The 42,470-nt window shown below is 62.3% G+C and carries 35 protein-coding genes; 30 read left to right on the forward strand and 5 right to left on the reverse strand.

What is annotated here, in order from left to right:
- Positions 1–47: 47 nt before the first annotated feature.
- Complete coding sequence (rnr, locus tag E2583_RS18820) at positions 48–2,675, forward strand: ribonuclease R (RefSeq protein WP_291597735.1); 2,628 nt, start codon at positions 48–50, stop codon at positions 2,673–2,675.
- A gap of 63 nt (positions 2,676–2,738) precedes the next feature.
- On the opposite strand, the gene E2583_RS18825 is transcribed toward rnr, so the two are convergent.
- Complete coding sequence (locus tag E2583_RS18825) at positions 2,739–4,322, reverse strand: NAD(P)H-hydrate dehydratase (RefSeq protein WP_291597736.1); 1,584 nt, start codon at positions 4,320–4,322, stop codon at positions 2,739–2,741.
- Between the two features lie 96 nt (positions 4,323–4,418).
- Positions 4,419–5,807, reverse strand: coding sequence for an amidase (locus E2583_RS18830; RefSeq protein WP_291597737.1), 1,389 nt, complete (start codon positions 5,805–5,807; stop codon positions 4,419–4,421).
- 228 nt (positions 5,808–6,035) lie between these two features.
- Between E2583_RS18830 and rpsB the strand changes: the two genes are divergently transcribed.
- The 21 genes from rpsB (at position 6,036) to E2583_RS18935 (ending at position 28,230) form a co-directional block, all read left to right on the forward strand.
- On the forward strand, positions 6,036–6,788 hold the full coding sequence (gene rpsB / locus E2583_RS18835) for a 30S ribosomal protein S2 (RefSeq protein WP_291597738.1): 753 nt from the start codon (positions 6,036–6,038) through the stop codon (positions 6,786–6,788).
- A gap of 108 nt (positions 6,789–6,896) precedes the next feature.
- Positions 6,897–7,790, forward strand: a complete 894-nt coding sequence (gene tsf, locus E2583_RS18840) for a translation elongation factor Ts (RefSeq protein WP_291597739.1) — start codon at positions 6,897–6,899, stop codon at positions 7,788–7,790.
- 94 nt (positions 7,791–7,884) lie between these two features.
- Entirely contained in the window at positions 7,885–8,607 is a 723-nt protein-coding gene (gene pyrH / locus E2583_RS18845; protein WP_003053409.1) for a UMP kinase, read from the forward strand.
- A 37-nt stretch (positions 8,608–8,644) separates the two neighbouring features.
- Positions 8,645–9,205: a ribosome recycling factor gene (gene frr, locus E2583_RS18850; RefSeq protein WP_291597740.1), complete on the forward strand. Its 561-nt coding sequence runs from the start codon at positions 8,645–8,647 to the stop codon at positions 9,203–9,205.
- A 23-nt stretch (positions 9,206–9,228) separates the two neighbouring features.
- Entirely contained in the window at positions 9,229–9,966 is a 738-nt protein-coding gene (uppS, locus tag E2583_RS18855; RefSeq protein WP_291597741.1) for a polyprenyl diphosphate synthase, read from the forward strand.
- 14 nt (positions 9,967–9,980) lie between these two features.
- Positions 9,981–10,838 (forward strand): phosphatidate cytidylyltransferase, encoded by an 858-nt coding sequence (locus E2583_RS18860; RefSeq protein WP_291597742.1) that lies wholly within the window; start codon positions 9,981–9,983, stop codon positions 10,836–10,838.
- The gene (gene ispC / locus E2583_RS18865; protein ID WP_291597743.1) at positions 10,835–12,013 is read left to right on the forward strand and encodes a 1-deoxy-D-xylulose-5-phosphate reductoisomerase; all 1,179 of its coding nucleotides are present in this window, start codon (positions 10,835–10,837) and stop codon (positions 12,011–12,013) included. Before E2583_RS18860 ends, ispC begins: the two co-directional genes overlap by 4 nt.
- A 91-nt stretch (positions 12,014–12,104) precedes the next feature.
- Positions 12,105–13,475 carry an RIP metalloprotease RseP gene (gene rseP / locus E2583_RS18870; protein WP_291597744.1) on the forward strand — a complete coding sequence of 457 codons (1,371 nt, stop codon included), beginning with the start codon at positions 12,105–12,107 and terminating at the stop codon, positions 13,473–13,475.
- 43 nt (positions 13,476–13,518) lie between these two features.
- Positions 13,519–15,834 carry an outer membrane protein assembly factor BamA gene (gene bamA / locus E2583_RS18875; protein ID WP_291597745.1) on the forward strand — a complete coding sequence of 772 codons (2,316 nt, stop codon included), beginning with the start codon at positions 13,519–13,521 and terminating at the stop codon, positions 15,832–15,834.
- The gene (locus E2583_RS18880) at positions 15,834–16,340 is read left to right on the forward strand and encodes an OmpH family outer membrane protein (protein WP_291597746.1); all 507 of its coding nucleotides are present in this window, start codon (positions 15,834–15,836) and stop codon (positions 16,338–16,340) included. The genes bamA and E2583_RS18880 overlap by 1 nt, the downstream gene beginning before the upstream one ends.
- Before the next feature lie 16 nt (positions 16,341–16,356).
- Positions 16,357–17,358 carry a UDP-3-O-(3-hydroxymyristoyl)glucosamine N-acyltransferase gene (gene lpxD, locus E2583_RS18885; protein ID WP_291597747.1) on the forward strand — a complete coding sequence of 334 codons (1,002 nt, stop codon included), beginning with the start codon at positions 16,357–16,359 and terminating at the stop codon, positions 17,356–17,358.
- Positions 17,358–17,798, forward strand: coding sequence for a 3-hydroxyacyl-ACP dehydratase FabZ (gene fabZ / locus E2583_RS18890; protein ID WP_003053425.1), 441 nt, complete (start codon positions 17,358–17,360; stop codon positions 17,796–17,798). Before lpxD ends, fabZ begins: the two co-directional genes overlap by 1 nt.
- 6 nt (positions 17,799–17,804) lie before the next feature.
- Positions 17,805–18,602, forward strand: coding sequence for an acyl-ACP--UDP-N-acetylglucosamine O-acyltransferase (gene lpxA / locus E2583_RS18895; RefSeq protein WP_291597748.1), 798 nt, complete (start codon positions 17,805–17,807; stop codon positions 18,600–18,602).
- Positions 18,603–18,652: 50 nt separating this feature from the next.
- Complete coding sequence (gene lpxB, locus E2583_RS18900) at positions 18,653–19,849, forward strand: lipid-A-disaccharide synthase (RefSeq protein ID WP_291597749.1); 1,197 nt, start codon at positions 18,653–18,655, stop codon at positions 19,847–19,849.
- Positions 19,812–20,543, forward strand: a complete 732-nt coding sequence (gene rnhB, locus E2583_RS18905) for a ribonuclease HII (RefSeq protein WP_291597750.1) — start codon at positions 19,812–19,814, stop codon at positions 20,541–20,543. The genes lpxB and rnhB overlap by 38 nt, the downstream gene beginning before the upstream one ends.
- A 126-nt stretch (positions 20,544–20,669) precedes the next feature.
- Positions 20,670–21,461, forward strand: a complete 792-nt coding sequence (locus E2583_RS18910) for an RNA methyltransferase (protein WP_291597751.1) — start codon at positions 20,670–20,672, stop codon at positions 21,459–21,461.
- A gap of 172 nt (positions 21,462–21,633) precedes the next feature.
- Complete coding sequence (carA, locus tag E2583_RS18915; protein ID WP_291597752.1) at positions 21,634–22,806, forward strand: glutamine-hydrolyzing carbamoyl-phosphate synthase small subunit; 1,173 nt, start codon at positions 21,634–21,636, stop codon at positions 22,804–22,806.
- Entirely contained in the window at positions 22,799–26,050 is a 3,252-nt protein-coding gene (carB, locus tag E2583_RS18920; protein ID WP_291597753.1) for a carbamoyl-phosphate synthase large subunit, read from the forward strand. The genes carA and carB overlap by 8 nt, the downstream gene beginning before the upstream one ends.
- Before the next feature lie 220 nt (positions 26,051–26,270).
- Positions 26,271–26,747, forward strand: coding sequence for a transcription elongation factor GreA (greA, locus tag E2583_RS18925; RefSeq protein WP_291597754.1), 477 nt, complete (start codon positions 26,271–26,273; stop codon positions 26,745–26,747).
- Positions 26,748–26,879: 132 nt separating this feature from the next.
- A complete protein-coding gene (locus E2583_RS18930) occupies positions 26,880–27,299 on the forward strand; it encodes a DUF4149 domain-containing protein (RefSeq protein ID WP_291597755.1) in 420 nt (139 codons plus the stop codon).
- A 46-nt stretch (positions 27,300–27,345) separates the two neighbouring features.
- Positions 27,346–28,230 (forward strand): Kdo hydroxylase family protein, encoded by an 885-nt coding sequence (locus tag E2583_RS18935; RefSeq protein ID WP_291597756.1) that lies wholly within the window; start codon positions 27,346–27,348, stop codon positions 28,228–28,230.
- Between the two features lie 84 nt (positions 28,231–28,314).
- Here the strand turns inward: E2583_RS18935 and E2583_RS18940 are convergent, their stop codons facing one another.
- Both E2583_RS18940 and E2583_RS18945 read right to left on the reverse strand, forming a co-directional pair.
- Entirely contained in the window at positions 28,315–29,073 is a 759-nt protein-coding gene (locus E2583_RS18940; protein WP_291597757.1) for a glycosyltransferase, read from the reverse strand.
- 62 nt (positions 29,074–29,135) lie between these two features.
- Positions 29,136–29,606, reverse strand: coding sequence for a YhbY family RNA-binding protein (locus E2583_RS18945; RefSeq protein ID WP_291597758.1), 471 nt, complete (start codon positions 29,604–29,606; stop codon positions 29,136–29,138).
- 32 nt (positions 29,607–29,638) lie between these two features.
- On the opposite strand from E2583_RS18945, the gene E2583_RS18950 reads away from it, so the two are divergent.
- The 5 genes from E2583_RS18950 (at position 29,639) to ppk1 (ending at position 37,266) form a co-directional block, all read left to right on the forward strand.
- On the forward strand, positions 29,639–30,301 hold the full coding sequence (locus E2583_RS18950) for an RlmE family RNA methyltransferase (RefSeq protein ID WP_291597759.1): 663 nt from the start codon (positions 29,639–29,641) through the stop codon (positions 30,299–30,301).
- 245 nt (positions 30,302–30,546) lie between these two features.
- Entirely contained in the window at positions 30,547–32,469 is a 1,923-nt protein-coding gene (gene ftsH, locus E2583_RS18955; protein ID WP_003067340.1) for an ATP-dependent zinc metalloprotease FtsH, read from the forward strand.
- Positions 32,470–32,540: 71 nt separating this feature from the next.
- Positions 32,541–33,389, forward strand: a complete 849-nt coding sequence (gene folP, locus E2583_RS18960) for a dihydropteroate synthase (protein ID WP_291597760.1) — start codon at positions 32,541–32,543, stop codon at positions 33,387–33,389.
- Between the two features lie 36 nt (positions 33,390–33,425).
- Positions 33,426–34,760 (forward strand): phosphoglucosamine mutase, encoded by a 1,335-nt coding sequence (gene glmM, locus E2583_RS18965; protein WP_291597761.1) that lies wholly within the window; start codon positions 33,426–33,428, stop codon positions 34,758–34,760.
- Between the two features lie 439 nt (positions 34,761–35,199).
- Positions 35,200–37,266: a polyphosphate kinase 1 gene (gene ppk1 / locus E2583_RS18970; RefSeq protein ID WP_291597765.1), complete on the forward strand. Its 2,067-nt coding sequence runs from the start codon at positions 35,200–35,202 to the stop codon at positions 37,264–37,266.
- A gap of 158 nt (positions 37,267–37,424) precedes the next feature.
- On the opposite strand, the gene E2583_RS18975 is transcribed toward ppk1, so the two are convergent.
- A complete protein-coding gene (locus tag E2583_RS18975; RefSeq protein ID WP_291597762.1) occupies positions 37,425–38,906 on the reverse strand; it encodes a Ppx/GppA phosphatase family protein in 1,482 nt (493 codons plus the stop codon).
- Between the two features lie 458 nt (positions 38,907–39,364).
- Here E2583_RS18975 and pstS point away from each other — a divergent pair, with 458 nt between their 5' ends.
- From pstS to pstA, 3 genes are all read left to right on the forward strand, one after another.
- Entirely contained in the window at positions 39,365–40,396 is a 1,032-nt protein-coding gene (pstS, locus tag E2583_RS18980) for a phosphate ABC transporter substrate-binding protein PstS (protein WP_291597763.1), read from the forward strand.
- A 172-nt stretch (positions 40,397–40,568) separates the two neighbouring features.
- Positions 40,569–41,507 (forward strand): phosphate ABC transporter permease subunit PstC, encoded by a 939-nt coding sequence (gene pstC, locus E2583_RS18985; protein WP_325800370.1) that lies wholly within the window; start codon positions 40,569–40,571, stop codon positions 41,505–41,507.
- The gene (gene pstA / locus E2583_RS18990; protein ID WP_291597764.1) at positions 41,504–42,394 is read left to right on the forward strand and encodes a phosphate ABC transporter permease PstA; all 891 of its coding nucleotides are present in this window, start codon (positions 41,504–41,506) and stop codon (positions 42,392–42,394) included. The genes pstC and pstA overlap by 4 nt, the downstream gene beginning before the upstream one ends.
- Positions 42,395–42,470 lie beyond the last annotated feature (76 nt).

The following is a 42,470-nucleotide window of genomic DNA, read 5'->3' on the forward strand; positions in this document are numbered from 1 at the left end:
CCGCCACCTGGGCATCTCAGGAAAGACATAGATTGTATATCAAAAAAATGAACCCTCGCGCAAAAGTTGCCGATATGAACGAAGAAATTTTGGGCACTGTGCAGGGCCACCGCGACGGTCACGGCTTTGTCGTCCGTGACGATGGTGAGCGTGACATCTACCTTCCACCCAATGAAATGCGTGCAGTGCTGCACAAGGACAGAGTCCAGGTGCGCATTGCCCGTCATGATCATCGCGGGCGCCCCGAAGGGCGCGTGGTGGAAATCGTGGAGCGTCCCGATCAGCCCATCATCGGTCGCTTTCTGCAGGAAAGCGGTGTGTGGCTTGTGGCCCCTGAAGACAAACGCTACGGCCAGGACATTCTGATTCCTTCCAACGCCACGGGGGCCGCCAAGCCGGGGCAGGTGGTGGTGGTTGAACTGACGGAGGCCCCGGCCCTGTTCGGCCAGCCCGTGGGACGCATCACCGAAGTCCTGGGCGAAGTGGATGACCCCGGGATGGAAATCGAGATTGCGGTCCGCAAGTATGGCGTGCCGCATATCTTCTCCGACGCCTGCCTGGAGCAGGCCAAGGCATTGCCCGAAAAAGTCCGTCCTGCAGATTGCAGGCATCGCATCGACCTGACCGATATTCCCCTGGTCACCATTGACGGTGAGGATGCGCGCGACTTTGACGATGCCGTGTATTGCGAGCCTGCCAAGGTGGGGCGCAGCAAGGGCTGGCGCCTGCTGGTGGCGATTGCCGATGTGAGCCACTATGTGACCACGGGCAGCGCCATCGATATTGACGCCTATGATCGCGCCACCAGTGTGTACTTTCCGCGTCGCGTGATTCCCATGCTGCCGGAAAAGCTCAGCAACGGACTGTGTTCGCTGAACCCCGACGTGGATAGACTGTGCATGGTCTGCGACATGCTGATCACGTCGCAGGGCGAGATCCACGCCTATCAGTTCTACCCTGCGGTCATGCACAGCCATGCACGCTTCACCTACACCGAGGTGGCGGCAATCCTGGCCAATACACGTGGCCCCGAAGCAGCCAAGCGCAAGGAGCGGGTTCAGGATCTGCTGAATCTGTATGGTGTCTTCCAGTCCCTGCTCAAGGCGCGCGAGGCGCGTGGTGCCGTGGACTTCGAGACGACCGAGACGCAGATTGTCTGCGACGACAACGGCCGCATCGAAAAGATCGTGCCGCGCACCCGCAACGATGCGCACAAGCTGATCGAAGAGGCCATGCTGGCGGCCAATGTCTGCAGCGCAGACTTCATCGACCAGAGCGGGCAACTGGGGCTGTTCCGCGTGCACGACAAGCCTTCGCTGGAAAAACAGGAGATCCTGCGCAACTACCTCAAGGCCATGGGCGTGAGCATGAGCATCAGCGAGAACCCTTCGACCAAGGAGTTCCAGCAGATTGCCAATGCCACCAAGGACAGGCCTGACTCGCAGCAGATTCACACCATGCTGCTGCGCTCCATGATGCAGGCCTTCTACACGCCGGAGGGCTCGGGGCACTTTGGTCTGGCCTTCGAGGCCTATACCCACTTCACCAGCCCGATTCGCCGTTATCCCGACTTGCTGGTGCATCGCGTGATCAAGGCGGAGCTGAACGGCACGCATTACAAGCTGCCGAACCTGCCCACGCCGGGCGAGGCCGAAGCGAAGATGGCCAAGCGTCTTGCCTCGCGTGTGGTCGAGCCGGGCCAGAAGCCGCGCAAGCGCTCGGCGGCCAAGGAGTTTCAGGCCTGGGAGGCTGCCGGCCTGCACTGCAGCGCCAATGAGCGCCGCGCCGACGAGGCCAGTCGCGATGTGGAGGCCTGGCTCAAGTGCAAGTACATGCGCGAGCATCTGGGCGAGGAGTTTGCGGGCACGGTGTCCTCGGTGACGACCTTCGGCGTCTTTGTGACGCTGGACGCCATGTATGTGGAGGGGCTGGTGCATATCACCGAGCTGGGCGGCGACTACTTCCGTTTCGACGAAGCCCGGCAGGAATTGCGCGGCGAGCGCTCGGGTGTGCGCTATGGCATCGGCGCGCGAGTGCGGGTGCAGGTCAGTCGCGTGGACCTGGACGGGCGTCGCATCGACTTCCGCCTGGTGCGCGACGGCGAGGACGGTCTGGTGCAGCCTGCCCGCAGCGGCCGCGGTCAGGCCAAGGATGAGGGACGTGGTCGCCGTGATTCGCGTGACGAGCGCAGTGCGGGCGGCTATTCCGACAAGTGGAGTCGTCGTGACGCCAAGGCCAATCGTGCGCAGCGCAATGCTGCTGCAGGGCCTGCTGCTGCGCCTGAGCCAGATCGCTCCAGGCAAGGTCGTAAAGCAGCCAAGAAGGCCATGCTGAAAAGCGTGAATCTGGCGGCGCTGGAGGCGGAATACGCGCAGGCTCCCAAGCCCGAACCTGTAGCGGAGCCCGTCGCGGTGGCCGTGGTTGCCAAGCCGCGCAAGGCGGTGGGAAAGAGGCAGGTCGCAGCGCTGCTTGCGGCGCCTGATGCCTCGACGTCCTCTGTGACGAAGACCGAGGTCAAGCCCGAATCCAGGCCGAGGTCCAAGTCCGCATCCAAGCCCGCGACGAAGCCGGCCGTGAAATCGACGCCCAAGGCCGTGAAGACTGCGGCCAAGCCTGTGGCGTCTGCCAAGACGGCAGCGGCCGGCAAGACCAGCAAGCGCAAGACCGAGCGCTGATTCTTGTCTCGTGCAGAACCCCAGGCCTTGTCAGAGATGGCAAGGCCTGTGTCTTTCAGTCTTTCATGCGGCGCCGAGCTGCATTGCCAGGGCACTGGCGCTGAACGGACGGTCTGCGGGCCAGCGATCTGCGAGCTGGCCGTGGCGGAAGGCTCCCGCGATGGCCGCCATATCGGCACTGAGGCCCTGCGCCCATAGCGCTGCGATCAGCCCGGCCAGCACATCGCCCGTGCCGCCCGTGGCCAGGCGGGCATTGCCGCTGGCGTTGATCCAGGCTTGCTGCTGCGGGTTGGCGACCACCGTGCCCGAGCCCTTGAGCAGTACCGTGCACTGAAATTTTCGGGCCAGCTGCAGGCAGGACTGCAGGCGGTCGGCTTGCACTTGGACGGTACTGGTCTCCAGAAGGCGTGCGGCTTCCAGCGGGTGGGGTGTCAGAACCGTGCCTTGCTGGCGCGCGGCGCGCTGGCTCAGCTGCTGTGCCAGCGTGGGACTGGCGGCAACGGCGTTGAGGGCATCGGCATCCATTACCAGCTGCGGTGCCTGGTTCAGTACCTGTGGCAGCCAGGGCTTCACCGCTTCGCCGCCACCGCAGCCGCAGACCACGGTGGCCTGGCTCCAGTCCTGCTTCGCAGGCTGGCGCAGCATGATTTCCGGCCAGGGTGCAATGCCTTGCGGCAGCGGCTCGTCCAGCAAGGCCAGCATGACGCGGCCGGCTCCGGCGTGCAGTGCGGCCAGTGCCGCCAGCCAGGCCGCACCCGTCATCGAGCGGCCGCGCAAGCCCAGGCCTTCGCCGCCGAGCACGGCCACATCGCCAAAACTGCCTTTGTGGCTGGCGTGCGGACGTGCTCTTGCGAACGCAGGGCCTGAGGCGCTCAGATACGCGCTGGGGTCTGCGGCCGCAGGGGCTGCCGAGTCTGGAGGGGCTGCAATGCCGCAGCCCAGGTCGTCCCACCAGATATGACCGCAGGCATCGCGGCCCTGGCCGGTGAACAGGCCGGGCTTCAGGGTCAGCAACGCAAGCGTGTGGCGCGGTTGCCGGGCGGCGGCAGGGGCGTGCGCGAACTCCCTCAGGTATTGACCGGTGTCGGCATCGAGGCCGGAGGCGAGGTCGACGCAGAGTACGGTGCAGGCGCATTGCCGAACCTGATCCAGCAGTTGCAGCAAGCGCTGATTGTCAGTCGAGGCCTTGTGAGAAGGGCGCGGACTCAGTCCGATCCCCAGCAGTGCATCGATGCAAAGGTCCTGTGGTCCCAGGTCGGCGGGAGCGTCACGCGTCCACTGAACGCCCGCATGCCCGGCCTGGTTCCGGGAGATCCTTGCATCCGACGGCAACTCGGCAGGTGCGCGCACTTCGCTGACCATGACTTGCGCATGGGGCAGCATGGTCCGGAGCTGCGCGGCCGCCTCGAAGCCGTCGCCGCCATTGTTGCCCGGTCCGCAGGCAATCCAGATGCGTTGTGCATGCGGTGCGATGGCCATCGCCAGCCTCGCGATGGCAAGGCCTGCGCGCTCCATCAGTCGGTGGGGAGGCAGACCGCTGGCGCACGCCTGCTCGATCCGTCGCGTGGCGGCGGTGCTGAACAGCGGCCAGCCCTGGCCGGGAGAAGCGGAGGCGGGCGGTGTGTCTATGGAGGAGATGCGCAGCATGATGTGAGGATAGCCTCTGGCTGCACCTTTGTGGGATTCTGATTTTTTGCTCTGCAGTCGAATGCCTTCGGGTGCTTGCAGCTATCAAAATGGAAGTCATCCCCGGTGCAGTGCCGCTTCGATGCCGGCGCTGATATTCAGAATCGCATCGTCGTGCAGGGCCGCATGCCAGACCATCAGGCCCATGGGCAGCTCGTCGGGGCGGTGGCACGGCAGTGACAGGGCGCAGCCATCCAGCATATTGACCACGCTGGTATTGCGCAGCAGCAGGCCATTGACGCGGAAGAATTCCTCGTCACGTCTGAGATCGGCCGCAGCATCGAAGCCGTTGGCCGGTGCAACGGATGCAATCGTCGGGGCGGTGATGGGCGTGGTGGGCGAGAGCAGGGCGTCATAGCCGGCAATGGCGCTCTCCATCTTGGCAATCCAGCGGCTGCGCGCGGCCAGCAGATCCAGATAGTCGGCAGCGCTCATGCTCGCGCCGCGCTCTATGCGCGAGCGCACCCGAGGGTCGTAGAGCGCGGCTGTTGCAGGATCCGCCAGATGGCGCCGGTGCCAGGCATAGCTTTCGGTAGGCGAGAAGCCGCCGATGAGGTTGATGCCGCCCAGTTCCTCCAGCTCGGGCAGGTCAATCCACTCGATCTGCGCGCCGCCTGCCTGCAGCTTGGCGATGCTGCGCTCGAAAGCGACGCGCACGGCAGGCTCGATCTGTTCGAAGAAGAGGGGGCGTGGTACAGCCAGGCGCCACCGGTTCAGGCTGCGCTCGTCCTGGGCAACCTTGCGATCGGCCAGAATCTCGTGCAGCAGCACGGCATCCCGCACGCTGCGGGTAATGGCGCAGGCGGTGTCCAGTGTGGGCGAAAGTGGCACGGTTCCTTCGGTGGGGACCAGTCTTGCCGTACTCTTGAAGCCCACCAGACCGTTGAGCGCAGCGGGGATGCGAATGGATCCGCCGGTATCCGTGCCCAGCGCGGCCCAGGCAGCGCCGCTGGCGACGGACACGGCTGCACCGGACGAGGAGCCGCCGGGAATGCGGGCGGCACGAGTGGGGGCCAGCTGAGGGTTGGCCGGGTGGCGGGCATCCAGCGCGGCGGGGGTGCCGAAATGCGGGTTCACGCCCACGCCGGAAAAAGCGAACTCGACCATATGGGTGCGACCGATGATGGCGGCGCCTGCTGCGCGAAGGCGGGCAACGGCCGTGGCGTCTGACCGGGCGACGGGTGCATTCTGCAGCACCAGGGAGCTTGCGGCACTGCGCGCTCCTCGGGTATCAAACAAATCCTTGACCGAGATGGACAGGCCGGCCAAAGGCGCCGCGGACGGCGTTTCCGCTGCGGCCCAGCGTGCCTCGTCAAAAAAAGTCTGGCTGAAAACGTTGGCGCACAAGGGGCTTTGTGCTGCGGCAATGCTCATTTGCATGAGGTTTGCGGCAGTCTGGCGGCCTTCGCGGATCTCGAGAGCGACGTGACTGAGGTCGAGTTGCATGGCGATGTGCTAAAATTTTGCGGCTTTGCTAAGGGTTAGTCCGAGAGGATTGACTCGAACAGCTCTGGAGATGGTTGATGCGATGGCGTTTTTACGCGTTGCAGCGCTTGCTTCCAGAGGCCGGCAAGGCAAATAGCAAACCGGCCTATCCAAGGTGTTGTGATCGCTTTTTTCAAGGGGTTGCAATCGTTGGGCCGGATTTTAGACCCAACCTTTGAGGTAATTAACATGGCAGTAACAATGCGCGAGATGCTGGAAGCCGGCGTCCACTTCGGTCACCAAACTCGTTTCTGGAATCCCAAGATGGCTCCGTTCATCTTCGGTGCCCGTAACAAGATCCACATCATCAACCTGGAAAAGTCCCTGCCGATGTTCCAGGAAGCCCAGAAGTTCGCCAAGCAGCTGACTGCTAACGGCGGCACCATCCTGATGGTGGGTACCAAGCGTCAAGCCCGCGAACTGGTGGCTGAAGAAGCCAAGCGCGCCGGCGTGCCCTACGTCGACCAGCGCTGGCTGGGCGGCATGCTGACCAACTTCAAGACCGTCAAGACCTCCATCAAGCGTCTGAAGGACATGAAGGCCCAGCAAGAAGCTGGTCTGGAATCGATGTCCAAGAAGGAACAGCTGATGTTCGTTCGCGAACTGGAAAAGCTGGAGAAGGACATCGGCGGCATTCAGGACATGAACGGCCTGCCCGACGCCATTTTCGTGATCGACGTGGGCTTCCACAAGATCGCTATCGCTGAAGCCAAGAAGCTGGGCATCCCCCTGATCGGCGTGGTTGACACCAACCACAACCCCGATGGCATCGACTACGTGATCCCTGGTAACGACGACTCCGCCAAGGCTGTGCAGCTGTACGCCCAAGGCATCGCCGACGCTATCCTGGAAGGCCGCGAAGCCCGTCTGAACGACGTGGTGAAGGCTGCTGCCGGTGAGAACGGCGACGAGTTCGTGGAAGTGGAAGAGTCCGCCGCCTAAGCGAAGTCCGGCTGCGCGACCGCATCGCGAGAAAAAGCGGGGCTCTAGGTAGCCCCGTTTTTTTAGCCGGAATCCTGTAACGAATCGAACTGATACTGGAGAAATACGATGGCAATTACTGCAAGCATGGTCGCCGAACTGCGCGCCAAGACCGACGCTCCCATGATGGAATGCAAGAAGGCTCTGACCGAAGCTGATGGCGACATGGCCAAGGCTGAAGAGCTGCTGCGCGTCAAGCTGGGTACCAAGGCTGGCAAGGCTGCTTCCCGCGTGACTGCCGAAGGCGTTGTGGCTGCTTTCATCGAAGGCGGCAAGGGCGGCCTGATCGAAGTGAACAGCGAAACCGACTTCGTGTCCAAGAACGACAGCTTCTTGGCCATGGCCAACGCCGCTGCCAAGCTGGTCGCCGAGCACAACCCCGCTGACCTGGAAGCCCTGGGCGCTCTGGCCTACGAGCAAGACGGCTACGGCCCCACTCTGGAAGATGTGCGCAAGGGCCTGATCGGCAAGATCGGCGAGAACATGTCTTTCCGTCGCTTCAAGGCGTTCAGCGGCGCTGGCCTGGCTGCCTACGTGCACGGCACCCGCATCGGCGTGGTGGTCGAGTTCGACGGCGATGCAGCGGCTGCCAAGGACGTGGCCATGCATGTGGCTGCCATGAAGCCTGTGGCTCTGACTTCCGCCGACGTGCCTGCCGAGCTGATCGCCAAGGAGCGCTCCGTGGCCGAAGGCAAGGCTGCCGAATCCGGCAAGCCTGCCGACATCGTCGCCAAGATGGTGGAAGGCTCCGTGCAGAAGTACCTGAAGGAAGTGTCCCTCGCCGACCAGGTCTTCGTGAAGGCTGCCGACGGCAAGCAAACCGTGGCCCAGATGCTCAAGGCTGCCAACACCACTGTGAAGGCGTTCACGATGTTTGTCGTGGGTGAAGGCATCGAGAAGAAGACTGACGACTTCGCCGCTGAAGTGGCTGCCCAGGTGGCAGCAGCCAAGGCTGGTGCTTAAACCTAAGCCTTAGCAACAATCGCGGCCTAGAGCCGCGATTGATTTATTCCCCCTCTCGTTTTCACACTTATTCAACTTCCACCGGAGAAACACCATGTCCAACGCCATTCCAGCCCACAAGCGCATCTTGCTCAAGCTGTCGGGGGAGGCGTTAATGGGGGATGACCAGTTCGGCATCAACCGAGCAACCATCGAGCGCATGGTGGCCGAGATCGTGGAAGTGACCAAGGTGGGCGTGCAGGTTGCCGTGGTGATCGGCGGCGGCAATATCTTCCGCGGCGTGGCAGGTGGTTCGGTCGGCATGGACCGCGCGACTGCCGACTATATGGGCATGCTGGCCACGGTGATGAACGCCCTGGCCCTGGCCGATGCCATGGACAAGCAGGGCCTGACGGCGCGCGTGATGTCGGCCATCGGCATCGAGCAGGTGGTCGAGCCCTATGTGCGTCCCAAGGCGCTGCAGTACCTCGAGGAGGGCAAGGTCGTGGTGTTCGCTGCCGGTACGGGCAATCCCTTCTTCACCACCGATACCGCCGCAGCGCTGCGCGGTGCCGAGATCGGTGCCGAAGTCGTGCTCAAGGCCACCAAGGTGGATGGCGTGTACACGGCCGACCCGGTCAAGGACCCTTCGGCCACGCGTTACGACAAGCTGGCTTTCGACGAAGCCATCTCGCGCAACCTGGGCATCATGGATGCCACGGCTTTCGCATTGTGCCGAGATCAGAAGCTGCCGATCCGCGTGTTCTCCATCGTCAAGCCCGGTGCACTCAAGCGCGTGGTCATGGGTGAAGACGAGGGCACTCTGGTGTACGCTTGAGCGTTTTGCCGCCCAATGCTCGCAAAGGAACAAGAACATGACGATCGCTGAAATCAAAAAGAACACGGAAACCAAGATGGGTCAATCCATCGAGGCTCTGAAGAACAATCTGGCTCGCGTGCGCACCGGTCGTGCCAACCCCGCGCTGCTGGACGCCATTCACGTCGAGTACTACGGCTCCATGGTGCCTCTGTCGCAGGTGGCCAATGTGTCCCTGCTGGATTCCCGCACCATCAGCGTGCAGCCCTGGGAGAAGAACATGGCTGCCAAGGTGGAAAAGGCCATTCGCGAAAGCGATCTGGGTCTCAATCCCGCTTCCATGGGTGACCTGATTCGCGTGCCCATGCCTCCCATGAGCGAAGAGCGCCGCAAGGAAATGACCAAGCTCGCGCGCAACGAAGGTGAAAACGGCAAGATCGCCATCCGCAACCTGCGCCGCGATGCCAATGAAAGCGTGAAGAAACTGGTCAAGGACAAGGAAGCTTCTGAAGACGATCAGAAGCGCTCCGAAGCCGAAATCCAGAAGATCACCGACAAGCACATTGCCGAGGTCGATGCGCTGGTGGCGGCCAAGGAACAGGACATCATGGCGGTCTGAGCCTTCCCGAAGGACCTGCACTTTTGACATCCAAGAAAAACGGCGCGGTTCCGCGCCATATCGCCGTCATCATGGACGGCAACGGGCGGTGGGCCAAGCGCCGCCTGCTTCCGCGTCTTGCCGGTCACAAGCAGGGCGTGGAGTCCCTGCGCCGATGTGCTCGTGCCTGCGTCGAGCGTGGCGTTCAGGTACTCACGGTATTTGCGTTTTCCTCCGAGAACTGGAACAGGCCCCAGGAAGAGGTGTCCGGCCTCATGAGCCTTCTGGCCAATGCCCTGGCCAAGGAGGTCGCGCAACTCAGCCGCGACGGCGTGCGCCTGTACTTTGTCGGCGACCGTCAAGGTCTGAGCGACAAGGTCCGCGAGGGCTTGGCCGAGGCCGAGCGCATCACGGCGCACAATACGCGCCTGGTCCTCAATGTCTGCTTCAATTACGGTGGCCGCTGGGATATTGCGCAAGCGGCGCAGAAACTGGTGGCCCAGGGTCTGGAGCTGACCCCGGAAAATCTCGACAAGGCCATGGCCCTGGCGCATGTACCGGATCCTGATCTGATGATCCGCACCGGCGGTGAAACCCGCATCAGCAATTTTCTGCTGTGGCAGGCGGCCTACACCGAGCTGTTCTTCAGCAAGGCCCTGTGGCCTGATTTCGACGAAGCTGCTCTCGATGAGGCCATTGCCGTGTTTGGCGGCCGGGAGCGCCGCTTTGGCCAGACTTCGGAGCAGGTTCAACCATCATCTGCCGTCACCTTGACGGCATAACCATAAGAGGTGCCATGCTCAAGCAGCGCGTCATCACCGCCTTGATCCTGCTGGCCATTTTGCTGCCGGCATTGTTCTACACGGCCAGCACCGTGCCTTTTGCCGCACTGATGCTGTTGTTCATGGCGGCTGGTGCCTGGGAATGGGGGCGTCTGAATGGTTTCGGACAGGCAGGCTCGCTGGGTCTGGGTGCTGTCTGTACAGCGCTCTGCGCAGGCTCCTGGTGGGCCGGCTGGATTGATCAGTCCCTGTCCATGTTGTGGCTGATTGCGGGCGCTTTCTGGGTGCTGGGTGGTGTGCTGCTGCTGCGCGCCGGTGTGGCGGGCTGGCCGCATATTCCGGCGATGCTCCGGCTGGTCGGTGGCGTGCTGGCATTGTGGCTGGCCTGGCTGGCCGTCGTGCAGGCACGCAGTATCGGCATCAACTTTCTGCTTTCCATCCTGGTGCTGGTCTGGGTGGCGGATGTCTTTGCCTATTTCGCAGGCCGCACTTTCGGCCTGAAGTTCACCAGGAGCAAGCTGGCTCCTTCCATCAGTCCCGGCAAGAGCTGGGAAGGTGTCTGGGGGGGTATGCTGGGGGTGATTGTGCTGGCTCTGGTCTGGAGCTGGGCAGATCGCCGCTACGGTGCCAGTGTCCCCAGTTTCTATTCGGTGCTGCAGTCACGAGGACTCTGGTTCCTGTTGCTGGCTGCAGTGTTTATGGCTGCGATGAGTGTGGTGGGCGACCTGGTCGAATCCCTCATCAAGCGCAGCGTCGGTGTCAAGGACAGCAGCGGCTTGCTGCCCGGCCATGGTGGTGTCCTGGATCGCATTGATGCCCTCCTGCCCACACTGCCGTTGGCGATGATGCTCTCATCCTTTGTGCATCCATGAAGCAGAAAATCACGGTTCTGGGTTCTACCGGTTCCATTGGAACCAATACCCTGGATGTGGCGGCACGCCACCCCGATCAATATGAAATCTTCGCGCTGAGTGCCGCCACGCAGGTGGATCTGATGCTCAGGCAGTGCGCGCAATTCAAGCCGCAGTTCGCCGTGATGGCCAGCGCGCCTCATGGGCAGCAGCTGGCGGAGAAGATCCGGCAGAACGGACTCAAGACGCAGGTCCTTCAGCAGCAGGATGCTCTTGAGGTGATAGCGTCTCATCCCGATGTCGATGCGGTCATGGGCGCGATTGTGGGTGCCGCCGGGCTGGCCCCCTGCCTGGCTGCAGCCAGAGCGGGCAAGCGCCTGCTGCTGGCCAACAAGGAAGCCCTGGTGGTGGGCGGTGCGCTGTTCATGGACACTGTCAAGCGGCACGGTGCCACCCTGCTGCCCATCGATAGCGAACACTCGGCCATCTTCCAGTGCCTGCCCGAAGACAGCGGTACCTGGGCCGAGCGCGTCGACTCCCTGCTGCTGACGGCCTCGGGCGGTCCTTTCCGTCAACGTGACCCGGCGACATTGTCTGACATCACTCCCGAGCAGGCCTGCTCGCACCCCAACTTTTCCATGGGGCGCAAGATTTCGGTGGACTCGGCCACGATGATGAACAAGGCGCTGGAGGTGATCGAGGCGCGCTGGCTGTTCGATATGGCGCCCGAGAAGATCAAGGTGGTGATCCATCCGCAACAGATCGTGCACTCGATGGTGCAGTTCCGGGATTCGTCAGTGCTCGCTCAGCTGGGTACGCCCGATATGCGGGTGCCGATTGCCTGCGGCCTGGCCTGGCCCCGGCGCATCGAGAGCGGTGCTCCGGTGCTGGATTTTGCCAAGCTGGCGGCGCTGACCTTCGAGGAGGCAGATGCACGTCGCTTTCCTGGTCTGCATCTGTCCTGGCAGGCGCTGCGCGCACCCGAGGGGACGACCACGGTGCTCAATGCAGCCAATGAAGTGGCGGTTGCTGCCTTCCTGGAGCGTCGTCTCTCGTTTGACCGTATTCATGCCGTCAACCTGCAGACGCTGGAATCGGTGCAGCCGGGCGCCGTGAACAGTCTTGAGGATCTGATGGCCCTCGATGCGCGCGCACGCGAGAGCGCGGCCGCCGTCGCCCGGCTGTGGGTGCGCTGACCCGGTGCCGATTCCCGGTGGGTGAGGGGCTGCAGTTGAACTTGCAGCCAGGCGCACACTCCAAGCATCGATTGGCAAAAAGGAGTTTCAGGTGTTGCTGACAGTTGGTGCTTTCATCGTGGCGCTCGGTGTTCTGATTGCGGTGCATGAGTGGGGCCACTATCGCGTTGCCGTGGCCTGCGGTGTCAAGGTGCTGCGTTACTCCGTGGGCTTCGGCAGGCCGCTGTTGCGCTGGGTCGGCAAGAAGTCAGGCACCGAGTATGTGATCGCGGCGTTGCCTCTTGGCGGTTATGTGCGCATGCTTGACGAGCGTGAGGCGGTGGTCAGGCCCGAGGAAAGGCACCTGGCCTTCAACAACCAGCCCCTGCGTTCTCGCGCAGCCATTGTTGCAGCAGGCCCGGCGGCCAATCTGGTGCTGGCCGTGGTGCTGCTGACCGTGGTCAACTGGGTGGGCACGAACGAGCCTGCAGCCCGGCTTGCCGCGCCTGCGGCCGGCAGTTTGCTGCAGCAAGCCGGCATTCAAAGTGGCGACTGGGTGCAGCGTGCCTCCGTGGGAGGCCACGAGTGGCAGCCTGTGCGTGCTCTGGGTGATTTGCGATGGCTGGTGACGACGGCGGCCATTGAAGGCGAGTCCCTGCAGCTGGAAGTGGCTGATCAGGCACATGGCGCGGCGCGCATCGTGCCACTGGATCTCGCTTCTTTGCAGCAAAAGGAACCGGATGCGGCTTTCTTTGACAAGGTAGGGCTGCAGGGAGCCTGGAGCCGTCCGGTCATTGATGAGATTGTCGCTGGCGGCCCGGCGGACAAGGCGGGTCTGCAAAAAGGCGATGTGCTGCTCAGCATCGATGCTGTGGCAGTCCAGGATGGAGCGCAGGCGCGAGCCGTGATTCGTGCCGCGGGGCAGAGCGGGCTGGCGCCGCCCCAGGCCTGGGTGGTGGAGCGCGCGGGCCGGCACCTGAATCTGCAGGTGCAGCCGGAAATGGTGCCCGGCAAGGACGGGCAGGCGCCAGCGGCGCGGGTGAATGCCTTCATCGGCAGCCAGCCGGAGATGGTGCTGGTGCGCAGAGGCTTCCTGGATGGGCTGGGTGCCGGTGTTCAGAAGACCTGGGAGCTGTCTTCGATGACGCTGCGCATGATGGGGCGCATGCTGATCGGTCAGGCCTCGCTCAAGAATATCAGCGGCCCCTTGACGATTGCCGATTACGCGGGCAAGTCTGCCAGCATGGGGCTGGTGCAATATCTGTCTTTTCTTGCGCTCATCAGCATCAGTCTGGGCGTTCTCAACCTGCTACCATTGCCCGTTCTGGATGGTGGGCACCTGATGTATTATCTTTGGGAAGGTCTGACGGGGCGCAGTGTCTCTGAAGTCTGGGCTGAAAGACTGCAGCGTGCAGGCATCGCGGTCATACTGCTGATGATGTCAGTCGCCTTTTTCAACGATATCAACCGGCTCTGGGGCTAATTTTTATCGCTACGGTAGGCCGCATTCGCGGCGATTTCCACTCATGAAAAAACATTTCAATCGCTTGGGCATGCGCTCTGCTACTGCCCTGGCTGCTATGGTTTTAGCTGCGCAGGCGGCATGGGCGCTGGAGCCCTTCAAGGTTCAAGATATCCGCGTCGAGGGTTTGCAGCGAGTGGAGCCCGGTACGGTTTTCGCCTCCATGCCTTTGCGCGTGGGTGACGACTACAACGACGAAAAGGGCGCAGCGGCCATCCGTTCGCTGTTTGCACTGGGTCTGTTCAAGGATGTACGCCTGGAAGCCAATGGCAATGTGCTGGTGGTGGTCGTGGAGGAGCGTCCCACCATTGCCGAGGTGAACTTTGCCGGCACCAAGGAATTCGACAAGGACACCTTGCTCAAGGCCATGCGCGACGTGGGTCTGGCGGATGGCCGGCCTTTCGACAAGGCCTTGGCGGATCGTGCCGAGCAGGAGCTCAAGCGCCAGTACATCAACCGCAGCCTCTACGGTGCGGAGGTGGTGACCACGGTGACGCCGATCGAGCGCAACCGCGTGAACCTGACCTTCACCGTCTCGGAAGGCGAGCCCGCGAAGATCAATGAAATCCACATTGTGGGCAACAAGGCCTTCAAGGAGTCCACGCTCAAGGATCTGTTCGACCAGGACACGGGCAACTGGATGAGCTGGTACACCAAGTCCGACCGCTATGCGCGCAACAAGCTGAATGCGGACCTGGAGTCCCTGCGCTCCTACTATCTGCAACGCGGCTATCTGGAGTTCCGCGTGGAGTCGACCCAGGTCGCCATATCTCCTGACAAGCAGAGCATCGGCCTGACCGTGAACATTCACGAAGGCAATCAGTACGTGGTCTCTGGCGTGAAGCTCGAAGGCAACTACCTCGATCGCGATGACGAGTTCAAGTCGCTGGTCAAGATCAAGCCCGGCGAGCCCTATAACGCCGACCAGGTCTCCGAGACGATCAAGGCTTTTACCGACTATTACAGCAATTTCGGTTTTGCCTTCGCCAAGGTGGAGGCCGTGCCCGAAATCGACCGCACGAACAACCGTGTGGCCCTGGTGCTGCAGGCCCAGCCCTCGCGCCGAGCCTACATCCGGCGCATCAGCGTCAGCGGCAACAACAAGACCCGCGACGAAGTGATTCGTCGCGAATTCCGCCAGTTCGAAGCGTCCTGGTATGACGGCCAGAAGATCAAGCTGTCGCGCGACCGTGTGGACCGTCTCGGCTTCTTTACCCAGGTTGAAATCGAAACCCAGGAAGTGCCTGGCTCTCCCGACCAGGTCGATCTGATGATCAACGTGGTGGAAAAGCCCACGGGATCGATCCAGCTGGGTGCCGGTTTCTCCAGCGCCGAAAAGGTTTCGCTGTCCTTTGGCATCAAGCAGGAAAACGTTTTTGGTTCCGGCAACTATCTGGGCCTGGACATCAACACCAGCAAGTACAACCGCACCATGGTGGTGTCGACCACGAATCCCTATTTCACGGATACGGGTATTTCGCGCACCTATGACCTGTACTACCGCACCATCCGTCCCTACTATGACGATGGCGCCTACAAGATCATCACCAAGGGTGCCAGCGTGCGTTTCGGCGTGCCTTTCAGCGAAGTGGATACCATCTTCTTCGGTGCCGGTGTCGAAGGCAATGAAATCAAGCCGGGCACCTATATGCCCGAGGTCTACAACGAATATTGCGGCGGCGCTGTCGGTGCGAATGTCGGCTGCTCCAAGACCGGCATTCCCCTGACGCTGGGTTGGTCTCGCGATAATCGCGACAGCGCGCTGGCTCCGAATGCCGGCCGCTATCAGCGCGTGAATCTGGAAGCCTCGTTCATGAGCGATATGCGCTATGCGAAGGCCAATTACCAGATTCAGCAATATATCCCGCTCAACAAGAAGTACACGATCGCCCTGAACGGCGAGCTGGGCTGGGGCAAGGGCCTGGGCGGCAACCCCTATCCCATCTTCAAGAACTTCTATTCGGGCGGTCTGGGTTCGGTACGCGGTTTCGAGCAGGGCTCCCTGGGCAAGCACGATTCCGTGAACACCAACCTGGCCCTCGGCGGTACACGCAAGCTGACCTTGAATGGCGAGTTCATGGTTCCATTCCCCGGAGCCGGCAACGACAGAACCCTGCGTCTGTTCGGCTTCGTGGACGTGGGTAATGTGTGGGCGGAAGGTGAAAGCATGGATCTGGGGACCTTGCGTGCTTCCACCGGTATCGGTATCAGCTGGATTTCGCCGCTGGGTCCGTTGCGTTTGGCGTATGCTCAGCCTATCCGTAAGGAAACCGGCGATAGAATCCAGAAACTGCAATTCCAAATCGGAACATCTTTCTAATGAAATCTCTCTCTAGCCATCTTTCTCTGGCTGTGCTGCTTGGCGCCATGGCCGTCTCTGCGCATGCACAGGAATTCAAGGCAGGTTTTGTGAACACGGATCGCATCTTCCGTGAGGCATCCGCTGCCAAGGCTGCCCAAGCCAAGCTTGAGCAGGAGTTTTCTAAGCGTGAAAAGGATTTGGTCGATCAGGGCAATTCCTTGAAGAATGCTTCGGACAAGTTCGAGCGCGAGGCTACGACCATGTCCGAGAGCCAGCGCGCATCGCGCCAGCGTCAGCTGGTGGATCAGGACCGTGAATTCCAGCGCAAGCGCCGTGAGTTCCAGGAAGACCTGAACGCCCGCAAGAACGAAGAGCTGGCCACGGTGCTCGATCGTGCCAACAAGGTTGTCAAGCAAGTGGCCGAGGCTGAAAAGTACGACGTCATCCTGCAGGAGGCCGTGTACATCAACCCCAAGTTCGATATCACCGACAAGGTCATCAAGGCCCTGAACGGCGCAAAGTAATCCCAGGGATACTTTTGTGAGCGTTCTATTGGGACAGATTCTCGATGCGCTCGGTGGAGAACTGGTCGGAGGCGAGCGCGAGATGCCCATCTCGCGCATCGCTCCGCTGGACTCTGCGGGTCACGGCGATCTGAGCTTTTTAAGCAATCCCCGCTATCGCCAGCAACTGGCCGCCTCACAGGCGGCCTGTGTCATTGTGGCGCCGGCGCTGCGCGATGAAGCGGCGCAGCGCGGCGCCTGCATAGTCACGGCCGATCCCTATGCCTATTTCGCGCGTGCCACCCAGTGGTGGAAGGCGCATCAGCAAGGCGGCAGGCCGAGCGGCATTCATGCCAGCGCCGTGGTGGATGCCACGGCCCAGGTGCATGCCAGCGCCTATGTGGGTCCGCAGTGCGTGGTGGAGGCGGGCGCCGTCATCGGTGCCGATACGGTGCTGAAGTCGCGGGTCACCGTCAGCCAGGGCTGTGTGGTGGGCGAGCGCTGCATCGTGCATTCGGGTGTGGTCATCGGTGCCGACGGGTTCGGCTTCGCGCCATCGGACGGCCGATGGGAGAAGATCGAGCAACTGGGGGCCGTCCGCATCGGCAACGATGTGGAAATCGGTGCCAACACCTGCGTCGATCGTGGGGCTCTCGATGACACCATCATCGAAGATGGCGTCAAGATCGATAATCTTGTGCAGATTGCCCACAATGTGCATATCGGTGCGCATACGGTGATTGCCGGCAATACCGGTATTGCCGGCAGTGCGCGCATCGGAAAGCACTGCCAGATCGGTGGCGCAGCCAATATCCTGGGGCATCTGACGATTGCGGACGGTACGGTCATTTCGCCGACCTCGATGGTCACTCGCTCCTTGCCCAAGGCAGGTTTTTACACAGGCATCTTTCCGTTGCAAGAAAACGAGCAATGGGAAAAGAACGCTGCAACCTTCAGGCAGTTGTACACGCTCCGGGAGCGGGTCAAGAAGCTTGAACAAGCGCTGGCTGAGGGCCGGCAAAGCAACAACGGAAATTGATGATGGATATTCAAGAAATTCTCAAGCAACTGCCTCACCGCTATCCCTTTCTTCTGGTGGACCGGGTGCTGGAGCTTGAGCGCAACACACGCATCAAGGCGATCAAGAACGTGACTTTCAACGAGCCGTTCTTCACGGGGCACTTTCCTGGTCGTCCCGTCATGCCCGGCGTGCTGATTCTTGAAGCGCTGGCCCAGGCTGCAGGCCTGCTGGCTTTCGATGCCATGGGTCAGGTTCCCGATGAGAACAATATCTACTACTTCGTGGGTATCGATTCGGCGCGCTTCAAGCGCCCCGTGGTGCCGGGGGACCAGCTCGCCCTGGAGATCACCATCGACCGCGTGCGCGGCGGCATCTGGAAGTTCAACGCCGTCGCCAGCGTGGATGGCGAAGTCGCTGCCGAAGCCCAGCTGATGTGCACCATGCGTCACGTGGGATAAGCATTGATGGCGGCTGTGAGCTTGATTCATCCCACCGCCCTGGTGGACCCTGCGGCCCAGCTGGACACCACGGTGTCGGTGGGGCCGTACGCCGTGATCGGTCCCAGGGTGCGCATTGGAGCCCGAAGCAAGGTGGGCGCGCATTGCGTGATCGAGGGCGACACCACGATTGGTGAAGACAACCACATCTTCCAGTTCGCATCGCTGGGAGCCCAGCCCCAGGACAAGAAGTATGCGGGCGAGCCCACGCGTCTGGTGATCGGCGACCGCAACACGGTGCGCGAGTTTTGTACCTTCAACACGGGGACCACGCAGGACCGCGGCGAGACCACCATAGGCCATGACAACTGGATCATGGCCTATGTGCACATCGCGCATGACTGCGTCATCGGCAATCAGACCACGCTGGCCAACAACACCACGCTGGCAGGCCATGTGCATGTCGGCGACTGGGTGACCATCGGCGGGCTCACCGGCGTGCTGCAACGCATGCGCATCGGCGCGCACGCCATGGTGGGCTTTCAGGCCCATGTGAACAAGGATGTGCCGCCTTTCATGACGGTGGATGGCAACCCGCTGGCTGCGCGGAGTGTGAATCTGATCGGTCTCAAGCGCCGCGGTTTCTCGGATGCGCGCATTGCCGCGGTGCGCGAGATGCACAAGCTGCTGTACCGCCAGGGCCTGACGCTGGAGCAGGCCATCGCGGCCATGGATGCGATCAAGTCGGCAACGCCCGAAGCCGTGCAGGATGTGGACTTCATGCAGTCCTTTCTGGCATCGGCGACCAGTGGCATCACACGTTGATGGCAGCTTGCGCTGTCTCCATCTGGATTTGAGTCGTGAATAGCTCTGAAATGCCTAACAAGCAAGCGCAAGCTGCTGCAGATTCCGTAGCGCCCCGCATCGCCATGGTGGCAGGCGAGGCCTCGGGCGATCTGCTGGCTTCGCTGTTGCTCGACGGTCTGCGTCAGCGCTGGCCCGATGCAAGCTCCATGGGGATCGGCGGCGACCGAATGCAGGAGCGAGGCTTTGATGCCTGGTGGCAGTCCGAGCGTCTGGCCGTGCACGGCTACAGCTGGGAAGTCCTGGCCCGCGTGGCCGAGCTGCTCGGAATTCGCAAAAAGCTGCGTCAGCGCCTGATTGCGCATCCGCCCTCGGTCTTCGTGGGCGTGGATGCGCCCGACTTCAACCTGGGGCTGGAAACCGGCTTGCGCGAAGCGGGCATCAAGACCGTGCATTTTGTCTGCCCCTCGATCTGGGCCTGGCGCGCCGATCGCGTGGAGAAAATCCGCCGCGCGGCCGACCATGTGCTGTGCATCTTTCCGTTCGAGCCCGAACTGCTGGCCCGGCATGGCATCGAAGCCACTTACGTCGGCCATCCGCTGGCGCAGGTGATTCCCTTGCATCCCGACAGGGCGGCTGCGCGTGCGCGCCTGGGCCTGGCCGAAGAGGGGCTGGTGCTGGCCTTGCTGCCCGGCAGCCGCCGCTCCGAGGTGCGCTACATCGCCTCGGGTTTTTTCAAGGCGGCAGCGCTGGTCCGCAAGGCGTTGCCGCAGACCCGGATCGTGGTGCCGGCCGTGCCTTCCCTGTACGAAGAGGTGCAGCGCATCGCCGCCGAGGCAGGCATGCAGGAGCAATGCCTCATCGTCAAGGGCCAGTCCCACGATGTGCTGGCGGCCTGCGACTGTACGCTGATTGCCAGCGGCACCGCCACGCTGGAGGCCGCGCTCTACAAGCGCCCCATGGTCATCAGCTACAGCATGCACCCCTGGAGCTGGCGCCTCATGAAGCGCAAGCAACTGCAGCCCTGGGTGGGGCTGCCCAATATTCTGTGCGGCGACTTCGTCGTGCCCGAGCTGCTGCAGGATGCGGCAACGCCCGAGGCACTGGCCCAGGCCGCGCTGGGCTGGCTCAGAGCCAGCCAGGATTCTCCTGTCACCATTGAAGCGCTGGTTGAGCGCTTCACCGCGCTACATCACGAACTGCGCCGCGATACCGCCGAACTGGCTGCCCATGCGATCCAAAAAATCATTGCCACCCCCGCTGCTTGAGCAAGGCTGCCTGCCCTGGCATCCGCCCGGGCTGGTTGCCGGGGTGGATGAGGCAGGGCGCGGCCCGCTGGCCGGCCCGGTGGTGGCGGCCGCCGTCATCCTGGACGACATGAAGCCGATAGCCGGGTTGAATGACTCCAAGAAGCTCACGGCCAACCGCCGGGAGGTGCTCTACGATGAGATCCGTGCCAAGGCGCTTTGCTTTTGCATAGCCCAGGCATCGGTGCAGGAGATCGACGAGATCAACATCCTCAAGGCCACGCTGCTTGCCATGCGCCGTGCGGTGATGGGCTTGCGCCTCAAGCCCGTGCTGGTGCTGGTGGATGGCAATCAGTTGCCCCAGATCGATGTGCAGGCCGAGGCCATCGTCAAGGGGGACTCGCTGGTACAGGCCATTTCGGCAGCTTCCATTTTGGCCAAGGTCACGCGCGACCGCTGGTGCGAGCGGCTGGACGCCCAGTATCCGCAGTACGGATTTGCGGGGCACAAAGGCTACGGCACGGCCGCGCATCTGCAGGCCTTGCGCACCCATGGCGCGACGGCCGAGCACAGGCGCTCCTTTGCGCCAGTGGCCCAGGTGCTGCAGGCAGGGCAAGTGTGCGAGGGCGGTACGGCCCAGCCTGTGCTCTGTGAGACCGGGCTCTCGGGGGTGACGTCGAACCTGTTGATGTCGCAGGCATCGCTCTACGCCTGATACGTGCCTGACCGGTCAGGGCCTGCAATCCCGACTGCGGTGCAGGGCCGGCCAGGGCGCATTATCTTTTTGTTTCAAACTCGGCCAGGTGCTGGCATGCCGGGTTTTTTTTTCTCAGAGGTCGACATGGCTGCACGCCCCCAGGTCACGGATATTCATTCGCGTGACAACGCTTTCGTCAAGGAACTGCGCCGTCTGTCCCAGGACAGCACGGCCTACCGCAAGCAGGGTCAGGTCTGGCTGGAGGGCGATCATTTGTGTCGTGCGGCCCTGGTGCGGGGTCTGAAACCCAAGGTGGCTGTGTTCGCGCAGTCCTTCTGGCCGCAGGCACCGGAGGAGTGGGTGCAGGCCGCCAGCAAGGTCGTGGTGCTGGCCGATGCCTTGTTCGACGAGATCAGCAGCCTGGAGTCTCCCGCCCGCATGGGCTATGTGATGGACTGGGACGCGGCAGTGCGGGTGCAGCCGGGGGCGGCTACCGTGGTGCTGGACCGCGTCCAGGATGCCGGCAATGTGGGCAGCATCCTGCGCAGCGCGTCGGCCTTTGGCTTCACCCAGATCGTGGCGCTCAAGGGGACGGCCGCTCTGTGGAGCCAGAAGGTGTTGCGTGCCGGAATGGGGGCTCACTTCGGCCTTCTTCTGATCGAGGCGGCCTCGGTCGAGCAGGTGCAGGGTCTGCAGGTGCCCCTGGTAGTGACCAGCTCCCATCAGGGGACATTGATTCATGAAGCCGACCTGCCCTGGCCCTGTGCCTGGGCCATGGGCCATGAAGGGCAGGGTGTGGGCGAGGCGCTGATGGGCATGGCACAGCACCGCATCAGCATTGCCCAGCCCGGAGGTGAGGAGTCACTCAACGTGGCTGCCGCCGCTGCGATCTGCCTGCATGCGAGCAGCGTAAGCATGCTACGCCGCAGAGGGTAATCCCGGGGCGCTTCAAAGGGGTGAAGCGGACAGAGCCTATAATGGGCGGCTTTCAAGCATTCCTTCATACGCCTAGCGACGCTTCCTCGCCATTCCCTGCAGACACAAATGTCCCAGCGCACATGCCGGGGCTTCGTTGGGCGTAACCGTAATTAAAAAACCGGAGAACCCAGTGCTTTTGTCTCTCAAGGGAAATTTCCCATCCGCCATTCTGGCGCTCGCAGACGGCACGGTCTTTATTGGCAACTCGATTGGTGCGCAAGGCACCACTGTTGGCGAAGTCGTTTTCAACACCTCGCTGACCGGCTACCAGGAAATCCTCACCGACCCCAGCTATTGCCAGCAGATCGTGACGCTCACGTATCCGCACATCGGCAACTACGGTGTCAATCCTGAAGACGTCGAGGCTGACAAGATCCATGCCGCAGGTCTCATCATCAAGAACCTGCCTTTGCTGGCCAGCAACTTCCGAAGCACCCAGACGCTGTCCGAGTACCTGACCGCAGGCAAGACTGTCGCCATTGCCAACATCGACACCCGCAAGCTCACGCGGCTGCTGCGTGATCATGGTGCGCAGAACGGCGCAATCGTGGGCCTGGCCGCTGGTGAAGAAGTCACCCAGGCCAGGATCGACGAGGCCATCGCCGCCGCCAAGGCCGCGCCCAGCATGAAGGGGCTGGACCTCGCCAAGGTCGTGACCACCGTCAAGTCCTATCCCTGGACCGAAACCGAATGGAAGCTGGGTCAAGGCTACGGCAAGCTTGAGGCGCCCAGGTTCAAGGTCGTGGCCTACGACTTCGGCGTGAAGAAGAACATTCTGCGCATGCTGGCCGAGCGCGGCTGCGATGTGACCGTGGTGCCTGCCCAGACGCCTGCCAAGGACGTGCTGGCCCTGAATCCCGACGGTGTGTTCCTGTCCAACGGCCCTGGCGATCCCGAGCCTTGTGACTACGCCATTGTCGCTGCCCAGGAGATCATGGCCGCCAAGAAGCCTCTGTTCGGCATCTGCCTGGGTCACCAGATCATGGCGCTGGCCTCCGGCGCCAAGACCTTCAAGATGCAGAACAGCCACCACGGCGCCAACCACCCCGTGAAGGACCTGGACTCCGGTCGCGTCAGCATCACCAGCCAGAACCACGGTTTTGCGGTGGAGATCGATTCGCTGCCCGCCAACGCCCGTGCCACGCACATCAGCCTGTTTGACGGCACGCTGCAAGGTCTTGAGCGCACCGACGTGCCTGCCTTCTGCTTCCAGGGCCACCCCGAAGCATCGCCCGGCCCCAACGATATCGGCTATCTGTTTGACCGCTTCACAGCGCTGATGGAGAAACACAACAATGCCTAAGCGCAACGACCTTAAAAGCATTCTGATCATTGGCGCCGGTCCCATCGTGATCGGTCAGGCCTGCGAGTTTGACTACTCCGGCGTGCAGGCCTGCAAGGCCCTGCGCGAAGAGGGTTACAAGGTCATCCTGATCAACAGCAACCCTGCCACGATCATGACGGACCCGGCCACGGCCGACGTCACCTACATCGAGCCCATCACCTGGCAGACGGTCGAGAAGATCATTGCCAAGGAACGTCCCGATGCCATCCTGCCCACCATGGGCGGCCAGACCGCGCTGAACTGCGCGCTGGACCTGTGGAAGAACGGCGTGCTGGACAAGTACAAGGTCGAGCTGATCGGTGCCAAGCCCGAAGCTATCGACAAGGCCGAAGACCGTCTGAAGTTCAAGGACGCCATGACCAAGATCGGTCTGGGCTCCGCGCGCTCCGGCATCGCCCACTCCATGGACGAAGCCTGGGCCGTGCAAAAGCAGATGGGCTTCCCCACCGTCATCCGCCCCAGCTTCACGCTGGGCGGCACCGGCGGCGGCATTGCCTACAACCCCGAGGAATTCGAAACCATCTGCAAGCGCGGTCTGGAGGCTTCGCCCACCAACGAGCTGCTGATCGAAGAATCCCTGCTGGGCTGGAAAGAGTACGAGATGGAAGTGGTGCGCGACACCGCTGACAACTGCATCATCGTCTGCTCCATCGAAAACCTGGATCCCATGGGTGTGCACACCGGTGACTCCATCACCGTGGCGCCGGCCCAGACCTTGACCGACAAGGAATACCAGATCATGCGCAATGCATCTCTGGCTGTTCTGCGCGAGATCGGTGTGGACACGGGCGGCTCCAACGTGCAGTTCTCGGTGAACCCCAAGGACGGTCGCATGATCGTCATCGAGATGAATCCCCGCGTCTCGCGCTCCTCGGCGCTGGCTTCCAAGGCCACGGGCTTCCCCATCGCCAAGATCGCGGCCAAGCTGGCCGTGGGCTTCACGCTGGACGAGCTCAAGAACGAAATCACCGGCGGCAAGACCCCTGCTTCGTTCGAGCCCTCGATCGACTACGTGGTCACCAAGATCCCGCGTTTCGCCTTCGAGAAGTTCCCTGCTGCCGACAACCGCCTGACCACGCAGATGAAGTCCGTGGGCGAAGTGATGGCCATCGGGCGTACCTTCCAGGAATCCTTCCAGAAGGCCTTGCGCGGCCTGGAAGTGGGCGTGGACGGCATGAACGAGAAGACCCAGGATCGCGAAATCCTGGAAAAGGAACTGGGCGAGCCCGGTCCCGACCGTATCTGGTATGTGGGTGACGCGTTCGCGGCAGGCTGGTCGCTGGACGAGGTGCACCACATCACCAAGATCGACAAGTGGTTCCTCGTGCAGATCGAAGAGATCGTCAAGATCGAACTCGAGCTGGACAAGCTGTACGAAGAAAAGGGCGAGGGCGCCCTGGCGGCTCTGGATGCGCAGACCCTGCGCAGCCTCAAGCAAAAGGGCTTCTCCGACCGCCGCCTGGCCAAGCTGCTGCACACCAGCGACAAGGCCTTGCGCGAGGCGCGCAAGGCGCTGAAGGTGCGCCCCGTGTTCAAGCGCGTGGACACCTGTGCGGCCGAATTCGCTTCCAACACCGCATACATGTATTCCACGTATGACGAAGAGTGCGAAGCCGCTCCCACGGACAAGAAGAAGATCATGGTGCTGGGCGGTGGCCCCAACCGTATCGGCCAGGGTATCGAGTTCGACTATTGCTGCGTGCATGCCGCCATGGCCATGCGCGAAGATGGCTACGAAACCATCATGGTCAACTGCAACCCCGAGACCGTGTCCACCGACTACGACACTTCCGACCGCCTGTACTTCGAGCCCCTGACGCTGGAAGACGTGCTGGAAATCGTGGATGTGGAGCAACCCGAAGGCGTGATCGTGCAGTATGGCGGCCAGACGCCTCTGAAGCTGGCTCTGGGCCTGGAGCGCGAAGGCGTGAAGATCATCGGCACCACGCCCGACATGATCGATGCCGCCGAGGACCGCGAGCGCTTCCAGAAGCTGCTCAACGACCTGGGTCTGCGCCAGCCTCCCAACGCCACTGCGCGTACCGAGGCCGAAGCCCTGGAAAAGGCGGCCGGCCTGGGCTACCCCCTGGTGGTGCGTCCTTCCTATGTGCTGGGCGGCCGTGCCATGGAAATCGTGCACGAGCAGCGCGACCTCGAGCGCTACATGCGCGAAGCCGTGAAGGTCTCCAACGACTCGCCCGTGCTGCTGGACCACTTTCTGTCCAATGCCATCGAGTGCGATGTGGACTGCGTGCGCGACAGGACCGGCGCCGTTTACATCGGCGGCGTGATGGAGCACATCGAGCAGGCCGGCGTGCACTCCGGTGACTCCGCATGCTCGCTGCCTCCTTACTATCTGAAGGCCGAAACCGTCGCTGAAATCAAGCGCCAGACCGCAGCCATGGCCGAAGGCCTGCATGTGGTGGGTCTGATGAACGTGCAGTTCGCCATCAAGGAGGCGGACGGCCAGGACGTGATCTACGTGCTGGAAGTGAACCCCCGCGCCTCGCGCACCGTGCCCTTCGTCTCCAAGGCCACGGGCGTGCAGCTGGCCAAGGTGGCCGCACGCTGCATGGCCGGCGACACGCTGGCCGAGCAGGGCATCACCAAGGAGGTCACGCCGCCTTACTTCAGCGTCAAGGAAGCCGTGTTCCCATTCGTGAAGTTCCCCGGTGTGGACACCATCCTGGGCCCCGAGATGAAATCCACCGGTGAAGTCATGGGCGTAGGCAAGACCTTTGGCGAAGCCTTTGTCAAGAGCCAGATGGGTGCGGGTGTTCACCTGCCTGCCGAAGGCAAGGTCTTCCTGTCGGTGAAGAACAACGACAAGACCCGCGCCGTGGCCGTGGCCAAGGAACTGGCCGCCATGGGCTACAGCCTGTGCGCAACCCGCGGCACGGCTGCGGCGATTGCCGAGGCCGGCATCGAGGTGCAGACCGTGAACAAGGTCACCGAAGGCCGTCCCCACATCGTGGACATGATCAAGAATGGTGAAATCGCCCTGGTCATCAACACTGTGGAAGAGCGCCGCAACGCCATCGCCGACTCGCGCCAGATCCGTACCAGCGCGCTGCTGGCACGCGTGACCACCTTCACCACCATCTTCGGCGCGGAAGCGGCCGTGGAGGGCATGAAGGCCATGCGCGGCAATCTGGACGTGCACTCCGTGCAAGAGCTGCATGCCATGCTGACCAAGGCCTGAAAAGGCTGACGCCCGAGGCAGCCCGCAAGGGCTGCCGGGTTTTTACCGCACTTGTGCCGCGGCAAACACGGCATAATCTCCGGTAATGTATTTGAACCGCCGCGCGGCAACGTGCGGCGGTTTGCTTTTGGGGCACAGGCCCCTGTTTGACGTTGTCACTCAGGCCTGTGCGAGAGGTGCCGCGCTGGGCGCGGCGTTTGCTGAATTTGGAGACTCGATCATGGCCACCATCCCAATCACCAAGCGCGGAGCAGAAAAGCTCAAAGTCGAACTGCAACGCCTGAAGACGGTGGATCGCCCCGCCGTCATTCAAGCCATTGCAGAGGCCCGTGCCCAGGGCGACCTCAGCGAAAACGCCGAATACGAATCCGCGAAGGAGCAGCAGGGCTTCATCGAAGGCCGCATCCTCGAGGTCGAAGGCAAGCTGTCCGCCGCGCAGGTCATCGATCCGACGGAGCTGGATGCCGGCGGTCGTGTGGTGTTTGGCGCGACCGTGGACCTGGAAGATGAAGACAGCGGCTCGGCCGTGACCTACCAGATCGTGGGCGAGGACGAGGCCGACCTCAAGCACGGTCTGATCAACGTCTCCAGCCCCATTGCCCGTGCCCTTATCGGCAAGGAAGAGGGGGATACCGCCGTGGTGCAGGCGCCGGGCGGCGAGCGCCGCTATGAAATCGTGGGCGTAAAGTACATCTGATCACCCCTGAGGCGCTGCGCGCCTGCCCCTCTCTCTAAGCGCTTCGCGCTGCGGGGGGGCGATGCCCTGCTGCGAGGCGGCTCTTGTCCGGCATCACTGGTTTGCGCTCTGCCATGCTGAAATTTCACCATCATGTTTGAACGCCTGCCCGTTTTCTTTGCGGCTCTGTGGTGGGGCAGCCTGAGCGCCATCGGCTTCGTGGCCGTACCCATGCTGTTTGCCCATCTGCCCACGCCGGCTCTGGCGGGTTTTATGGCGGCCAAGCTGTTCGCCGCCCAGACCTGGATTTCCATTGCATGTTGCGCTCTTCTGCTGGTGTTTTCAAAACGAAAACATGCTGAAAAGATTGAGCAATGGGCACAGGCAGCTATCGGTTTTGTGATCGCCGGCATGTTGCTGGCGCTGCTGGTGCAGTACGGCGTATCGCCCAGGATCGTGGCGCGCGAGAACCTCAGGCTCTGGCACAGCGTGGGCACCGGCATGTATGCGCTGCAGTGGCTGTGCGCCGCCATCGTGCTGTGGCGTGTGGCGGGCGCACGCAAGCCGGCTTGATCCAGTGCAAGCCTGTTCCATCCGCGGGGAGTAAACTGCCGAAGCCATGGAATCTCAAATCGTAAGAATCGACGCGACGGACTGGAGCAATGTCCGGGGACGCGATGAATGGACTGCCGCCGTCGAGGCCGGCAAGGTGCTGTACTTTCCGCAGCTGACCTTCCAGCTGACCGAGCAGGAGAGAACGCTGCTGCGCCCCGATGTGCGCGATCCCAAGACGCGCAATATCAGCCTCAATGTGGACGGCTCCATCAAGGGCGTGGCGGGCGATGTGGCCACCCGGCAGCAGGTGGCGGCCATGGTCGGACGCTTTCGCGAGCAGGCCAAGGCGTTGATCGCAGGCCTGTTTCCTGCTTATATGCCGCAGGTGCGAATGGCGCCCACCAGCTACCGGCCCTCGCAGGTGGAGACGCGGGCGCAGTCCTGGCGTGCCGACGACAAGCGCATGCATGTGGACGCTTTTCCTTCTCGGCCCAACTATGGCGAACGCATTCTGCGCGTGTTCACCAATGTCAATCCCGACGGCCAGCCGCGGGTCTGGCGTGTGGGCGAGCCGTTCACCGATGTGGCCAAGCGCTTCGTGCCGCGTGCCAAGCCATACAGTGCCTGGCATGCCAAGGTGCTGGAGCTGCTGCATGTGACCAAGTCCTATCGCAGTGAATACGATCACCTGATGCTGCAGCTGCACGACGGCATGAAGGGCGACGCCGACTACCAGAAGAACGCACCGCAGGAGACCGTGGCGTTCGCGGCAGGTTCCACCTGGGTGTGCTTCTCCGATCAGGCCGTGCATGCCGTCATGTCGGGCCAGTACATGCTGGAGCAGACGCTGTTCCTGCCGCCCGGCAGCGAATACAACCCGGCGGCCAGCCCGCTGTCCATACTCTCGCGCATGAAGGGGCATCCGCTGGTCGATGCCAAATATCGCTGATCCATCGGTCAGGCGAGCACAAAAAAGGCGTTGAACCTTGCGGTCAACGCCTTTTGTTTTTGAGGCTGCAACAGCAGTCGTCCTTCAGCCCCAGGCCTTCTCGATCCACCTGGCCGGCTCGATATGGCGAAAGCGCTTGTTGCGACGGCCTTCCAGTGCGTCGGGCGGGTTCACCTCGCCGTGGAAGATCACGATGCGCGCATCGGCCGGAGGCAGCGGCTCCTTCCAGTAGTTGGTCGGCCAGGTCGGAATGCAGTAGTACTTGAAGCTGGGGCACCAGGCGGCAGGCCAGTAGTCCAGCTTGCCCTGCCGGTGCAGAAAGTGCGACAGGTACTCCTGCTCGTTGCGGTACTTGGCGCGCATTTCTTCGGTGTGCGCCCGGAAATGCTCCAGCACATCGGCATGGGCACCCAGCTCGAAGCGGTAGACTGAGGAGTTGCCGACAATGCGCTCGCCGAAGCGCCAGAAACGCGGGTAGTCGTGAATGATGCGGAACTCGCCAGGAAGCGTGAAGAACTCGTCGAGGCTGCCCACGATCACCACATCCAGGTCCAGGAACAGCGCCTGACCCTTGAGACCGTGCAGGTCCCGCTCGAAGGTGGTGAGCTTCTTCCAGGCGCCGTCACGTTGGCCGGGAGCCAGATGAATGTTCAGGTCGGGAATGGGGAAGCACTCCACCTCGGAGCGAATCCCCTCTGTGCTGTCGGTCAGGCAGACAAAGCGAAAATCTCCGCTGAGATGGCGGCGCACCATGGCGTAGAGTCGGTTGACGTACTCCGGGCCGTATTTGGTGCCCCATTTCATGCAAAGAATATGGCGTGGCTGCTGTGTGGTCTGAACCATGGGTTGGCGGTCTTGGCGAGGAAATATGGCAGATGGGCGGGCAGGCGGTGCTGATCAGCAGATCAGTCCTGACGGCCTTTCTTGACCGACTTTTGCTTGGGCTTGGCGCGCTTGATGGTGCCGCCGGCGGTCAGGCGCTGATTGCCGAGCACGCGCAACTGCTTGACTTCGGGCTTCTGGCCGGCGCGACCGAACTTGAGCACCTTGACGTCGCGAGGACCGGGCATGCGGTCTTCGTCAAAGGCCTTTTCCTTTTCGGGGATCGGGCGCCACAGCACCAGCAGCTTGCCGATGTGCTGGATGGGTGCGGCGTTCAGCTCGTCGCACAGTTGTTGGTAGATCTGCTCGCGGGCCGCTCGGTCGTCGCCGAAAACGCGGACCTTGATCAGGCCATGGGCATTGAGTGCGGCGTCCACTTCCCTCTGAACGGCAGTGGTCAGACCATCGCCACCGATGAGGACGACGGGGTCCAGGTGGTGGGCTTCGGCGCGGTGTTCCCGGCGCTGCGCGGGAGTTAATTCAATTTGGGGCATACCCGTATTATCAAGGCTGCGAGAATTCAGGCATGAAAACCAAAACCAAAAGCAAGAAGGTCAATAAGAATTGGCTGCACGATCACATCAACGACCCGTATGTGAAAGCCGCCCAGAAGGACGGTTATCGTGCCCGCGCGGCCTACAAGCTCAAGGAAATTGACGAGTCGCTCAAGCTGATCCAGCCTGGCCACACCGTGGTGGATCTGGGCTGCGCTCCCGGTGCCTGGAGTCAGTACGTGCGCCGTCGTCTCTCGCCCAGCGGTGCGGCGGTGGGCGAGCTCAACGGCCGCATCATCTCGCTGGACCTGTTGCCCATGGAGCCCATCGAAGGCGTGCATTACATCCAGGGCGACTTCCGAGAAGAGGCGGTGCTGGCCCAGCTGGAAGAAGCCATGGGCGGCGGCAAGGCCGACGTGGTGGTTTCGGACATGGCCCCCAATCTGTCCGGTCATGGCGCGACGGACGGGGCGCGGGTCGCGGTGCTCATCGAGATGGCCGTCGACTTTGCGATCAACAACATGAAGCCCGAGGGTGCGCTGGTGGTCAAGCTTTTCCACGGCAGCGGCTACAACGAGCTGGTGGATCTGTTCAAGCAGACCTTCAAGGTGGTCAAGCCCATCAAGCCCAAGGCATCGCGCGACCGGTCTGCCGAAATTTTCCTCGTGGGTGTGGGCCTGAAACAGAATTCTTGATGCAGCCGCCGGATTGCATAGGGGCATTTGACCTCATGCTTTGCTGCAGCAAGCCAGTGAAACTGATAGCGTAAAGCCCTGATAAAACACAGGCTTAGAGCCGATTGTCCGTCGAGCCATGGCTTGCCTATGGCCGCTATAGGGGGAAATAGGCGTCCCGGGCGCTTGAAACACCTAAAATGAACCTCAACTGGGTCTGGAGTCCCTTCCGGGCCTCTACGTCTGAATATTCCATTGGAGCCCCCTTGAACAATCAGTGGTTTTCAAAAGTCGCCGTCTGGCTGGTCATCGCCATGGTGCTGTTTACGGTGTTCAAACAGTTTGACACCCGAGGTGCTGGCGGTGCCTCTCATGTTGGCTACTCGGAATTCCTGGAGCAAGTGCGCAACAACCGGATCAAGAGTGCCACCATTCAGGAAGGTGCCGGTGGTACCGAGGTCGTCGCCACCACTACCGACGACCGCAAGATCCGCACCACGGCCACCTACCTGGATCGCGGCTTGGTGGGCGACCTGATCAACAACAACGTCAAGTTCGACGTCAAGCCACGTGAAGAAGGCTCGCTGCTCATGACGCTGCTCGTGAGCTGGGGCCCCATGCTGCTGTTGATCGGCGTATGGGTGTACTTCATGCGCCAGATGCAGGGCGGCGGCAAGGGCGGAGCCTTCAGCTTCGGCAAGTCCAAGGCACGCATGCTCGACGAGAACAGCAACACCGTCACCTTTGCCGACGTGGCGGGTGCCGATGAGGCCAAGGAAGAGGTCAAGGAAGTCGTGGACTTCCTCAAGGACCCCAACAAGTTCCAGAAGCTCGGCGGTCGTATTCCCCGTGGTCTGCTGCTGGTCGGTCCTCCCGGCACCGGCAAGACGCTGCTGGCCAAGTCGATTGCGGGCGAGGCCAAGGTGCCTTTCTTCTCGATCTCGGGTTCCGACTTCGTTGAAATGTTCGTCGGCGTGGGCGCGGCCCGCGTGCGCGACATGTTCGAAAACGCCAAGAAGAATGCACCCTGCATCATCTTCATCGACGAAATCGACGCTGTCGGTCGTCAGCGTGGCGCCGGCATGGGCGGCGGCAACGACGAGCGCGAGCAGACTCTGAACCAGATGCTGGTCGAGATGGACGGTTTCGAGACCAATCTCGGGGTGATCGTGGTGGCGGCAACCAATCGCCCCGATATTCTGGATGCGGCCTTGCTGCGTCCCGGTCGCTTCGACCGCCAGGTCTATGTGACGCTGCCCGATATCCGTGGCCGCGAACAGATTCTGAATGTCCACATGCGCAAGATCCCCGTGGGCCAGGATGTGAACCCGGCCATCATTGCGCGCGGAACGCCCGGCATGTCGGGGGCCGACCTGGCCAATCTCTGCAACGAAGCGGCGCTGATGGCGGCGCGCCGAAATGCGCGTACCGTGGAGATGCAGGACTTCGAGAAGGCCAAGGACAAGATCATCATGGGTCCCGAGCGCAAGACCATGGTCATGCCCGAGGAAGAGCGCCGCAACACGGCCTACCATGAGGCAGGCCATGCCCTCATCGGCAAGCTGCTGCCCAAGTGCGATCCCGTGCACAAGGTCACCATCATCCCGCGCGGCCGTGCGCTGGGCGTGACCATGAGCCTGCCCGAAAAGGATCGCTACTCCTACGACAAGGAGTACATGCTCAACCAGATCGCCATGCTGTTCGGTGGCCGTATTGCTGAAGAAGTGTTCATGAACCAGATGACGACTGGTGCCTCGAACGACTTCGAGCGTGCGACCCAGATCGCCCGTGACATGGTGACGCGCTACGGAATGAGCGATGCACTGGGCACCATGGTCTACTCCGAGCAGGAAGGCGAACCCTTCCTGGGCCGTACCTTCAGCCGCGGCTCCAATCTGTCCGAGTCCACCATGCAGAAGGTGGACGATGAAGTGCGTCGTATCATCGATGAGCAATATGCGCTGGCGCGCAAGCTGATCGAAGACAATAGCGACAAGATGCACGCCATGGCCAAGGCCATGCTGGACTGGGAAACGATCGACGCCGAACAGCTCAACGACATCATGGCCGGCAAGGAGCCTCGTCCTCCCAAGGACTGGACACCTCGCAATCCTCCCTCGTCGGATGGCGGCAACTCCTCCGGAGGCAATCCCGCATCGAATGCCGAGCCTTCACCGACTACGGCCTAAGCGCCACGTCTCCGCGACAAAAGGTCCCTCAGGGGCCTTTTGTTTTTGTACTCTCAGATATCGGAAGATCTATGTCGCAACAGTGGCAAACCTCGCGTTTTCTCTTGCAACTCGACAAGCCCCTGGTCATGGGCATCGTGAATGTGACCCCGGACTCTTTTTCTGACGGAGGCAAGCATGCCGGGGTATCCCAGGCCATGGCCCATGCAGAACGGCTGCTCTCGCAGGGAGCCCATATTCTGGACATAGGCGGTGAGTCCACCAGGCCCGGATCACCCGCAGTCAGTCTGGAGGACGAGCTGGCGCGCGTTCTGCCCGTGCTGCGCGAGGCCGTCAAGCTCCAGGTGCCCATCTCCATCGATACCTACAAGCCCGAGGTCATGGCAGCATCTCTGGATCTCGGCGCCGACATCATCAACGACATCTGGGCGCTGCGCCAGCCCGGTGCCTTCGAGACGGTGAGCCGGCACGACAGTTGCGGGGTCTGCCTGATGCATATGCACAAGACGCCGCAGGACATGCATCTGGAGCACATGCAGGGCAACGCCGTGGCGCAGGTGCGGGACTTCCTGCTCCAGGCAACGCAGCCCTTGCTCGATGCCGGCGTCGCGCGCTCGCGCATCGTCTGGGATTACGGCATTGGCTTCGGCAAGAGCGTGGTACAAAATTTTGCCTTGCTTGCACATCAGCGTGAGTTGCTGGACCTAGACTTCCCGCTGCTTGCAGGCTGGTCGCGAAAGGGCTCCCTGGGGCAGGTCAGCGGACTGTCAGTGGACCAGCGCATGGTGCCCAGTGTGGCTGCGGCGTTGCTGGCAGTCGAGCGAGGGGCCAGAATCGTGCGTGTCCACGACGTGAAGGACACGGTGGCCGCCCTGGCCGTCTGGCAGGCCGTGCAGGATGCGCAGGCACTGCAGGACTGATGACAGAGTATTGAATCTGAAAAGGATAAAGAAACTATGGCAAGACAGTACTTCGGCACGGACGGGATTCGCGGCACGGTGGGCAAGTCCCCCATCACTCCTGACTTTGCCCTGCGCCTGGCGCATGCCGTCGGGCGCGTGCTGCGCCGTACCCAGGAGCGCCCTCTGGTGCTTATCGGCAAGGACACCCGTATCTCGGGCTATATGCTGGAGAGTGCGCTCGAATCGGGCTTCAACTCTGCGGGCGTCGATGTCATGTTGCTGGGTCCCTTGCCGACGCCGGGCGTGGCCTATCTGACGCGTGCCCAGCGTGCCAGCCTGGGTGTGGTGATCAGTGCCAGCCACAACCCGTTCTATGACAACGGCATCAAGTTCTTCAGTGCCGAGGGCACCAAGCTGCCTGATTCCTGGGAAGAGGATGTGGAAGCCGCCCTCAAGGAGGATCCCGTCTGGGTGGATTCCGCCTCGCTGGGCAAGGCGCGACGCCTGGCCGATGCCGCCGGCCGCTACATCGAGTTCTGCAAAAGCACTTTCGATCACAGCCTGTCGCTGCGCGGTCTGAAGATCGTGGTGGATGCGGCCCATGGCGCGGCCTATCAGATTGCTCCCAAGGTCTTTCACGAGCTCGGTGCCAGCGTGGTGGAAATCGGCTGTTCTCCGGACGGCCTCAACATCAACGAGGGCGTAGGTGCGACCCATCCCGAAGCGCTGGTCAGGGCCGTGCGTGCCAACAATGCCGACTACGGCGTGGCACTGGACGGCGATGCCGACCGGCTGCAGCTGGTCGATGCCCAGGGCCGCCTCTACAACGGCGATGAGCTGCTCTATCTCATGGCGGCCGATCGTCTGGCGCGCGGCGATGCCGTGAGCGGCGTGGCCGGAACCCTGATGACCAATATGGCGGTGGAACAGGCGCTCCGGGCTCAGGGCGTGGGCTTTGTGCGCGCCAAGGTCGGAGACCGCTATGTGCTGGAAGCACTCACTGCCAAGGGCTGGCAGCTGGGCGGGGAAAGCTCGGGTCACCTGCTGGCGCTGGACAAGCACACCACCGGCGACGGCCTGGTCAGTGCCCTGCAGGTACTGCAGGCCTGCGTACGCTCCAAGAAGACCATGGCCCAGTGGCTGGAGTCCGTGAAGCTGTTTCCCCAGGTCATGATCAACGTGCGTCTGCTGCCGGGGCAGGACTGGAAGAACAATGCCAAGCTGCCCGGAGAGCAGGCGGCAGTCGAGAAACTGCTGGGCAGTGACGGTCGCGTGCTGATCCGTCCCAGTGGCACCGAGCCCCTGGTGCGCGTCATGGTGGAGGCCAGAAGCGCGGACATGGCCAGCAACTGTGCCGAGCGCCTGGCCGAGGTGGTCAGGGCCAGCTGATGCTGTGCAAAACCGGGTGGTTGTCATGCTGTCATGATGACAGTCATATTTTGGTCATGTAATTGTCATAAACCACCGGCAGACTGCGGGCATGCCCCCAAGGGCGCTTCGAGCTTTCGCAGGCTGCTGCCACATGTCCCAATCCGTACCCGGTCCCGACTCTTTTTTTTCCGCTGCCACCGACTCTTCTACAGGACAGGTCCCGGCCTCAGCCTCTCACTCCGTCTGTCAGTTGCCAGAGGCAGGGCCCGCATCCCTGGGCCTGGCGAACGGCCCGCTCATGCCGGCGCTGGCCGGCGGCCCGTCTTCGGTTGCGCTGGCCGCCGGCACCGGGCACCATGAGGTGCCCGGTGCCGTCTCCGATGCGGCCCCTGCGTCATCATCCGTCCCTGCCAGAGCGCCGCGCCGACGCCGTGCGGCGTCCAAGAACGAGGTACTCATGCCGCCTGTGATCGAGCCGACCCTGGAGCTGCTGGACCGCGATCAGAGCATTCTGGTCTTCAACGAGCGCGTGCTGAGCTGGGCCGAGCGCGAGGATGTACCTTTGCTTGAGCGCCTGCGCTATCTGTGTATCGTGTCCTCCAATCTCGACGAGTGGTTCGAGGTGCGCTGCGCCCCCCACGTCTCGGCAGCCAAGGTGGGCGACGAGCAGGGGCTGTACTCGCGTGCCAGCTTCCAGCGGCTGATGACCACGGCCCACGGTCTGGTTTCCAGGCAGTATCTGCTCTACAACCAGGCCATCATCCCGGCGTTCGACAAGCATGCGATCCGTCTGGTCTCGCACGGCGAGCGCAGCGTGGCGCAGCGCAAATGGGTGCGCGAGTACTTCATGCGCGAGGTTCAGCCCCTGCTGATGCCAGTGGGCCTGGATCCGTCCCACCCCTTTCCGCAGGTCGCCAACAAGGCCCTGAATTTCATCGTGCGCCTCAATGGCGTCGATGCCTTCGGGCGCGCCAACGAGGTGGCCATCGTCAAGGTGCCGCGCGCCTTGCCGCGCCTGATCCGTCTGCCGGAGAAGATTTCCGGCAAGCAAAAGCTGTTTGTCAGCATCTCCAGCGTCGTGCGCGCACATCTGGCCGAGCTGTTCCCGGGCCGGGAGGTGTCCGAGTTCTCGCAGTTCCGCGTCACCCGTCACTCCGATCTGGCCGTGGACGAGGACGATGTGGTGGATCTGCGCATGGCCCTGCGTCAGGGTCTGCACCACCGTCATTACGGGCAGGCCGTGCGCCTGGAGGTATCGTCCTCATGCTCCGTGGTGCTCTCGGATCTGCTGCTGGAGCAATACGGCCTGCCAGCCGAGGCGCTGTTCCGCGTCAAGGGGCCTGTCAATCTGGTGCGCCAGATGCAGCTGATCGATCTGGTCGATGATCCGGCCCTGCTGTTTCCGAAGTGGAAGCCGGCTTGGCCCACCCAGCTCGTGCCCGGCCGCTCCATCCTCGCGCAGATGCGCAAGAGCGACATCATCATCCACCAGCCCTTCGAGAGTTTCGACGGCGTGCTGGAGTTGCTGCGCGAGGCCGTGAACGATCCCCAGGTGCTGGCCATCAAGCAGACCATCTATCGCACGGGTACCGACTCCGAGATCATGAGTCTGCTGGCCGAGGCCGTCAGCCGTGGCAAGGAGGTGCTGGCCGTGCTGGAGCTCAAGGCGCGCTTTGACGAAGAGGCCAACATCAACTGGGCGGAAAAACTGGAGTCGCTGGGCGTGCAGGTGGTCTATGGCGTGGTCGGACTCAAGACTCACGCCAAGATGCTGCTGATCACGCGGCGCGAAAAACGCAACAACCAGCTCAAGCGCTATGCCCATCTGTCCACGGGCAACTACAACGCCCGCAGCGCGCGCCTGTATACCGACATCAGCCAGTTGACCTGCGATGACGAGATCACGGCGGATATGGATGCGGTGTTCCGTCATCTCTCCAGCCATAACACCATGCCCAAGCTGCAAAAGCTGGTCATGGCGCCATTCCATCTTCAAAATCGCATGCTGGAGCTGATCGACCTGGTGGCCGCGGCCGCAGAGCGGGGCGAAAAGGCCCGCATGGTGCTCAAGATGAATGCGCTGACCGACGAGCCCCTGATCCGCGCTCTGGTCGATGCCGGGCGCAAGGGCGCGCAGATCGATCTCATCGTGCGCGGCTCCTGCATGCTGCCGGCCCAGCGTCCGGGCGTCACGGACAATATCCGCGTGCGCTCCATCATCGGGCGCTTTCTGGAGCATTCGCGTGTCTTCTACTTTGCCTGGGGCCAGGGAGAAGAGCTGCTGCTTTCCAGCGCAGACTGGATGAATCGCAACATGCTCAGCCGCGTGGAGCTGGCCTGGCCGGTGCTGGACAAGAAGCTGCGCCAGCGCGTGATTGACGAGTGCCTGGTGGCCTATCTGGGTGATGACCGCGATGCCTGGACGCTGGATGCGTCGGGCGCCTACCAGAAGCCCGAACGTCCCCTGGAGGGAAAGGGGGCGCAGCAGGCGCTGATGGTGCGCTACGGCGGCCAGAGCTTCTGACTCCTCAAGAAAGGGAGCTTGCGGCGCCAGGTATTCAGACTTTCCAGATGACTTTCACGTTGAAAGCGCCGTCTGACATGCACCTGCGGCACTGTTTTTGAAGGCCGGACGACAAAGGGACTGCGAAGCAGTCCCTTTGTCTGTGCCGGGCGCCTGCGTCAACGCAGCTGCAACTTGAGGCTCCAGGGCGTCTTGCTCCAGGCCATCGCTTCCTCTTCCAGCAGGCGTGCCGATTGCGGATAGGTCAGCATCCAGCCCGCGCGGGTGGAGAGCTTGCATTCCGTGCCCGAGCGCTTGATCTGCATGCCCTTCATGTCCGGTTCGCGGCGGGTATGACACAGCTGCACGGCGACGCGCAGCGCCATCAGCGGCAGGGCCAGCTGGGGCGAGTCGATGGCGTCTTCCAGCTTGCGCAGCTTGCCCTGGTGGCCCAGCACCAGCTGACAGATGCGCTGGCGCAGCTCCGGCTCCCAGGTGGCCAGGCCGCAATGCTCGACGATGTAGGCCCCGTGGCGGTGGTAGTTGCTCAGGGCCACACGCATGCCGACCTCGTGGAGCTGCGCAGCAATGGTCAGGGCCTGAGCGCTTTGCGCCGACATGTCGGCAGGCAGTATCTGCTGGTACAGCTCGGCAGCAATGCGCTGCACGCGCAGCGCATGGGGGGCGTCCACGCCGAAGTCCAGCTGCAGGGCGCTGATTTCGGCGGCTTCCTTGTCGGCGGGAGGCTCATGGTCGAGCAGGTCGTGCAAGGCCCCCTGGCGCAGCGCACCCTGGGCGACCTCCAGTTCGGTAATGCCCAGCAGGTCGACCACGGCCATCATCACGCTGATGCCGCCCGCGACCACGGGGCGGCGATCCTCCTTGAGACCCGGCATGCGAAGTCGGTCCACATGGCCGATGTCCAGCAGCATCTCGTAGAGATGGCGCAGCTTGGCGGGCGTGATCACCTGTCCGTCCAGGCCCTGGGCCGTGAGGGCATCCGCCACGGCATTCGCCGTGCCCGAGGATGCGTAGGCGCAATCCCAGGCCGTGCCGGGATAGGCGAACTGGGCCCGGGCCAGGCATTGCTTGGCGGCGGCCACGGCGGCCTGGAAGTTGGCCTTGTTCAGTGCGCCATCACTGAAGAAGCGGCTGCTCCAGGAGACGCTGCCCAGCGCAAACGACGCCACCTGCAGCGGCTGGCTGTGCTGACCGATGATGATTTCCGTGGAGCGCCCGCCAATGTCGATGACCAGACGCTTTTGCTGGCTGGGCACTAGCGAGCTGGCCACGCCGCGATAGATGAGCCGGGCTTCTTCCTCGCCGGGGATGACTTCGATGGGAAATCCCAGCAGGCGGCTGCCATGCGTCACGAACTCGTCGGCGTTCATTGCCTCGCGCAGGGTCTGGGTGGCGACGGCGCGGACATGCGTGGCATCGAAGCCCCGGAGGCGCTCGCCGAAGCGCGCCAGGCATTCCCAGCCGCGTTCCATCGCCTCGCGAGAGAGTTCCTGGCGCGAGTTCAGGCCGTTGCCCTGGCGCACGGTTTCCTTGAGGTACTCCACACGCTCGATCCGTTGATGCGAGCCGATGCGGCCTATTTCAAGGCGAAAACTGTTGGAGCCAAGGTCTACGGCGGCAAGCAGCGATTCTGGAGCCATTTCTGAGCCAATCAATGCGTTGTAGTTATGCGGGTCGTGCACGAGTGGAGCATGAACGATAGGGGCGCTGACGGTACATGTATCGGGCAGTGGAATATGCAATATGCGCCGTCATCGGGCCTTCCGGAAGCTTAGTTCAGCCTCTGTCAAGTCAGGTATTTGCCGCTATTTCCAGCCCGGGCCATTCCCCCGCAGGTCGGCTATTGTGCGGGACAGACTATGTCATACATTGGCAGCACGCCGGCACCAGCCTTGCGACAAGCTGTTACCTGTGATCTGGCGCGGGGACCGAGCATGCAGGTCAAGGCTCAGCAGTTTGCGAATGAAATATGACAATCGCATGACCTGATCAGGCGTCTTTCACTCGGTTGCGCCTTGAAATTTTCATGTCACGACCTTGTCATAAAAGGTTTTTACAGTCCACTCCATCGAATCTTTCAACCCTAAGAGGTCGTTTCATGAAGTTGTCCTTGATTCACGTTCTGGTGGCTGGTGCTCTGTCTGCCGCGGGTATTGCCAACGCCGGCCAGGAAGCTACGGGTGCCGGTGCGAGCTTCCCGGCTCCTCTTTATTCCAAGTGGGCCGCCGACTACCACAAGGCCACAGGTGTCAAGATTAACTACCAGTCCGTGGGCTCCAGCGCTGGTGTCAAGCAGATCGAAGCCAAGACCGTGGACTTCGGTGCTTCCGACGAACCCCTGAAGGACGACGAGCTGGCCAAGAAGGGACTGGTTCAGTTTCCCACTGTGATCGGCGGCATTGTGCCCGTGGTCAACATCAAGGGCGTGGCTCCGGGTCAGCTGAAGCTGTCGGGCCAGGTGCTGGGCGACATCTATCTGGGCAAGATCTCGAAGTGGAACGATCCCGCCATCACGGCGCTGAACCCCGGTGTGGCACTGCCTGATGCGGCCATCGCTCCCGTGCGCCGCGCAGACGGCTCCGGCACCACCTTCGGCTTCACCAACTACCTCTCCAAGGTCAATGCCGAATGGAAGGAAAAAGTGGGTGAGGGCAAGGCCGTCAACTGGCCCACCGGTGCCGGGGGCAAGGGCAACGAAGGCGTTGCCGCCTTTGTGGGTCGTCTGCCCAACTCGATCGGCTACGTGGAGTATGCCTATGTGAAGCAGAACAAGCTGACCTACGCTCAGCTGCAGAACAAGGACGGCGTCTTCGTCGCCCCCGACGATGAAACCTTCAAGGCTGCCGCAGCCGGTGCGGACTGGGCCAAGAGCTTCTACCAGATCCTGACCAACCAGCCTGGCAAGAACGCATGGCCCATCACCTCGGCCACTTTCATCCTGATGCACAAGACCCAGGAAAAGCCCGAGCAGGCGGCCACTTCGCTGAAGTTCTTCGACTGGGCCTACAGGCAAGGTGACAAGACGGCCGCAGACCTGGACTATGTGCCCATGCCCGACGCCGTCAAGAACGTGATCTTCAAGTCCTGGAACGACATCAAGGACACTTCGGGCAAGGTTGTCGCCAAGTAACTCGAGCCATCAGTGAGCAGCGGACTGCCGTGCCGGACGGCATCTCCGCTGCCTGTTTCAACCCTTTGCGAATAAAGGCGCTCACGTGTCCACTACGTCGCCCTCCAGTTCGCTGGCTGCTGCCCCCACCGATGCCGCCAAGCGACGCTCTCCCTCTCCGCCACGTGCTCCGATGATCTCGGGACGTATGGCGGATCGTTTGTTTGGCGGCCTGGCATGCAGTGCAGCGGTTCTGACGCTGGTGCTGCTCCTGGCCATCATGATTTCGCTGATCTTCGGTGCCTGGCCCGCCATCTCGGAATACGGCCTGGGATTTCTGACCAGCAGCGTCTGGGACCCGGTTCAGAACCAGTATGGCGGCCTGGTCATGATCTACGGCACGCTGGCCACTTCGGCCATCGCGCTCATCATTGCAGTGCCCGTGAGCTTCGGGATTGCCTTGTTTCTCACGGAACTCTCGCCTGCGTGGCTCAAGCGCCCCCTTGGGACGGCCATCGAGTTGCTGGCCGCAGTTCCATCCATCGTCTACGGCATGTGGGGCCTGATGGTGTTCGGCCCCGTGCTGGCCACCTATGTGCAGCAGCCGCTGCAGAACCTGCTGAGCGGAGTGCCCTATCTGGGTGCCTTCGTTTCCGGGCCTCCCGTCGGTATCGGCATTCTGTCGGCCGGCATCATCCTGGCCATCATGATCATCCCCTTCATCGCCTCGGTGATGCGCGATGTGTTCGAGGTCACGCCGGCGCTGCTCAAGGAGTCGGCCTACGGTCTGGGCTCCACGACCTGGGAAGTGGTCTGGAAAGTGGTGCTGCCTTATACCAAGACGGGCGTGCTGGGCGGCGTCATGCTGGGCCTGGGCCGCGCGCTCGGCGAGACCATGGCCGTGACCTTCGTGATCGGCAACATGAATCAGCTCAACTCGCTGTCCGTGTTCGAGGCGGCGAACAGCATCACCTCGGCCCTGGCCAACGAGTTTGCCGAAGCCGGCGAGGGTCTGCATCAGGCATCGCTGATCTATCTCGGTCTGGTGCTGTTCTTCATCACCTTCGTGGTGCTGGCCCTGTCCAAGGTGCTGCTCAACCGCCTGCAGAAGAATGAAGGAGCCCGCTCATGAGCCCGACCTCTACCTCCGCCAGGATGATCGATGCGGCCGACCTGGCTGCAGTGCGTCAGGCCAAGTACGACAGGCGCAAGCGCCTCAATCAGGTTGCGCTGACCCTGTCCATGGCCGCCATGCTGTTCGGTGTCTTCTGGCTGGTCTGGATTCTCTGGGAAACCATACGCCAGGGCGTGGGTGGCCTGAACTTCGCCCTGTTTTCGCAGATGACGCCTCCGCCCAACGAAGAGGGCGGTATTGCCAACGCCATCTGGGGCTCGCTGATGATGGTGGCACTGGCCACCTTTGTCGGCACGCCGATCGGTGTGATGGCCGGTGTCTATCTGGCCGAGTACGACAAAAAGGGCTGGCTGGCGTCCACCACGCGCTTCGTCAACGACATTCTGCTGTCGGCCCCGTCCATCGTCATCGGCCTGTTTGTCTACACCGTGGTCGTGGTGCGCTTCAAGAGCTTTTCCGGCATGGCCGGAGTGATCGCGCTGGCGCTGATCGTGATACCCGTGGTCATCCGGACCACGGAAAACATGCTGGTGCTGGTGCCGGCCAGCCTGCGCGAAGCGGCTTACGCGCTGGGCACGCCCAAGTGGAAGGTCATCATCATGGTGACTCTGCGTGCGGCCCGCGCCGGAGTGATTACCGGTGTGCTGCTGGCCGTGGCCCGTATTGCGGGGGAGACGGCTCCGCTGCTGTTCACGGCGCTGAACAACCAGTTCTGGAATGCCGACCTGAGCAAGCCCATGGCCAGCCTGCCGGTGACCATCTTCAAGTTTGCCATGAGCCCCTATGAGAACTGGCAGCAACTGGCCTGGGCCGGTGTGTTCCTCATCACGGTGGCTGTGCTGGGGCTGAACATCCTGGCGCGCTTCATCACCCGCCAGAAATAATTCCAAGGTTCAAGATCATGACTGCAACCATTGCTCCCGCCAACGTCAAGCTGGCCGTGCGCGACCTGAACTTCTA

This window comes from Comamonas sp. (assembly GCF_009360615.1).
In the GTDB taxonomy this organism is placed as follows: domain Bacteria; phylum Pseudomonadota; class Gammaproteobacteria; order Burkholderiales; family Burkholderiaceae_C; genus Comamonas.

Bases quoted from the DNA above. Each gene is read 5' to 3' on its own strand.
- rnr (WP_291597735.1), top strand. From the start codon at position 48: ATGAACCCTCGCGCAAAAGTTGCCGATATGAACGAAGAAATTTTGGGC.
- E2583_RS18825 (WP_291597736.1), bottom strand. From the start codon at position 4,322: ATGCTGCGCATCTCCTCCATAGACACACCGCCCGCCTCCGCTTCTCCC.
- E2583_RS18830 (WP_291597737.1), bottom strand. From the start codon at position 5,807: ATGCAACTCGACCTCAGTCACGTCGCTCTCGAGATCCGCGAAGGCCGC.
- rpsB (WP_291597738.1), top strand. From the start codon at position 6,036: ATGGCAGTAACAATGCGCGAGATGCTGGAAGCCGGCGTCCACTTCGGT.
- tsf (WP_291597739.1), top strand. From the start codon at position 6,897: ATGGCAATTACTGCAAGCATGGTCGCCGAACTGCGCGCCAAGACCGAC.
- pyrH (WP_003053409.1), top strand. From the start codon at position 7,885: ATGTCCAACGCCATTCCAGCCCACAAGCGCATCTTGCTCAAGCTGTCG.
- frr (WP_291597740.1), top strand. From the start codon at position 8,645: ATGACGATCGCTGAAATCAAAAAGAACACGGAAACCAAGATGGGTCAA.
- E2583_RS18860 (WP_291597742.1), top strand. From the start codon at position 9,981: ATGCTCAAGCAGCGCGTCATCACCGCCTTGATCCTGCTGGCCATTTTG.
- ispC (WP_291597743.1), top strand. From the start codon at position 10,835: ATGAAGCAGAAAATCACGGTTCTGGGTTCTACCGGTTCCATTGGAACC.
- bamA (WP_291597745.1), top strand. From the start codon at position 13,519: ATGAAAAAACATTTCAATCGCTTGGGCATGCGCTCTGCTACTGCCCTG.
- E2583_RS18880 (WP_291597746.1), top strand. From the start codon at position 15,834: ATGAAATCTCTCTCTAGCCATCTTTCTCTGGCTGTGCTGCTTGGCGCC.
- fabZ (WP_003053425.1), top strand. From the start codon at position 17,358: ATGATGGATATTCAAGAAATTCTCAAGCAACTGCCTCACCGCTATCCC.
- lpxA (WP_291597748.1), top strand. From the start codon at position 17,805: ATGGCGGCTGTGAGCTTGATTCATCCCACCGCCCTGGTGGACCCTGCG.
- lpxB (WP_291597749.1), top strand. From the start codon at position 18,653: ATGCCTAACAAGCAAGCGCAAGCTGCTGCAGATTCCGTAGCGCCCCGC.
- rnhB (WP_291597750.1), top strand. From the start codon at position 19,812: ATGCGATCCAAAAAATCATTGCCACCCCCGCTGCTTGAGCAAGGCTGC.
- E2583_RS18910 (WP_291597751.1), top strand. From the start codon at position 20,670: ATGGCTGCACGCCCCCAGGTCACGGATATTCATTCGCGTGACAACGCT.
- carB (WP_291597753.1), top strand. From the start codon at position 22,799: ATGCCTAAGCGCAACGACCTTAAAAGCATTCTGATCATTGGCGCCGGT.
- greA (WP_291597754.1), top strand. From the start codon at position 26,271: ATGGCCACCATCCCAATCACCAAGCGCGGAGCAGAAAAGCTCAAAGTC.
- E2583_RS18930 (WP_291597755.1), top strand. From the start codon at position 26,880: ATGTTTGAACGCCTGCCCGTTTTCTTTGCGGCTCTGTGGTGGGGCAGC.
- E2583_RS18935 (WP_291597756.1), top strand. From the start codon at position 27,346: ATGGAATCTCAAATCGTAAGAATCGACGCGACGGACTGGAGCAATGTC.
- E2583_RS18940 (WP_291597757.1), bottom strand. From the start codon at position 29,073: ATGGTTCAGACCACACAGCAGCCACGCCATATTCTTTGCATGAAATGG.
- E2583_RS18945 (WP_291597758.1), bottom strand. From the start codon at position 29,606: ATGCCCCAAATTGAATTAACTCCCGCGCAGCGCCGGGAACACCGCGCC.
- E2583_RS18950 (WP_291597759.1), top strand. From the start codon at position 29,639: ATGAAAACCAAAACCAAAAGCAAGAAGGTCAATAAGAATTGGCTGCAC.
- folP (WP_291597760.1), top strand. From the start codon at position 32,541: ATGTCGCAACAGTGGCAAACCTCGCGTTTTCTCTTGCAACTCGACAAG.
- glmM (WP_291597761.1), top strand. From the start codon at position 33,426: ATGGCAAGACAGTACTTCGGCACGGACGGGATTCGCGGCACGGTGGGC.
- ppk1 (WP_291597765.1), top strand. From the start codon at position 35,200: ATGCCGCCTGTGATCGAGCCGACCCTGGAGCTGCTGGACCGCGATCAG.
- E2583_RS18975 (WP_291597762.1), bottom strand. From the start codon at position 38,906: ATGGCTCCAGAATCGCTGCTTGCCGCCGTAGACCTTGGCTCCAACAGT.
- pstS (WP_291597763.1), top strand. From the start codon at position 39,365: ATGAAGTTGTCCTTGATTCACGTTCTGGTGGCTGGTGCTCTGTCTGCC.
- pstC (WP_325800370.1), top strand. From the start codon at position 40,569: ATGATCTCGGGACGTATGGCGGATCGTTTGTTTGGCGGCCTGGCATGC.
- pstA (WP_291597764.1), top strand. From the start codon at position 41,504: ATGAGCCCGACCTCTACCTCCGCCAGGATGATCGATGCGGCCGACCTG.